The organism is Ekhidna sp., assembly GCF_964218185.1.
GTDB lineage: Bacteria > Bacteroidota > Bacteroidia > Cytophagales > Cyclobacteriaceae > Ekhidna.
This window is the reverse complement of sequence record NZ_CAXPLV010000005.1, coordinates 1-57,671: the sequence shown is the minus strand read 5'-3', so window position 1 is coordinate 57,671 and position 57,671 is coordinate 1. Positions and strand designations below refer to the sequence as shown.

Below are 57,671 nucleotides of genomic sequence, written 5' to 3'. Positions count from 1 at the left end.
GAACTCTGCGGTTGCAGTAGGCGACATAGCCGCTTACGCCAACACAACTGACATTTCTAGTCATCCTAATTATTCCGATATGGTGGCCTACTACAAATTCGATGATGGCACAGGCTCCACTATTCTTGAAGATGTTTTTGCCAACAATGACGGAACTCTTACCAGCATGGATGAGAATACAGACTGGGTGGCATCAGGAGCACTTGCAGACGCACCAGAGCAAAACGCGCTCAATTTTGATGGTACTAGTGATTTTGTCTCTTTTACTAGGCAGAATCTTTCAGCAGGATTAACCTATGAAGCCTGGATTAATACCACCTCAACGGCAAGCACTTCAGTATATGAAGGAAATCCGGCATTAACTGTCATAGGGGACAATGACAATAGTATAGAAGGCGCTTTCGGTGTTCATGATGGCAAGGTTCGCTATACCCATTGGACCGGGGCAGCAACCACCTTCGATCAAATGGATGGAACTGTTGATGTGAATGATGGATTGTGGCACCACATAGCTGTTACTCATGAAAATGGGTCAAATGAGGTTCGCCTATATGTAGACGGGATATTGGATGTTGTTTCAACAAGCACCATTTATTCCACTGGGATTTCGGCTAATCGAATAGGGAGTAGTTATCTGAGCGGTGGTGGCAATGATAATTTTTTCATTGGTGAAATTGACGAAGTAAGAATCTGGAATGCTGTACTAGATGAAAGCGAGATTAGAAATAATATGTATGCGGGAGACTTATCTCCACTTCCAACATACAGCAACCTACTGGTTCACTACGGATTTAATCAGGGGTCTGACGCAGCAGATAATTCTGGTTTGACAACCCTAACTGATTTATCCTCTTATGGAAACGATGGAACCCTCAACACATTCACATTAAATGGACCCACCTCTAACTGGGTAGCATCGGGAATTTATAATCATACACCTGTTGCTTCTTCCGTTCAGGCTGCCAACATATCTACATCCAATATTACAGACAATTCAGTGGATATATCGTGGACTAATGGAGATGGCCAGAGAAGAATTGTTGCAGTGTTTGAAGGGATAGAAACAGAAATGCCAATCCCATCAGATAATCAATTTTTCCATGCAGACAATATTTTTGGTGGTGGTGACATTGTTGACGGGTCTTGGTATGCTGTTTATAATGGGTACGGAAACAATACAACAATAAATGGTCTGACCCCAGGTACTGACTATACCATTGCAGTACTGGAAGTAAATGGACCACCTACTTACGAAGCTTATAATTCTGGGGCAGATACCGACAACCCATTCAACTTTACCACCACTGGTGGAGCACCATCAAATTATGCCCTCGACTTTGATGGGTTTGACGACCATGTCCTTGTGCCTGATGCCAACCAACTGGATATCACTACCGGAACACTGGAGGCCTGGATAAATCCGTCAACGCTGGATCCAGATGGAGGGATTTCATTTCAACGAATTTTAGCTAAACCATCTGGAACGGCTAATGAAACAAGCCCGTATCAATTGGTAGTGACCAATTCAGGAGCTATTCAGCTGCTTATTGGAGATGGGGCAACATTTCAAATTGCCGAATCGTCAACGGGTTTGGTTCAAACTTCTCAATGGCAGCATATTGCGGCAACATGGGACGGAAGCTTTGTTACGTTCTACTACAATGGAATTGAGGATATCCAAGTCGCCCAAACTGTGTCATCAAACATAAATGCATCACCTCTGATAATCGGAGGATTTAATGGTGCAGATGGTTTCGGTCAAGTGACTGGTCATATTGATGAAGTTAGAATTTGGAATGTTGTAAGAGGAGAAGCAGAGATTCAGGGCAGCAGGGATTTCTATCTTAATGGAAACGAACCCGGTTTGGCAGCATATTATCAAATGAATGACGGTACTGGAAGTACCATTGCTGTAGACTTTTCATCTGGGTCCAATGATGGAACACTCATCAATATGGATGAGAATACGGATTGGGTTTCAGGGCCTCCTTTGTCAGATCCTCCAGCACCTAATCCAAATATTGCGCTAGATTTTGATGGAACCAACGATCATTTGGTTGCTCCGGATGTCGTTGAACTGGGGATTACTAACGGAACATTAGAAGCGTGGATCAACCCGACTGATATTGGTTTGGACGGAAGTTCTGTAAGGCGAGTATTAGCAAAACCATCGAGCACAGGTAATGAAAGCAGCCCCTATCAGTTGATAGTTACAAATAATGGAGCAATTAGGCTAACCTTAGGAAACGGAGGTTCTTCTGTTTCATTCGATTCAAATACGGGTATTGTTCAAACTGGAATTTGGCAACACATAGCTGTTAGCTGGGATGGGTCAAATGTTCGATTTTATTATGACGGAGTAGAAGATTTGGTCGTTCCGCAGGGAGCATTAACCCCAAATACAAATGCGAGTAGTCTGATCATTGGGGGTTTCAATGGAATATCCGGATCTGGACAATTCAATGGGTTGATTGATGAAGTAAGAATATGGGATTATGCCCGTACGGATATTGAAATCGGAAATGATAGAGATTTCTTTTTAAATGGAAGCGAAGCGGGGCTAGTTGCCTACTATCCAATGAGTGATGGCTTAGGCAGTCTTGAGGTAACTGAGTTTACAAATGGAAACAACGCTACATTGACCAACATGGATGAGAATACTGATTGGGTTACCGGGCCGGCGCTAAACCTACCTTCTGGAGGCACAATCAATTTCTTCGAAGATTTTGATAATGGTTTGACAGCTTCTACTGATCCATCATTCAACCTTTCTTCGGGTGTTTGGTTAGCTCAGGGGGTTCAGTCAGCCGCGGATATTGACCCGAATCTGGCAAGAGATAATGTTGGCGATGCGGCCTACATGTATCTTGGAACGGGTAATTATCTTGTATCTCCAAGCATTGTTGACGCAAATGAATTTTCTTTCTGGTACAGAGCTGATCCAGTATCAGCCGGAACCTTTGATTTTGATGTATATGCTTCAAGTGACGGAGGAACCACATTTGATATTTTCTTGAGCTCAGGCTCAACTGATGGAACCACCTACCTGGAGTTTACTCACAGTTTTGGTTCTCCTTATTCCGGCCCTATCCAAATCATTTATACTGGCGGTGGTTCTGAAAGTGGAGTGATAGATGATTTTGCATCAGATGGAACCGAGCTAAGGGCTGAGCTAAGCCTGAGCACTTTGAGCATCGGAAACCAAACCATAGCGCCTGGAACAGCCGATGTTTTGATTTATAAAATGAGAATGGATGTGGCCACAGCAGATGTAACTTCTGAAGGATTCTTCATCACACCTGTTGGCTCATTTGACCCATCAGATATTCAAAACAACAGTATACGATTCTATCAGAGCATTGGCTCAGACGTAGCAGATCCTGTCAATAATGCTACATTCCTTGGATCAACAAATATTGCTTCTGGAGATCCAATCATTCCGGATGGATCTATTGGACTATTATTCACTCAGAATTATGTAGTTGACGATATCGTCTACTATTACGTAGTGTTAAACATTGATGCTGGTGCTACTCCTGGAAACTCATTCAATATTCAGGCACCTGCTCCGAATGATAATTTTGGATTTAATAATGCGGATCAATTCGACAATGGATTAGCTGATGGGGATTTGATTACCATAGGAGCAGGGGATGTGACTCCACCTGAGGTTTTATCCATCGAAGCAAATGACTTGGTAGATGTCCATTCAGATTTTTTGAATTTTACGATTACATTCTCTGAAGAAGTTACTGGTATTGATGCAGGGGATTTTACCCTGACTACCACTGGTGATGCAGGAGCAACCATTCTCACAGTACCTTCAGCGGGGACAATCGTTGATGTTGTTGTTCACCGAATTTTTGGTCAGGGCACGTTAAGATTAGATTTCTCAGCGTCTGCCTCAGGTGGAGTGCAGGATGGTAGTTCGAATGTTTCGGTGAGCAATTTCACCACAGGTCAGACGTATACAATAGATACCTATTGCGACCCAACAGATGGTGATGCACCTCAATCGTTTATTACGAATGTTGCGATAGGTGGAATCAACAATGCGTCTGGCGGCACCACAGAGTACTCTTTCTATAACAGCGTAGGAGTCGCAAATCTCATTACTAACACCATGGGTAGTATTTTTATTGATTTGGATGCAACTACTGCTCCTGCAAGTACGGCCTACTATGCCGTTTGGATTGACTGGAATCAGGATGGTGATTTTGAGGATGCTGATGAGCAGGTCGTTTCAGAAAATACATATTCTGAAGTAGAATCCGCGACACCTCCAAATTTCCCAATTCCGTTGAATGCAGTTCTTGGAACTACCAGGATGAGGGTAGTGACTGGACAATCATCCGTATCATCCTGTGATAATGGGAATGCGAGCGAAACGGAGGATTATCTTGTTGAAGTAGTAAGACCTTCATTCGATGCACCAAGCACACAGACTGCTTCAGGTATCACCTCAACAGAGTTTACCGCAAACTGGGACCCTGCGCAGGGAGCTGTAGATTATTTCATAGATGTAGCGACGGATGCTGCTTTCACGAACATATTACCAGACTACAGCAATGAAAGTAGTGGAGGGTCTACAGGATATTTTGTTTCGAATCTGGATTTTTCTCAGACTTACTATTACAGGGTTAGAGCAGATTATGGGCTTGGGGATATTTCGCCAAATTCGTCAGCAGAACCAGTAAAAACGGACATAGACGTTGAGACTTTAGCAGATTCCACAGCCCTCGTTCAAATCTATCAAGCGATCAATCCTCAGGGACTCAACTGGACTACAGCACGTTTGAGAGACTGGGATGGGGTGACATTGAACCTTGCTAAGACGAGAGTAAGAAGAGTTGATTTTCCTGGAGCAAGTGCATCCGGCGAAATGCCAAATCCATTTGCGCCGGCCTCAGATCCTGATAAGGGAATTCTGGACATGGAAAATGCCTTATCTTCCATGAATAGAATGAATATTTCCAATAATGAGATAACTGGATTGATGGATTTTACTCCAACAGTGATGAATAATCTCAATGTTTCCGGAAATAGTTTGACTTTCGGAGACTTAGAGCCGTTGATAGGTATTACTACCCTGAATTATTCCAATCAGGCAAGCATTCAGTTTGATCCGGAAACGGATCCGGCACTGCTAAGTGTAACTGGAGATTCCATTTTGATTCCGAACACACAAAATTATACAGTAGGAATTACCACCGGGGGATCAGCTAATCAGTATACATGGTACAGAAATGATGTGGCTCTTGCAACAAATAGTGAATTCACAGTAGCTGGTTCTGCACTTGAAATTATCACGATTGACTATGACAACATGGGAACGTTTAGAGCGGAGGTAACAAGCTCACTTGTTCCTGGCTTAACTATCGATGTTGACCCGCAGATCATCTATGCTACCGCTGAAGTTCAGATGCGTCTGACTGATTTTGACAATAATCTACTGACGGGTGAAACATTCCAGGCTGCTCTATTGGAAGCTTTCCGTAGGTCAAAAGGATATGACACGCTGGCCAGAGCCAGTAATGTATCAGCGGAGTTCACATTCTCGAAAATCGTCTTGGGAGATTATTTGTGTGGTATAGAGCCGGATAATGAGGATGACCTTATTCCGACCTACTTTGGAGATGCATTCCAATGGGATGAAGCAGAAACGATCTTTCTCAGAGCGGATGCTTCACTTGATATTGTATTGACTGAGGTACCACCAATTCTGGGCCCTGGAGATGGAGATGGAAATCTGGATGTCCTGATTGAAGAGGACTTTGGAGATAACGCTGGAAGAATTGATGCGAGGAGACGAGCGGCCAAACGTAAGTGCGGATTGAGAAAACGAAGAAGGGGTGGTCGTACAGGTCAGGATGATGATGAATTTGAGTTGATCGCCTATGGTGAGACAGATGATAATGGAGAGTTCCAGTTTGGTTTCTTGCCGGAGGGTACCTACCGATTCTTTGTTGAATATCCAGGTATTCCTTTGGATGATGCGGCTTCCGTACAATTTGAAGTTGGAGAAGCCGGAGTAAGTGATACGGATTTCAAACTCCAGGCATTTGCTACGGAAGATGGAATTGAGATCACCATCGAAAAGGTTCTTGGAGTTATTCTGGAATACTTTAAAGACCTTCAAATTTATCCAAACCCATCAAATAAGTATCTGAATGTTAGCTACAGGCATCTGAAGTCGAAGGATGTAACAGCTCAACTTGTTGACTTATCAGGAAATACCAAATGGAGTGCAGACTTACAGAATGGTTTTGATGGACAAATCAGAATAGATGTATCGGAATTTTCTGAGGGAGTATATATTCTAAGGTTTTATGACAGAGAAAGCCCGAATGAAAATGTGGTGAGCTACAGGGTGATTGTCCGTGAATAATACATCTAATTACCTATAATCAAAGGGGTGGCAGTTTGTCATCCCTTTTTTGTTTTGCTTCAATCCGGTAGCTCAATATACCGTGCTCACGGTATTCTATGCAGCATGGTCAGAATCTAGCTTTAACCTCCAATTGAAAAACCATTTTTCGTCCAAAAGCTATGACAATGAAAGCTAAACTTTTTACCGTCTTTACTTTCGCCATTTTACTAGCGAATGCAACTGTTATCACCGTAGATAACAATGGGAATGCACCTGCTGGTGTAGAAACATCCCTTACAAATGCAATCAACAATGCCTCACCGGGGGATACACTTTTGATTATTCCAAGTTCCTCCACCTACGGCAATATGAACGTGACTAAGCAACTCACAATCATTGGTGTGGGATTTAATCCGGACATGGAAATTCCATTCACAAGCAGAGTAAATTCAGTAACCATCTATACCGCAGCAAGTGGGACAAAAATTATCGGATTGGAAGTGACAAGCACTTTGGTGCTGGGAAATACCGGGGGAACTTTGACAAATGTTGTGATTGAGAATAATAAAATTGACAACATTACCACATCCGGAATTAATAGCCTGACCAATATCTTGATAAGACAAAATGTGATCCGCCCTGCGAGTTCCTTTGTTTACTCACTTACATTAAATACCGCCAATCAATCAAACATTCGAGTGGCGAATAATATCTTTTCTAACACAGGTACAACCAATCAATTCAGAGGTCCATATATCACTACTGGAGGTGTCACTTTTGACCACAATACCTTTCTTGGAACAGCTTCTCAATCGGCTTTCTATCAAATCGTCAATTGCCTTGTTACAAACAACATCTTTGTAACCATCTCACCAGCACCTCAGGTAGCATCTTCAAATATCTTATACAGGAACAACCTTTCTAATGGATATGCATTTGGAAGCATTACTGGTACCAACATAAACATTGAAGGTAACATAGATAATACTGCTCCAACTTTCGTAAATATGGCTCTCTCGACCTATTTATACGATTACACGCTAGAACCCTTTTTAGATGCAGGATCAGCAGGAGAAAATGCTGGTACTGATGGAACCAATCTGGGTTTAGGAGGCGGCACCTCGCCTTTCAAACTATCAGGATCTGTGTTGCCGGTTGTAAGAAGATTTGACTTGCCAGCAAACCTCACAGAGGGGCAAGATGCAGATGCTACAATTGAAGTAACAGGAAACTAATTCCAGTCATGAAAAAGCTACTTTTCACTATAGGGATGCTTATAGGGCTGGGTGAGGTCTATGCCGATGTAGTTGTGGTGGATGCCTCAGGTCTAGGAGATTACACATTGGTAAGCGATGCAATCACAAACACAGCTTCAGGCGACACTATTTATATCGTTGGCTCTGGTGCATCCTATGGGAATGTTTCTATAAGTTCAGAGAGGACATTTATTGGAAATGGCTACTATGGTCAGAGTACTGGCTATTCACCTTCTTCAAGGCTAGGAACTATTACGCTAAACACAGGAGCAGCGAATTCTGTTTTTTCCAATTTGGAAATCGGAGCAATTTCTTTCAACGAAAGCAATGTAAGTTTTGACGCATGTTTGGTGGGAGGCTCATTTACAGTAGGCAGTAGCATTTCCAATATTTCATTTAGTAGATGTCTGTTTTCTTCCACCATAAACATTCAAAGTGCATCAGTAAGCTTTTCGAATTCCATTTTCAATTATCCGAGTGCTGGGAATGGCATCACCATTTCCGGAGGAGTTGGAGCCATATTTGATTATTGCACCTTCTTTGATGGAAACGTTTCACTGGATGCCAGCACTGTAAGCAACTCTGTTGTAAACTCGAGCAGGGTTGGTCAGACACCTACTGTAGTATTGGATGGTGTGGATGGCAACAAGGTTGATGCAGAAGCCAATTTACTCTTCGAAACTTCATTAGGAGCAGATGCATACTTTCAACTTCAATCAGGATCACCTGGAAAGACATCTTCACAAACAGGAGCAGAATCAGGAGCTTTCGGATTCCCCACAGGTCAGCCGGAGAATGCTTACAATTTATCGGGCTTACCAGCTATTCCAAAGATCACAGGATTGGAATTTGAGAGTTCTAGCAATAGCTCATCCAATCTTTCGATCAGAATCCAAGCCACCTCAAACTAGCCTCAAATGAAAAAGATATTAATCACTTTTTTCATCCTTTTTTGTTTCGTTGGATTTGCGCAAAACATCAGCAAAATCTCTGTTGTCCTTTATCAGGATGGAAGTGTAGTTGATACCCAAGAGTTCACTTCATTTACTCCTGCGGCTACTATTGATGAAACGATTTCACTAAACACATCAGCGCTAGATCCGGGTGTATACAGCTTTGCGATTTTTGTTTCTGATGAAAATGACTTGAAGAGCATTCATTCATCAGGTTCTTTCTTGCAGGAGGAAATCATTACAGATGCAAACCTTACTTCTCTTGAGTATTTCGTGGATACCGATCCGGGCGAAGCAATGGGTTCTGAAATTTCAATATCAAGTGCTCCGGAAGTTTCAATCACGGAATCTCTGAGTCTATCAGGGCTTTCTGACGGTTTTCATACCATCTATTTAAGAGGAAAGGACGAAACAGGCAAGTGGGGATTCTATTCATCTCATACAATTTATGTGGAGAATACCATCGGAGTTGGTGATGTAGTGCAGATTGAAGAGCTGGAGTATTTTGTAGATACAGATCCAGGTCAGGGGTTAGGTTCACCGATTTCCATAGCCCCATCCTCAGATGTTTCAACAGTTGAGAGCCTTGATCTTTCTGGATTATCTACTGGATTTCACACCGTATATCTAAGGGGAAAACTTCAGGGGGGATCATGGGGGCCATCCACAGCTACCACGATCTTTGTAGAATCTTCGGTTGGATTGGGAGATGTGGTGATAGTTGAAGCGTTGGAGTTTTTTGTGGACACGGATCCGGGTTCCGGACTAGGAACACCCATCAGTGTTTCTGCAGCAGCTGAAATAACCACAAGTGAGGCATTGGCTACAAGTGGTTTACCAACTGGTTTTCATACAGTGTATTTAAGAGGAAAGCTTCAGGATGGAAGCTGGGGGCCATATTCGTCTCAGACAATTTATGTTGAAGAAGTACAAAGTACCTCAGATCAAATCATTGCTGTAGAGTATTTCTTTGATACCGATCCCGGGGTTGGGAATGGAGTCCCTGTCTCTACCACCTTGCCAACAAACGCAATCAATGAGCTGGTAAATATTGGAACCTCCACTCTGGAACCAGGGACACATATGGTTAGCCTCAGAGCACGTGATGAATCCGGTGCATGGGGACAATACCTCACAACGACCTTTGAAGTAGATCCACTTGCTGCTTCGATACTTGTTGTAAATCCAAATGGAGATGAGACTTTGACGGTTGGAGATACATATGAAATATCCTGGACAGAAGCAGGCATACCTGGTTCAGACCTTATTGAAATCAGGTGGAGCTCTGATGGTGGAGACAATTACTTCATCATAGCCGACGGGACGTTCTCTATGTTTGAGGGAACGTTTGAATGGACAGTTCCAAATACCCCTGGAACAAATAACCTCATCCAGATTGCGAATACAACTCAAACAGTAACCGACGAGAGTGATGCCGCTTTTACGATAGATGCCGCTGAGCCAGCAATAACGGTTCTGACCCCCAATGGCGATGAGACTTTGACTGTCGGTGATCCCTATGAAATCACCTGGACGGATGAAAACATCCCTGGCACAGACCTTATCGAAATAAGATTGAGCACTGATGGAGGGGATAATTATTCCATTCTTAATGATGGAACATTCTCCATGTATAATGGCAGCTACAATTGGACTGTCACAAACAATGTTGGACCAAATAACCTGATTCAGATAGCAAATACCACACAGGCAGTTGCTGATGAGAGCGATGCTGCATTTACGATTAGTGCTGCACCTGTTCCGACTATTACTGTTTTAACTCCCAATGGAGGAGAAAATCTCACTGTGGGAGACGAGTATGAGATCACATGGAGTACAGCCAATATTTCGCCATCTGATCTTATTGAGATTCGATTTAGCACAAATGGAGGAGATACTTATTCCATTCTCAACGATGGTATTTTTTCAATGTATGATGGAAGCTATTACTGGACTGTTCCTAACAACATTGGTACTAACAACAGAATACAAATTGCAAACACATCACTTGCCGTATCTGATGCCAGTGACGGGGTGTTTACAATTCAGTCAGCACCGATTCCATCAGTAACAGTAAACACGCCAAATGGTGGGGAGTCTCTCAAGGTTGGTGATGTTTTTACCATCACCTGGAATGCTTCAAATATTTCGCCATCTGATCTGATTGAAATCCGATTGAGTACGAATGGTGGTGATACCTATTCCATTCTCAACGATGGTATTTTTTCAATGTATGATGGCAGCTATAACTGGACTGTTCCTGATCTTCAGGGTGAAGATAATCTAATTCAAATAGCAAATACTACATTGGGAATTGATGATGCCAGTGACGCTACATTCTCTATTGTACCAAACTATGATCCTCCAACGGCACTTACTGGTACAGACCTGACCTCAACATCTTTTACAGCCTCCTGGACTGATAGGTCAGCAGAGGGGTATTTTTTAGACGTAGCATTTGATGCGGATTTTGAAAATATGTTGGAAGGATATGATAATCTTCCGGTTGGCACTGCAACCAGTCATGTCATTTCCGGACTCCTATTTAGGCAGTCTTACTATTACCGTGTGAGAGCTGATTTTGGAGCTCAGCTTTCTACAAATTCGAATGTGGTGAAGGTTAAGACATTGATTGATGCTGGGACGTTTGCTGACTCTGTGGCTTTAAGACAGATCTTCTCTTCGCTTGGTGGTGACTCTTGGGAACCAACTGTAAACTGGACGACTGACCGATTCAGAGATTGGGAGCAGGTGACTTTTAATGCTACCGGAGATCGAATTCAAACAGTTGACCTTTCTAGTATTGGTGCTGTAGGTGAGATGCCAAATCCATTTTCAGGGGGAGCAGTAGGTGGTTTGAGTGTTGTCACCCAAATGGATCTTTCTAACAATGAAATTTCGAGATTGATGGATTTTACAGATGTGAATATCACTAATCTGGATGTTTCAGGGAATAGTCTAGAATTTGATGATTTAGAGCCACTTGTGGGAATAAGTAATCTTCAATATGCAAATCAAGCTAGCCTTCAGTTTGATGGGTTTACAGGAGAACCCGTAAAGATTTTCCATTTGGAAGATCCAGGGTTGGATATCGTTTCAGGTGGCACAGCCAACAATTACCGATGGTTTAGAAACAATATTGAAATTTTCTCAGGAACAGAATTTAGTATTTCAGGTGCATCGCTGGACATCCTGGATATCGACTACAACAATATGGGAGCGTTCAGAGCGGAGATTACCAACGAGTTGGTGACCGGTCTCACGATAGATGTAGGGCCTCAGACTCTTTTGGCAATTGCCAATATTGAAGTAGATGTGACAGATTTTGATGATGTTTTGTTGGCGAGCAATCTTTCTGCCTATCTATTGCGAGTTACTCAAAGTGGAGGCTATGACACTTTGGTTGACGGTCGTCTGGAGAATGTATCAAATCAGTTCACTTTTGAAGAAATTGTCCTGGGAGACTACCTACTTGCGATTGATCCAAATGATGAGGATAAATACATCGGAGGCTATTATGGAAATACCTTTTCATGGGAAGAGGCAGAGGTGTTGCAGCTGAGAAAGGATTCTGCTGTGATCATTAAAGTCACAGCTGTTCCTACCCCATATGGACCGGGCGATGGCGATGGAAACTTAGATGTACTGATCGAAGATGATTTTGGTGATGATGCGGGTAGAATTGATGCAAGAAGGAGGGCTGCAAAACGCAAATGTGGATTGAGGAAAAGGAGAAGAGGGGGACGTACAGGACAAGATGATGATGAGTTTGAACTAGTCGCCTATGGAGAAACAGATGATAACGGGGAGTTCCAATTTGGGTTCTTGCCAGAAGGCACCTACAGATTTTTCGTTGAATACCCGGGAATTCCACTAAATGATGCTTCATCGGTACAATTTGAAGTTGGCGAGGCAGGAATAAGCGACACAAATTTCAAGCTGTCAGCATTTGCTACCGAGGACGGTATTGAAGTAACAATTGAAGCGGTACTTGGAGTGATTCTCGAATATTTCAAAGATTTGCAGATTTACCCAAATCCATCAAGCCAGTATTTGAATGTGAGCTATAGGCACTTAAAATCCAGAGATGTTACTGCGGAGTTGGTCGATTTGTCTGGAAACATAAAGTGGAGTTCTGAGCTGCAAAATGGTTTTGATGGTCAGATACGAATTGATGTTTCGGATTTTGCTTTAGGCATTTACATACTGAGGTTTTATGATCGGGGGAATCCAAAAAATAATGTGATGAGCTATCGAATTATGGTTCGCGAATAATATTATATCTAATCACCATAGCCGAAGGGAGGATGCATGTCTTCCCTTTTTTGTTTGGTCCTTCTAAGTCGAGATTAGATAGCTCTTTTGAGTCGAAATTTTTTCTTCATTTTCTCTCCGTCTCGATAGATGGTGCATTTAATTTTCTTACCATCTCGGGATTGTAGAAGCTCGTGAATTACTGATAGTGAGTGATATCTTAAGTTTTTCCCGTTGATTACGTGAATAACATCTCCTTTTCTGATATCCGCCTTGAATGCAGGACTATCCTTGTCCACGCTTACTACTTTAATTGTATCTAGATTTTCACCTACTGCATTTAGTGACATACCGCTCATGTCATATTCAAATGCCTCCTTGAAATTCCCCCCTTTTCTCAGATACATTTTCCCAGAAGGGTAATCAAATGTGACATTGAATCGATTTAATAGCTCTCCACCGAAAGTACCTACACGAGCTCCTCGTTTTATCACCTTATTGTAAGCACCATCAAACGGAGCAGAGACTAGCATCTGATTAAATTTGAAACAGTCAATAGAAACAGAATCCATCCTACCTACATACCCTGGAATTTCGCCCGCAATTCCTCTTCCAAGACGAGTAGTTATAGTTTTCTCCGGTAAGTCCATACCATCCAGATAGTTGTAATCTATGAGTGCTGCATGGCTAGCTCCGGTATCTACCATGATGTCCAGAGTTGCTTTTTTGTCTCCTTGTTTTATAGTCGCGTTAATAAATGGCTTACTCCCTCTTATTTCAATTGGTATTTCTGTTGATCGGTTGCTTTTCTTGAATTTTTTAGGATCGATCAGAGTAATAATATTGTCATCATAATCCACATCCACCACGAATCTGGAAAAGATATCATAGCCAATAATTCCATGAACATCATCACCAATACTCTCAGATAACTTGAGGTAATCTTCTTTTAGAACCAGCATGTTCATGTTCGTTCCGATTATACCTCCCGGCAGCCCGAATGTTACCTCGTTTGCAATATATGCTTCTACTGAATCTGCAAGACCTGGACCATCTAGGGTGATTTCTCTCACATAGTTTACATCCAAAATGTCAGCGTAAAGTTTTTCGGTGAGAATGGCATTTTCAACTCCTGTATCTAATATGAATTTTAGTGTTAGAAAGCGATTAATGGTTATTGGAATTATGATCAGGTTGTTGTGCTGCTCAAACGGGATGCTGATTTTTTTTGTATTATCAGGCATCTTGAAGCCAAACTCCTTCTGGCCGGAGGCTGTAGAACAGAGGCAAGTATTAATGAGCAAGATGAATGCAATCAGACTTATGATCGGATTTCGCATATGAAAGTCTCTTATGTATTGAATTACACTCATCTAACAACACGGATAAAATCCAACCCTTATTTGGACTTTAAAAATTAGTCAAACAGATCCTGAATGTCGCTGGGTGAGAGGCTTTTCACGAAACTTTCTTCTACAGTGATTAAATCTGAAGCTAGCTTTTGTTTGTGTTCCTGCAGTTTAATGATTTTTTCCTCTATAGTGTCCTTGGTTACGAACTTGTAAGCAAACACCTTCTTGGTCTGGCCGATTCTATGCGCCCGGTCAATGGCCTGAGCCTCAACTGCTGGGTTCCACCATGGATCCAGCAGGAATACATAGTCAGCTTTAGTCAGGTTAAGTCCTGTGCCTCCTGCCTTCAGGGAAATGAGAAATACAGAGACGTCCGGGTCATTTTGAAAACGCTCGACCTGCTGCTGCCTGTCTTTGGTAGACCCATCCAGGTAGGCAAATGGAGTTTTCTGTTCTTCCAAATAATCAGAAACTATTTTCAGATGCTTTACAAACTGACTAAAAATTAAAACTTTGTGCCCCTTGGAAATAGAGTTCTCAATCATGTAGGTCACCTCTTCCAATTTACCGGAAGATTTGTCATATTCCGGATCTATCATCTGAGGATGGTTGGCAATTTGTCTGAGCTGTGTCAAACCCTGAAGTAGGACCATATGCGACTTACCAATCCCATCAGTTTCTATTACGTCCATGATTTTACTTCGAAAGGCATTTTTTTCCTTTTCGTAGTACTCTCGCTGCTCTTCGGACATAGTACAGTATCGAATATTGATCACTTTTTCGGGAAGATCATCAGCTACCTGGCTTTTCTCACGACGGAGCAGGAAAGGCTTTATTAGTGAGTTGAGTTTTTTTGTTTTTGTCTCATCTCTTTGCTTTTCTATGGGCTTCAGGTACTCTTTCTTGAAATATGCTTCATTCCCAAGAAGACCGGGATTTAGGAAGCTCATTTGTGACCAAAGATCAAGTGTACTGTTTTCAATTGGAGTACCCGTAAGAATCAGCTTTCTCCTTGATTTAAGATCTCTTACCTTTTTCGAAATAAGTGAATCGGGATTCTTTATGGCCTGAGATTCATCCAGAATGATGTAGTTGAAATAAAATTGAGATAGAATTTCTGAGTCTACACGGGTGGTGCCGTAGCTAGTGATTACTATATCATATTTCCCGAATCTAGATGTGTCTTTCACTCGGTTAATTCCGGTATAATTTAGGATTTTTAGTTCGGGTGTAAATTTTCTAGCCTCTAACTCCCAGTTATAAAGAAGAGAAGTCGGCATCACCAAAAGACTTGTGCTGTCCGGGTTTTCGTTTTTCTGATGTTGTAAGAGAGCAAGAGCCTGGATGGTTTTACCAAGACCCATGTCATCAGCAAGGCAGCCGCCAAAGTTGTAATCTTCCAGAAATCTCAGCCAGTTATATCCGGCAAATTGATATGGCCTTAAATCACCTTTGAAGAATTCGGGAACCTGATAGTCTTCCATTTTTTCGAATGAAAGAAGTTTTTCAAGTTTCCGATCCATCGTCACTTTTGCCAGCTCTCCCTCTTTCAATTCCTGCACCAGCGACACGTGAATTTTATTGAGCGTAATGCCATCATCTGTTTGGGTGGAGAAGGCAAACAAATCTTTGTAGCGTTCTATCCATGATTCCGGAATCACACCAATCTCTCCATTTGGGAGTCTAACTTCTGTCTTGCCTTTGAGAATGCATTTTCTGATCTCCTCAAAAGGCACTTCAAATTCACCAAAACGAATTTTTGCTTTCAGGTCAAACCAGTCAACTCCCTCGTTTACCTCCAGATCAATAGTAGACTCACCTACGAAAAATTTCTTGCCTTGCTGATTTTGCTTGATGATGAAATCCTGAAGCAGATCATGATTTCTTCCTATCCAGTCAAATGCAGTCGTTTTTGGGAGTGTTACTCGTGAGTTCCTTAGTGGCAGCCCTGTGGTGGCAAGTTGCTCGATAATTCCTTTTTCGCCCTCATGATCACGGCTGATTCGGTGAAACGTATAAGCATCATTTTGCTTTTCCATCGATACACTCACCTTGCTCAACTTATCCGCATTGAAGTTGTGTTTGCCATAGTCGAATGACAGTTCGAGCAACAACTTGTCACTGTCTGAAGCCGGGGCATCTCCATTTGTATCAAAAAGGGATGCATTGCGAGTGGTTTGAAGCTCACTAACCGTGATTTTAGGTGTTGGCTTTGGCTTATGTGTTATAATCTCAAACCCTTTGGCGTAAACGTCAAATTCAGAGATCAGCGGGCCTACAAATTTCTTGTAATAGGTTTCTTCGATATCCTTTGGGATAAGGATAAACTTCTTTTTTAGAAATGGTTTTAGCTTTCCCCCACTTACAGGTTTTTGGAAGGTAAAAAGTCGGTCATTGGCCACAAGCCAGGCTGGTTCATTGCAAAGCAGATAACTTCCATTGTTTAGAAATTCTACCTTTTCATCCTGAAGTTTAATTGTGGGAAAGTAGTGGGTATTATCTTCGTTTTTTCTGAAATGAAATAGCACGGTTGCCTTTTCCTCTACTACTTCTATTTCCTTCCATGCGGGCTCTCCATCTTTCCCCATTTCGAATAGCCGCTTACCGTGAATAAGCGCCAGAATTTGTGATCTTCTGCGCTCAATATATCCTTCAATTTCTCCCTGAAGCACTTTATCGCCAGTATGCTCATCATACGTTTTGAGGAAAAATTCCTCAGGCTTCATTCGCTTCTTTTGAAAATGATTGGCAACCTGATCTTGCTGAATCTGATCCATCAGCTTGATGATCTTGTAATCGTTTTCGTCTAGCCGGGCGCTGAATTCCTCCGCATTTTTTGAGGAAATATTCTGGTGGGAATAAGACAGTTCACCTTTATCATTCAACTGAACAACGAAAGATTCAATGAGGTATCCGAGATACTCGTGTTCGTAAAGCGAGTAGATTAGTTCAAATGGTTCTTCAGGAGATACTTTCACAGATTTTTTAGATCAGGTAAACTTCGAAAATAGTAAAAATCCCAAAGCTTAACATGATTAAAATGTGAAGAGTTTACAGTCTTATTGTAAAGTATGTGTAGAAAAGGATTTACTGGCCTTCACCGCTGGCTGAATGGATGCCAGCAAGGTAATTGCTATGATGGCTATAACCGTTAAAAAAACGTCCATTATCTCGATTTTAACAGGATAACTGTTCATCACTGCCGAATTCATCCCCATACCGATAAGCCCATAATGCTGCTGGATCAGACTCAGACCAATCCCCAACACTAGCCCCACTGCCGCACCTGAAAAGGCCACTATGCTGCCTTCGTATAGGAAAATATTTCTGATCAGTTTGGTGGAGGCTCCTTGTGCAAACAATACAGAGATGTCTTTCTTTTTTTCTATGACCAGCATGGTTAAAGAAAAGAAAATGTTAATGGAGGCAATGCCGATGATAGCTACCAAAATGAGAAACACAAACAGCTTTTCAATTTTCAGCACCTTGTAAAGATCACTATGAAGCTCATCTCCCAGCTTGACTTTAAATACATCACCCAAGGCATTTTGCAGCTCTTCTTTTACATTTTCAGGGTTGGCATCTGCATCAAGATAAACATCATACGATGTTAGTTTGTTTTTATAGTTGAGTAACTCTCGTGCAAACTCCACAGGCACAAAAACATAATTGTCGTCGTAGTATTTTTCAATGGCAAAAACACCTCCAGGCAATATGTTTAGCACGGTATACATCCGTTCGGGATTTACCACCCCAGGTCCTATATCCTTTGGATAATACAGTTGAAGCGTATAAAAGTCATTTTTTAGACTAATGGACAAATCATACTGAATGCCCCGCCCAATCACGGCATATCCGATACTGTCCCTAACAAGCTCAAACTCACCGGAAACCAGCACATTTTTAATTCCGCTGTATTCATCAAAATCTCTACCTACTCCTTTCATCCTAACCACTCGTTGTGATTCTTTATACCGAACCAGCACATTATCTTCGATAACCTCAGTCACTCCGCGCACACCGTCTACCGATCTTATTAGGTTTATTTGGGCAGAGTCATAAGTAAATGATTTGCCAGAAGATGGCACTACAACCATATCAGGATCGAAATTTCCGTACATGGATCGAAGCAATCCCTCCAAACCATTGAAAACAGAGAGCGCCAGTATCAAGGACATGGTGCCAATGGCAACCACCACCATGGATATCATGGATATGACGTTGATAAAATTTTTCTTTTTCCCAGAAAGAAAATATTTACGCGCTATAAAGAATGGAAAATTCATTCTTCTTCAGCCGGTGGAATATGAAGTTTACTAATCAGGTTGTCAATTTTTGAGGCTTGCTCCTGCGTGTCATCGTGAAAGAACGCAAGCTCAGGGACAATTCTTACCCTGCTGCCAATTTTTTTACCAAGCTTGAGGCGAACCTCACTTTTTATATTGTTCAAGTGATTAAAAACCTCTTCGGCTTTACTTATTGGAAAAATGCTCAAATGAATTCTGGCCAATCCTAAGTCAGGGGAGACAGTGACACCAGTGATTGTGCCCAGCGATGAGCCAAAGTAATGGGATGGATCTTGTTGAAAAATCTCTGCCAGGTCTTTTTGTAATTGCTTTCCGTATTTTACTTGCCGCTTACTTTCCATATATCTGCAAATATCCTAAGATATTGGTTAAGAGGTTTATCCAAATATTCTAATTTCGATTTTAATCTCATTTTACGATAACAAAGACGCTCATTGCTACGGTTTTTTAGAATAAACGATCCCTACCGACTAGTCATCATCTTTTTGATTATGATTCTCATTCGTTTTGGTCAGAGTTATTTTATAGGCCAGGAATCATACTATGGTCTGAAATGGCTATTACTGGGAGAGTGGCTCAATCAGGGTTTTAAGATGTATAGTCAGACTTTTGATTACACAGGGCCAATTGCTGTTTTTTTTTACAAGTATCTAAACCTCATTTTCGGGAGGAGCGAGTTTATTCATTACGGGGTTAGCTCGCTGGTTATCATTTTTCAAGCAGGGATATTTAATCATCTTTTGCTTAAGAATAAGGCGTATGATGAGAATGGATACCTGCCAGCTTTTCTCTATATCATATTGATGGTTTCTGTGCCGGATTTTATGACTCTGTCACCGCAGCTTTTGAGCCTGACTTTTGTGTTGCTAGCGCTCAGAAATGTGTTGCGTAGGATAGATAATCAGGTTACTGATGAGCTATTTCTGAACTCGGGAATTTTTATAGGGGTGGCAACCATGATTTACTTGCCGGCAGTTGTCTTTTTTCTTGTATTCCTTTTTTCATTGATTTTATTTTCATCAGCGGTTGCAAGAAGACTCTTGCTTTACCTTTTTAGTTTCTTGCTGGTGTTCACTCTGTGCGCACTATACTTCTACTGGAGGGGAGATTTTTGGATTTTTGTTGAATCGTATGTTTCGCAAAATCTACTTCTTGCTGTTGAGGCGCCCCTCTCAGGCCTTGAAGTACTGGCATTAGTATCGCCATTCGTTTTGATTCTTGTTCTCTCGGTTTTCAAGACATGGACATCCGGGAGGCCCACCAACTTTCAGCAGAAAATTCAACAGGTAATTTGGCTGATGCTCTTTGGAGCTGTGGCAACCTTTTTTCTTTCCAATGAAAAATCAATGCATGAATTGGTTTTTGGGGTTCCGCCGATTGCTTATTTCTGGACACACTATTTTATGCTGCTGAAGAGAAAGATTTTCAGGTTCATTATGCCGGGTTTATTGATTTTTGGACTAGTAGCTTACTCATGCTTCAGCTATTTGAACCTGGCTAAACCAATGCAAGTCGAAAAGGAAGGTGTGGAGAATTCAAGTACCATGATCTTAGGATCAAATTTAGCTTACTACGTGGATCGTAAGATTCTAACTCCTTGCTTCAATGAGCATTTATCTCAACGAGCATTTGAAGGATTGGATTACTATATCACAGCAGGAGAGCTTTACAAGCTTATCGAGCGTGCAAATCCAGAGTTGATTTTGGACGAAATGAAAATCATGCCTGAAATTCGTGAACGATTTCCCGAGCTCGCCAACAAATACAGGCATCAAGGGGGAAATAGTTATCGAAAGATTAGCAATTGATCTTATTGACCCGTCTCTCGTGCCTCCCCCCTTCGAAAGGAGTGTTCACGAAGGTGTCTGTCAGACTTTCAGCATATTCATAAGCGACAAATCGTGCCGGCAGACAAATAATATTGGCATCATTGTGTTGCCTGGCAAGTGCAGCTAGTTCGGTATTCCAGCATAGTGCTGCTCGTACATTTTCATGTTTGTTGGCAGTCATTGCTACACCATTCCCACTTCCGCAGATCAAAATGCCCAAATCAAAATCTTCGGCCGCAATAGATGCTGCAAGTGGATGCACATGATCAGGATAGTCTACAGAATCTTCTGTGTCAGGACCAAAATCCTTGATTTCATGCCCATTCATTTTCAGGTGATCTATTAATCTTCTTTTATATTGAAATCCGGCATGATCGCCACCTATCGCTATTTTCATGATTAACGTTCTTTGTTTTGTCTGGCTTCTCTTTTTTCTATTCTTTTTGCGATGACTATCCCCAGCTGATACAACATCATCAGAGGCATAGCAATCAAGATTTGACTAAACGGGTCAGGAGGGGTAATGATCGCTCCTAATATTAAAATTACAATAATCGCGTGTTTTCTATAGGCTTTCATCAGGGATGAACTCACAATTCCCGCTTTGGTGAGGAAGTATACAATTACAGGGAGCTGAAACAGCAACCCACAGCCGAGTACCACCATGGTTACGGTATTGATATAGGATGAAAGATCCCATTCATTTTGCAGCATGGACGAGATTTCATAGGTCGCAAAAAAGCGGACGGAGATAGGTGAGATGACAAAGTAGCCGAAGAGAATACCCAGTGTAAATAACACGCTGACCGAAAAAGTGGCACCTCTGGAAGCTCTTCGTTCCTGTGGACGCAAACCAGGCTTGATGAATCGCCAGATTTCCCAGAAAAGGTAAGGAAAACCCAAAATGAGTCCTGCTATGAATGAGACAACAATATGGGTCATAAACTGACCACTCACCGTCCTTACTTGAATTTTGAAAGGGAGATCATCCACGCATATTGCTGGAGTTTTGAGAACCTCCGCTAGTTCACATAGCTTTTGATAGCTCCAAAAATCTACACGTGAAGGACCCAGAATAACCGTGTCGATGATAAAACTCTTCGCAGCAAAAGCCACTATGGCGAAGGTGACAATAGCTATCATGGAACGAATAATATGCCACCTAAGCTCTTCTAGGTGGTCAAGGAAAGACATTTCCTTTTCGTCCGATATCTGATCCAGTGGCATAGTTAGCCTTTAAACAAAGGAAAGTCAGACATCCATTTGTTTACCTCGGATTTTACTTCAGAAATTTTATTATCGTCATCCTTATTGGTAATCACAGTATCGATTAGGTCGACAATTTTCGTCATGTCAGCTTCTTTCAAACCGCGTGTGGTCACAGCAGGTGTTCCTATTCGCATTCCCGATGTAACGAACGGACTTTTATCATCGAAAGGCACCATGTTTTTGTTTACAGTGATATCGGCTTTGATTAGTGAGTTTTCAGCATCCTTACCTGTGATGTCTTTTGTTCTGAGGTCGATTAGCATGAGGTGATTGTCAGTACCTCCGGATATCACATTGTATCCTTTCTTCACAAATGCATCGGCCATTACACTGGCATTTTTCTTCACCTGTAGAAGGTAGTTCATGTACTCATCCGATAATGCCTCTCCGAAAGCAACTGCTTTTGCGGCTATGATGTGCTCAAGCGGTCCTCCTTGCGTGCCTGGAAATACTCCAGAGTCGAGCAGCGAGCTCAGCTTTCTGATCACACCTTTTGGAGTAGTCAATCCCCAAGGATTATCAATGTCATCTCGCACGAGAATCATTCCGCCTCTTGGACCTCTCAGTGTTTTATGCGTAGTTGTCGTTACGATGTGGCAATACTCCAGCGGATCGTTCAAAAGACCTCTGGCTATCAGGCCGGATGGATGTGAAACGTCTGCCAACAAAATAGCTCCAACTTCATCCGCCACAGCTCTGAACCTCTCATAATCCCAATCACGGCTATATGCAGAAGCTCCAGCTATGATCATTTTTGGTTGCTTCTCTTTGGCGACTTTTTCCAGCTGATCATAATCGATCAGGCCGGTTTCTTTGTCAACCCCATAGAAATTTGGCTTGTAAAGTTTGCCTGAAAAATTTACCCCAGAGCCGTGAGTAAGGTGACCACCATGGGAAAGATCAAACCCCAAAATTTCATCGCCTGCATTGAGGCATGCCAGCATCACTGCAGCGTTGGCCTGAGCTCCGGAGTGTGGTTGCACATTTGCCCAGCTTGCGCCAAAAAGTTCTTTCGCTCGCTCTCTGGCAAGATCCTCAATCTCATCAACTACCTCACATCCGCCATAGTATCTTTTTCCAGGGAGGCCCTCAGCATATTTGTTGGTGAGAACGCTACCAGCTGCCTCCAGCACTTGCGGTGAAACAATATTTTCGGAGGCTATCAGCTCAATTCCTTCTACCTGTCGCTTTTCTTCAGCCTTGATTAGGTCAAAAACTTTCTGATCTTTTTGCATGGCGTAAAATTAACTGAGACAGTTTATATCTTAGCTGTTATCCTTAGCTAATATGGCCAAAACTAAAACCGTCTTTTTCTGTCAATCATGTGGAACCGAGTCAGCCAAGTGGGTGGGTAAATGCCCTTCTTGCGGAGAATGGAATACCTATGTGGAGGAGGTCGTGTCAAAAGCCACCAAAAACACTGCTGAGTTTTCTGTGGAAAAGTCAAAACCTGTAAATCTTAAAGAGGCTGGGGAAAGTATTTCCAAAGAGCGCACCCCCACCGGAATTTCAGAATTAGATCGTGTACTGGGTGGAGGAATTGTGGCGGGATCATTAGTGCTGGTAGGTGGCGAACCTGGAATAGGAAAGTCAACCATTATGCTGCAAATGGCTGTTAGACTCAAAAAGAAAACACTTTACGTTTCAGGGGAGGAGAGTGCGGAGCAAATAAAAATGCGAGCAGATCGAATCGGCACCACGGCAGATCAATGTTTTCTATATGCGGAGACCAGCTTGTCAGAAGTCATCAGGCAGGCGGAGAGTATGAATCCAGACATCTTAATCATTGATTCTATCCAGACACTCCACTCTGATCGCATTGAAGCTTCGATTGGATCAATCTCTCAGGTAAAAGAATGTACTGGTCAGCTGATGAAATTTGCAAAGCAGAAAGGGATCCCTATTTTTCTAATTGGTCATGTAAACAAAGATGGGGCGATCGCCGGGCCAAAGGTGCTTGAGCATATGGTGGATACGGTGTTGCAATTTGAGGGAGACAGACACCTTTCGTATCGAATTCTTAGAACCATAAAAAATCGGTTTGGCTCAACATCGGAGCTTGGAATGTTTGAGATGAATGCCAACGGGCTAAGGGAAGTGACCAATCCATCTGAAGTTTTGATTTCACCCCGAGAACCCGGATTGAGTGGCATAGCTCTTGGTGCTACTTTGGAGGGGAACCGGCCTTTGATTTTGGAGACTCAGGCGTTAGTGAGTCCCACGAGCTACGGCAATCCGCAACGCAGTACCACAGGCTATGACTACAAGCGGCTGACTATGCTGCTGGCTGTAATGGAGAAGCGGTTGGGCATTCGATTGAGCAGTCAGGATGTCTTTTTGAATATAGCCGGAGGGCTGAAAGTCCAGGATACTGCGCTTGATTTGGCGATTTGCTCAGCTATTTTTTCTTCGTTTGAGGACGCTCCTATAGGTGAGGAGGTATGTTTTGCAGCAGAAGTTGGTTTGGGAGGAGAAATTAGACCGATCAGTAGAATTGAAAACCGAATTAATGAAGCTGAAAAACTTGGTTTCAAGGAAATCTACATTTCGAAGCATAATTTAAAAGCTAAGGATTTAGGTCAATTCAAAATAAAGGTTCATTCATTTTCTAAACTTAGCGACACCTTCAGACATTTATTCTAGTGAATCCGACTAATAAAAAGCCCGCCATCTTATGCATGTTCTCCGGAGGGATAGACTCCACTGGGGTGCTTCATGAGCTAATGACAAGTGATAAATGGAAGGACTATCCTTTGATTATTCATCACATCCATATTTTCAACAGGGAAAACAGAGCAAGAGCAGAAGCTAGCGCTGTAAAGACTATTTTGAATTATTACAAAGTAAATAGTGACAAAAGATTTTTGGTGACGGAGAGCACTTTTGATACAATGGGTTTCGCCGGATTAAAGTCCGCGAGATATCCCTATGACATGGACGTTTGTGCATTTTATGGTGCCAACGCGGCAGTAGCCAGAAAGGAAATTCAACTTGTAGCATGGGGGAGGACTAAAACAGATGTTGATTCTGGAGGAAATTTTGAAGCTCGGATGAAGAGGATGCAGGATATATTCAGTAGTGTCTGGATTTTAGAAAAAGAGCCGGTTCCCAAATTCATTTTTCCTCTGATTGAGCTGACAAAAGAAGAGATATGGAGTAAGCTACCAGACGATGTTAAAAAACATGTGTGGTGGTGCAGGACACCAATTTATAAAAATGATAAGGCATCTCCTTGTCAAAAATGTGGAACGTGCCTTCAGGTAAAAGACTTTATCAATGGGTGAAAATGTAAATTCAAAACCGACCATACTATGTATGTATTCTGGTGGGATCGATTCCACTGGTGTGCTCCATCAGTTGATGACCAATGAAAAATATAAAGAGCACCCACTAATTGTTCATCATATTCATATAATGAATCGGGAGAATCGAACAATAGCAGAAGCAGCTGCTGTTAATTCAATTTTATCCTACTATCAGAAAAATACAGATCGCAAATTTCTTGTGACCGAGAGCACCTTTAATACACGAGGTTTTGCGCCTTTGAGATCCAATCGATTCCCTTTTGATATGGATGTTTGTGCGTTTTTCGCGGGCAATATATGTGCGGCCAGGAAAGATATTGAGTATGTAGCGATGGGGCGTACCAAAACAGATATTGAATCTGGAGGAAACAACTTCATGTACCGTATGAAGCGCGCACAGGCGATTTTTAAAAGCGTACTGTCACTGGAAGAGGGGACACTTCCTCAGTATATCTTCCCGGTATTGGATTTCTCAAAAGAAGAGATTTGGGACTTTTTACCTGAGCAGGTCAGAAACAACACCTGGTGGTGCCGAAGACCTGTCTATGAGGAAGGGAAGAGGCCAAAAGCTTGCGGAAAATGTCAAACATGTAACGACGTAAAAGATTTTGCCAATGCAGGGGTATGAAGAAATCTTCAATCAGAGAGGGAAGTCCTACCAGCTGGCCATGGAGAAATACCCAGAAGCGAGAGAGGCAGAATTTCAGGCTACAGTCAGGAGACTCAGACAAATCCAACATTCAACAATCCTTGACCTACCTGCAGGTGGTGGGTATCTCCAAAAATATCTGAAGGATAATATCAACTATCTAGCCTATGATTTTTCAGGAGAGTTTAATGACAACCATAACCGAATACAAAAATGCAGAGAATCAAGGATTGAATTAGAGGATGAATCTGTGGATGAAATTGTGAGTTTGGCGGCATTGCATCACATCCTGGCTAGAAAAGAGTTCTACTCTGAAATGTATAGAGTTCTAAAGCCCGGAGGGCGATTGATAATAGGTGATGCAACGACCAATAGTAAGCTGGATAAATTTCTGAATGGTTTTCTTGACGAGTGGAATAGTATGGGGCATAATGGCCGGTTCATTGCCGAGGGCGATCTGCTTGAAATAGCAGAAGCTGGATTCCGAACAGATTATGTAATTGATAAATATCAGTGGAATTTCTCAACACAAAATGAAGCATTGGATTTTTTTAGATTACTGTTTTGCTTGGATCGGAATCCTCCCGAAGAGAAGTTGCTGGATGCTCTTCAAGAGCTTGGGGTGCATGAGAATGATGGGTTTTCTGTAAGCTGGGAACTGGGGTTTATTACCTGCGAAAAGTGACTACTCATTGTCAGTATTCTTCTTACCGCTTCTTCCTGTCAGACTTTTCTTCTTCACGTCATTATCTCGTTGAGTACGCTTGTTTTTAAGTTCTCTTCGTTTCTGACGCTTGATGATTGAATAAATACCATCACGTTTTTTGGTTTTCACTTTCTTTCCAAGGAAAACGTTTGTATCAAGTCCTTTGGCTCCACTTATTGGCGATCTGGAAAGGCCGCTTGCTTCTTCCTTAGCCCGTCTTTGACCAAAAGCGAAATTCATTCCAAACCTCACATCAATGGCTTTTGAATCCGGCACTGAGAAATTAATGATTTGATCAACAGCCATGTACATTTGAACAGGCCCACCCTTTGCAGCGAATGCTGCACCAACATTGAAAAACTGTTGGGGGAGTTTGGTCACACTTGCTGATGCTGTGAAAGCTCTACCAAACTTTTGAGTTACCCCGGCACCATAGAGCATTTTGAATTGCCGCTGTACCATTCTGGATCCTACCGTCACATAGAAATCTGTTTGAGGACTGTAGTGGTAAATCCAGCTACCATGAGCTGTAACGGGCAGCCAACCTTTGTAAGGATTGGTGTTTTCGGTAGTCTCAAACTTGCTGAAGAGCGAATCTTCCATCGTTTGTCGAATATTTTCCAACTCAGCAAGATTGACCCCATTGTACCTAAACGATGTATCGGCCACAGCATGATTTCTTATGTTTTCTTTCCAGCTGATAAAGCCAATATCAACAATAGATCCTTGTAGTTCATAATATCTGTTAAGCTTGTAAGTTCCTCCAATGTCGAGGGCAAAGCCTGTATTCCCATTCATTATTAGGTGCGATTGTAGGTCTGAATCATCGTACCCGTTTTCTTTTTGATAAATATCAAATCCAGATGTTCGCATGGAGGCATTTTTCCACTCAGCATCGATTTGGAAAACTTCACCGTCTGAATTTAAAACTACTTTGGCACCCCCTGGCACACTTGCATTCGCAAAGCCTACGAGGAATTTACCCCTTAACCCTACAGTCAGTTGATCATTGACGGGGGCAGCTATCCCAAGACCGTATTCTCTGAAGTGGGAGGCTCTGAAACCAATTTTGGAAATCTTTACATCATCATTGAGGAAATTGAAGTTACCCTCGGTGAAAATGTATTCTACCATTTCTTTGGGATAAAGAAAATCTCCTTCTACACGTTCATTCACTACGAAACTCAACAGGGGACCTGAGTTTAACCGATACCCAAAGTGTAGCAGGTTCACTTGCACTTTGGTGCTCAGCATGTTTTGATTTTGAAGGTTACCCACAATTTTAGGCACGTCAATCTCGACTCTATCACTATACTTAGTGAAGGCCTCATTGTAGCTCACCTTATTGTTGACATTGACATGTATGCCAGAAATGACCGGCAGCCCGATAAAAAACCTTCCCTCCGGGATCAGTGCCGGATTGATCATGTTATTTTGAAAAGTAGCATTCCCCAAGTGCTGAAATGACAAACTAGTCTGACCAAACAGGATGGTAAATGTGGTTAGGAACAATATGGTGATTACGAGTTTTCTCATTTATAAATCCAGATTGAACTTTCCTCCAATACCAACCTTGAGAGTAAGAGCATAATCTGCTAATATTTTCACATAGATTTCTCTGGAAGTTTGACTCACAGGTGTGTTGAATGTCATTGTGATTTGCATGTAGGAAGCATTAGCAAGTAGATCAACTTGCTCTCCCGTAACAGGTATATCAGTGGTCGCACCATTCGGATCTGTCACCTCGCCATTCACGTTTATGAAAGGCGCATTGATGACGAGATTATCAGCAATTGTGAATAGGGTAACACTATCAGCATCTTTTATTTCAAGTGTCGCAAGTCCTGAAAATGGCAGCTCATTGACTGTAACTACCCGAATGAATGCAGAATCAACATTGTCTAACTGTAGCCCACCTCTAAAACTGAATGTACCTGTTTCCTTATAATTTTCAAGTTTGACCTCAAAAGGAATCTCCATGGCCACATAGGCAGTTATCTGACTGGTTGGCTGTAGATAATTCAGGGTTGTTGTGCTCGTCGGGTTAGATCTTCCGGCTACATCAAACACAAGACGATCTGGAGCAGATGCCAATAGGTTCACCAGGTTGGAATTAGATCGGTTGATTTCTACAACAGTTTGAACGGTTTCACCTGGCGTGGTGGGTGTGGGAGTATTCACATCGGATCCTCCTACAGTGGGTGGATTGTTCACAATATTTCCGGAAAGAAAAACCTGGCTACCATCACTATCATCCACTCCATTGATGCCTGAAAAATCCATTTCCACAGGCACACCGAATGAATTTCTAAAATCGAAAGTGAGTGATGGATTTCCGAATGTGATTCCGTCTCTTGAGGCCTGACTAAAGAAATCAATATCTAGAGATTGATTACCTACTTGCACCACATCTTGTCCAAACTTTCCATAAATCAAACCAAAAGTTTGGTTGCCGTACGTTAGGGTAAAGCGCACTTCTTCCAGCCCTGTAAGGGATTGAGCAGCTGCAAGATTGACAGTTACATCCAGATCAACTGTGAACGTATTTCCTCCAGTCAGTTTGGTTACATGATTAACCAGAGAGGCGCTCTGACTATCAGAATCTACTGGAGCCACGGTGTTTGATACTGTACCCGATATGGATATTGGTGTTCCAGTATTGACATGTGTTGTATTCTGAACGGTGTAGGTGTAATCAATATCGGCGGGAATCTCGGAATCTGTAGCAAAGGTTAAATCTCCAGTTAAGTAAAAAACTGAATCCAGCTCCTCTCCATCATCAGGATCATAAGTAAGATCAAAAGATGCACTGAAGGTTTCCTGACGGGCCGCACCTCCAGGGTATGCGGGTGGACTTGCAACTCCATTTTGAACTATATCACTGATTCGGATGAAATCGTCCGGAGCACTGTAGGTGATGGTATCATAGTACAAAAGTGTGTACAAGGAGGTGCTGTCCTCTTCAAATTCAAGAGAGTCGCCTGTCTGCTTTATCAATAGGTCGCTCATGACATATGTAGCCTCACCCAAAGGAAAGCTAAATACGCCCGTAATGGGAGTAACCTCCAGATTATCGAACTCCAATTCATCTATGTTGCAGGATGCAATTAATGAAACGGAGATCATTATTAACACAAACTTTTTCACCGTTGACAAATTCATCTAAAATTAAGTCTTAATTGATAATATTCTCATTTTTTCGATTAAAGCCTTCAATACCTTGTAAACCACCTGTGTGTAATAGTATTATTCTAAGATTTTTTTCAAATTTATCGGTTTTTATCATATCCCAAACGGCGAAAAAGCTCTTTCCTGTATAAATCGGGTCCAGAGGAATTCCAAAGTTTTCTTTAAACCAATTGATAAAGTCGATCAATTCAGAGTTCACCTTGCCATAGCCTCCAAAATGATATTCGCTTTGAATCAGATAGTTTGATGATTGAATTTGATATGATTGGAGCAATTCAGAAATCGAGGCGTGGATAAAATCACCCTTCAGACTACTGATTCCGATTATTTTTCTATCATCCCGAATTCCTGAAACAAGGCCTGCAAATGTCCCTCCGGTTCCAATTGGAGTTATGAGATAGTCAAAATCAGTCGATATTTCATCCACGATTTCTTTGCATCCATTGATGGCCATTTGATTCGTTCCACCCTCAGGCAGGAAATAATGATTAGGATACTTTTTCAGTAATAAATCTGGATTGTCTCTCCATGTCCTGAAAGTTTCCCTACTTACAAACTCCAGCTTCATACCTCTGCTGTGGGCAAATTCCAGTGTGGGATTGCTATCAACTGCAAGCTCCTCACCCCGAATGATCCCAACCGAATGAAATCCCTGTTCAAATGAAGCGGCTGCTGTGGCGGCAATATGATTGCTATAAGCGCCTCCAAGAGTCACAAGTTTTGAGAGATTTTTTTCCTTCATCAAAGCAATGTTGTATTTCAACTTTCTCCATTTGTTCCCCATTATTTCAGGGTGGATCAAATCATCTCTTTTCACGAAAAGCTGAATTTGTTTTTCAGTCAAAAGAGGGTGAGTAATTTCTTGTATTGGTGTGGGAAGGGTTACCATCGCTTAAATTTACACCCATGACTGATGAACCAAACGAAATAGACGGTGACTTATATGAACATCATCACATTGTAGTAGATGCCGGACAAGATCTGCTGAGGATCGATAAGTTTTTGATGGATCGCCTCCCCAATGTAACGCGCAATAAGGTTCAGGCAGGAATAAAGGATGGTTTTGTGAAAGTGAATGGAGCAGAGGTAAAACCAAACTATAAAGTACACCCGATGGATGAAATTTCTGTGATGCTCCCAGAGCCACCCAGAGATGAGGAGCTTGTTCCTGAAGACATTCCGCTAGATATCGTACTCGAGGATGATCACTTGCTGATTGTAAACAAGCCAGCCGGGATGGTGGTTCATCCAGCCTATCAAAACTGGTCAGGCACCCTGGTGAATGCTTTGGCATTTCATTTTCAAAACCTACCAGAGATGAAAGGGAATGATGGGCGTCCTGGCTTGGTGCATAGAATCGACAAGGACACTTCGGGCCTGCTTGTAATCGCAAAGACCGAGCGAGCGATGAACGGTCTGGCGAAGCAGTTTTTCGATCACAGCATTGAGCGAACCTATTATGCACTGGTCTGGGGGGTACCTGAAGAGCCTAGTGGTACAGTCTACGTGAATGTTGGGCGAAGCTTAAAAGACAGGCGGGTAACCATGGCTTTTCCTGATGGAGATTTTGGGAAGCATGCCGTTACACATTTTGAGTTGATTGAAGACCTACGGTATGTGTCTTTGTTGAAATGCAACCTTGAAACAGGGCGAACCCATCAGATCAGAGCGCATATGCGGTGGATAGGTCATCCACTTTTCAATGATACTACGTATGGTGGTAGCGAAATAGTGAAAGGGACAGTTTTCACTAAATACAAGCAATTTGTCCAAAACTGCTTCAAAATGATGCCCAGGCAGGCATTACACGCCAAGACTTTAGGGTTTATTCATCCGGTGACAAAAAAGAAAATTTTTGCAGACTCAGAACTGCCAGAAGACTTTTCTTCAGTGCTGGAAAAGTGGCGTCATTATATTGACCATACTGATTAAAAAAGGCTCCCATTTCTGAGAGCCTTTAGTGCTTACATTCCTTTAGTTGCCTTTTTCAATTCCGACATTGGATTCTCATGCTCTTTATCTAACCCCACCAGCTCGAGGTTGATATTCCGATATTCCGCATTCTGACGAAAGTCATCCAAAATCTCCAATATATCAGGATGTATAAAATGAGATCTCGATGCATCAATTGTGATGTCACAATCGTCTGGCAAATGAGAAATTGTCTCAATAATACTCGCCTTGTTTAAGAAGGTAAGATTTTCAGAGAGTTCCAGTCTTAGCTTGGTTGTTCCATTGTCATTTGATGTAGTAACTGCATATGGTTTTTTGAAATTGTGATACAAAATCTGAAAAATACCAACAGTGAGACCGAGCAAAATACCGATCAATAAATCAGTGAAAATAATTCCCAAGATAGTCACCATGAAAGGGATAAACTCAGACTTACCAGCTGCAAACATTTGTTTGAACAATGATGGTTTTGCAAGCTTATATCCAACCACAATCAGGATGGCTGCAAGACTGGACAGAGGGATTAAATTCAAAACATGAGGGATACTGATTACTGAAACAAGCAATAGAATACCGTGCATGATCGCGGATAGTTTTGATTTACCACCTGATTGGATATTTGCCGAACTTCGTACAATTACCTGAGTAATCGGGAGTCCTCCAATCATACCTGAGAGAATGTTTCCTGTTCCCTGAGCGATCAATTCTTGGTTGGTTGGGGTGATACGCTTCTGAGGGTCGAGTTTATCGGTTGCTTCCACACACAGCAGTGTTTCCAGTGATCCCACCACAGCAATAGTGGCGCCTATGATGATTACGTCTTTTCTCAGCATGGCGGATGGATCAAAAAGGGTAAACTGGTTTATAAACTCTGTGAATGTACCTGCTACAGGCAGGCTTACCATATGCGTTTCGTCAATGTATAAACTTGAACCTGAAAAAAGTTGATTGATAATAATACCGGCGGTCACCACAACTAATGGTCCCTGCACGACCTGGAAGATTTTGATTTTCTTCATGAAAGGACGCTCCCACAGGATTAGAATGAACATGGATATTACGAAAATGATCAATGCCCCCTCCTGGATGTAATCCATCATTGTTATAAGTTCAGAGAAGGTATTTTCTCCGTCAGGCTGCATAAACTCAAGGTCTCCCTCGGGATCAGCGTCATAGCCTACCGCGTGCGGAATTTGTTTTAGAAAAATGATAATACCAATCGCTGAGAGCATTCCCTTAATAACTGCGGAAGGAAAATAATAACCAATAATACCTGCTCTGGCTATACCTAATAGGATTTGAATAATACCGCTGATAACCACAGCAGCCAGGAAGATAGGGAAGGCTTCTAACTCCTGGATTGCAGAAAACACAATAACAGCAAGTCCGGCTGCCGGTCCACTTACGCCCAATGCTGAGCCACTTATAAGCCCTACTATAATACCTCCGATTATACCGGCTATCACACCCGACATGAGCGGCGCACCTGATGCCAGAGCTATGCCTAAACAAAGTGGTACTGCCACTAAGAATACCACCACACTGGCGGAAAGATCTGATTTAAAATTATTGAATATACTGGTTTTGTTCGAGTCCATCTTGATTTACAATTAGTCGATGAGTTGAAAAATTAAAAAAGTTGAGTCTGGGGTTTAGACTAGCTCGGGAGGAGGCGTGTGTAAATCGATGGATGGAGACTTCCAGTTGAAATGCTGATCTCCGGCAGCATATTTTAGTTTTGAAGTAAGGCTGTCTAGGTCATTCAGTACGTATTCATGACCTGTGGATTTTTCCTTCTCTTTTTCATTGTTTTCTTCCTGCTCCTTTTCTGTATCAATCTCAATAGAGATTAAATCACCATACGCAATGGGGATTTCGGCCACCATAGTGAAGCATAGGATGATTGCGATATACTGTACTGCAAGAATATTTCTCATGAAAAGGTGTTAACTACCAGAAAGCTATGATTGTTCCGGTAGAAGAAAATACTTACGCAAACCTAACATCAGGAGTTTAAATGATGTACGTTCATGAACTAATTTATGATAAATGAGCCTTGAATTCTAGAAGCTGATCAATGTATTCACGATTATTGGCTAATCTCGGCACTTTGTGCTGCCCGCCCAGCTTACCACGCGATTTCATCCATTGATAAAATGTGCCCGGAGGCACCACGTGAATAATTGGCTGATTCAGAGCTATATCCTTGTAGCGCTTAGCATCATAGTCTGAATTAATTTCTCTTAGCTTTTCATCCAGCAGTTTTGTGAACCGCTCCAGGTCGTTAGGATTCCTGGAAAACTCAATAATCCACTCATGACTTCCCTTGTTTCCCTCGCCGATGTAGTGTGGTCCGGCGGTGAAGTTGTCAATGGTAGCATCTGTTTTCTTACACGCTTCTGCGATAGCTACTTCAGCATTGTCGATGATCAACTCTTCACCAAAGGCATTAATGAAATGCTTGGTTCGACCAGATATTTTTATTCGATAAGGGTTGGTACTTGTAAATGTTACAGTGTCGCCAATTCGATAGCGCCAAAGCCCGGCGTTTGTAGTGATGATAATGGCGTAGTTTTTTCCAACCTCCACTTCATCTAGCGAGAGTGTTTTCGGGTTTTCATTGTCCAGTTCGCTGAAAGGCACAAACTCATAGAAAATTCCGTAATCAAGCATCAGGAGCATTTCGCTACTGTCCGTTTTATCCTGAATTCCGAAAAATCCTTCCGAAGCATTATAGGTCTCCATATATCTCATCGTCTTGGATGGGATCAATTTCTTGAAGAGGTCTTCGTAAGGGGTGAATGAAACTGCACCATGAAAAAATACTTCCAGGTTGGGCCAAATTTCAAGAATGTTGTTGGCGCCTTTTCGTTCCAGTATTTTTTCTATCAGCACGATCATCCAGGTAGGAACTCCTGAGATATTGGTCACATTTTCTGAGCATGTGACCTCCACCATTTTATCAATTTTTTCCTCCCACTCATCCATCAGCGCAATATCCAGACTAGGTGTGCGTACCATCTGTGCCCACCAGGGGAGGTTTTTCAGAAGTACTGCCGATACGTCCCCATAGTACGAGTTTGAGTTTTCATCAAACTGGTTTATTTGATGACTACCTCCAATGACAAGTCCCTTCCCGGCAAACATTTTTGCTTCTGGGTAATTGTTGAAATAAATGCTAAGCAGGTCTTTTCCTCCTTTGTAGTGGCAATCATCCAGTGCCTCCTGCGAAACTGGAATGAATTTACTTCGGGCGTTGGTAGTACCTGAGGATTTGGCAAACCATCGAATTTCAGAAGGCCAAAGTACATTCTGCTCTCCCTTCATCAGCCGTTCGATGTAGGGGTAGAGTCCTTCGTAGTTGACTATAGGTACTTTGCTCTTAAAATGCTCGTAATTTTCGATTGTGCTAAAACCGTACTTTTGACCATATTCGGTTTTGACGGATTTCTTCACCAGGTCTTCAAGCAGCTCATTCTGAACTTCATGCGGGTATTTCATGAAAAGCTCGATCTGGTGAATCCGCTTTTTCATTACCCAGCCTAGTATCGAATTGAGCAACTCCATGTATCTAAAATATTAAATCTTTCTCTTCAATTCGAAATGCTTGCCCAGATAAACCTTCCTCACTTGCTCATCATTGGCAAGATCTTCGGCTGATCCGGCTTTCAGCAATTTACCCTCAAACATGAGGTAGGCTCTGTCTGTGATTGAAAGAGTTTCATTCACATTGTGGTCGGTGATGAGGATACCGATATTTTTATTTTTTAGCTGCGCTACGATGGTTTGAATCTCCTCGACGGCAATGGGGTCTACCCCGGCAAATGGTTCATCGAGTAAAACGAAATTGGGATCCACAGCCAGAGCCCGTGCGATCTCCGTTCGCCTTCTTTCTCCTCCTGACAGAACCTGACCCAGATTTTTACGAACGTGGGTAAGACTAAACTCCTCGAGCAGGCTCTCACACTTTTCTTTCTGCTCCTCTTTGGTTTTGTTGGTCATTTCCAACACTGCAAGAATGTTATCTTCTACACTTAGCTTTCTGAAAACAGACGCTTCCTGAGCCAGATAGCCGATTCCTCGTTTTGCCCGCTGGTACATCGGCAGCTCGGTCACATCCTCCTGATCGATGTAGATATGACCCTCATTGGGTTTGATCAGACCTACAATCATGTAGAAGGAGGTGGTTTTTCCTGCACCATTTGGCCCGAGTAATCCAACGATTTCTCCCTGCTTTACCGTAACCGAAATGTCATTGACAACTTTCCGCTTCTTGTATTTCTTAACTAGATGTTCCGCACGTAATTCCATAAAAGAGCTGCAATTTATCAATCAAATCTTATATCTCTCAGATTGAGGATAAGCGACTTGTTGCCCATGTAATTATTTTCTTCCAAATGATAAGCGATATGAAACGGGGTGCCAATTTGTAATTGTTCCAATTTATCCGCCATTCCAAATCCTATAAACTCAAAAAGCCTCGTGCTGTTTTCAGCATGAAGAAAGCCTTTTACGTGTTTTTCCTTGATCACTTTTGGAGTAGTGTCCACAATTACATTTTTTGTGCCAAAGACTGGCGCCATGTTTTGAGGGCCAAAGGGTGCCATCTGGCTCATCACATTAAAAGTCTTGAAAGTAAGTGCAGATAAGGGGATATCTAGGTCTATTTCAATTTTTGGGATCAATTGATCGGGGTGAATGCGGTCGCTCACCACCTCTTCAAAGCGATCAATGAATTTCTCAACATTATCCAGGGGTAGGGTTAGGCCAGCGGCATGGGTGTGCCCACCAAACTGCTCCAGGAGATCAGCGCACTCTGAAATGGCGGAGTGCACATCAAACCCATCGACGGACCTGGCGGATCCGGTTGCTTTCCCCTTAGATTCAGTAAGAATAATTGTAGGGCGATGATAGTGCTCTATACACCTGGAAGCGACAATTCCTATCACACCTTTGTGCCAGTCTTCTTTGAAAAGCACAGTTGATTTTCTTTCCTCTTTAAAATCTGCGATCATTTCGAGAGCGTCCATCGTGATGCTCTGATCAAACTCTCGACGTTCTTTGTTTCGATCGTTCAGATTGTCTGCGAATGCGTCGGTTTCTTTCGAATCTCCGATTAGCAGGTTTACAGACTCCTTTGCATGGGTTAGTCTGCCAGCAGCATTGATTCTGGGACCAATGGAAAAGACCACATCCGAAATAGAGAATTCATTCTTCTTACCACTGATTTCAATCAGCGATTTTAATCCTGCCGATGGAGCTTGGTTTAGTTTCTTTAATCCATAAAAAGCCAAAATTCGATTCTCCCCAACAATTGGGACGATATCGCTGGCGATGCTCACAGCCACCAGGTCGAGCAGGTCAAACAGCTTTTCTTTTTCAATAGTATTCTGCTGGCAAAAACCTTCCAGCAGCTTGAACCCAACGCCACAACCAGACAACTCTTTGAATGGATAGTTGCAGTCTTTTTGTTTGGGATCCAGAATGGCGAATGCATCAGGGAGCTTGTCACCAGGAATGTGATGGTCGCAAATAATCAGGTCGATCCCTGCCTCTTTGGCTTGCCTGGCTCGATCAATGGCTCTGATTCCACAATCCAATGCGATGATGAGTTTGAAACCACGGTCTATGGCGTGATTGATTCCCTTTTCAGAAATGCCGTACCCTTCAGTGTATCTGTCAGGGATATAGAATTCGAGCTGATCTGAAAATTGCTTTAAGAAAAGATAAATCAGACTGACAGAGGTGGTGCCGTCCACATCGTAATCACCATAGATCAGGATCTTCTCTTTGTTGAACACAGCGTCAGTCAACCGATTGACCGCAGCATCCATATTAAGCATCAAGAATGGATCATGAAGCTTAGAAAGTGAGGGGCGGAAAAACTCTTTGGCCTGATCGAAAGTTTCGATTCCACGCTGAATGAGCAAAGTGGATAGGTAGTGGTTGATATTGAGTTCTTTGCTCAAGTTTTCAACAATCTCCTGATTTGGTTCGTCCTTATATACCCATCTTTTTTCCACGGGATGAAGTTATAAAATTGAACTGCAAAATGATGGATATTGCGCTATATGATACTGAATGTTTATTTTGTGACCTCTAAAGCGAGCTGATGAAAATTGCACTCAATGAAATATGGAATTTTTTGAAGATGGTCAACACCAAGGAGCAGGGTTGGTCATATTCATTGTGTGCGGGCAAAGTAAAGATTGACTCCATCACTACAGAGACCATGTTGGCGCTCAAGGAAGATGAATCTTATGATACGGAGTTACTCCCATCCATTTTTACATTTCGGGAAATTTTGTGGCAGCCGGATGTATTCACAGAAGCTGGGATGAGCATCCCTTCACTTAGAATATTAAGAGCCTTTTGCGATGAGGCGTGTTCGGAGATGGAGGAAAATAAATCGCAGGCTACTCAAATCTATATGCCACTGATTAAGGGGATAGGTAATTGCTGTGGGAAAGCGATGGATGCGTTGGAAAAGGAAAAAGCAGACGTGAAGAAAATTCTTGGAGATTTCAGAACCTGCGCTTTCCCAATCATTAAATTTTTTATCTACCACCCAAAAAACAGACACGACTACTTTCAGGATGCTCAAAATCGCCTCAACTATGCTGTAAAAATCATGCTGACCCAATTTTACGGACGATACACCGAACTGGAAGATCCATTTTGGAAGGTTTCCTTTTCTAAAACAAAAGCAAAAAAAGATACGGAACCTAAGTCTGAGGAACAATAGCTTTGCATTTCCAGTTTAGCATCAGACATGGCAAGGAAAGAACCAAAAGAGTTACCTGATCGAAGGAGGTTTTTACTCAAAAACCTTTTGCGGGGGTTCGTATGGTTGGCGGTTATTGTTGTTGCGTATATCTACGCTAGAAAAAATTATGATTTCAATCTAGAAACAGTCTTGGGCCCGGTGTACGATCAGCCCACTATCGTTTATCTGATTTTTCTGGGTTCTGAAGTTATCTTTGGAATCATCCCGCCTGAGTTTTTCATGATTTGGTCGCTGAGGACAGAGGTGCTTGCAAATTACATCAACAATATCATTGCTTTATCTGCTATCTCATATGTGGCTGGAATCATTGGATTTGGGATCGGCGCATATTTAAAAAACACCCGTTTTTATCGCATTATGAAAGTCAGGGTTTTTGGAAAATTTGAAAAGCATCTAAACAACTACGGTGGCTTCCTGGTTGTGGTGGCAGCACTGACTCCTCTGCCCTTTTCGGGAATTGCAATGCTGGTGGGATCAGTACATTATTCGTTTAAAAAATATCTATGGTTTTCGCTTTTTAGGTTCCTCCGGTTTTTAGTGTATGGGATTATAATTTGGGAAGCCAACATCTTCTAATATGAGTAGAAAAGGCATTTTATTGGTTAATCTGGGCACACCGGATTCTACTTCCGTTCCTGATGTAAGGAAATATTTACGAGAATTTTTGATGGACAAGCGAGTGATTGACATCCCTTTTTTTAAGCGATGGATGCTGATCAACTTCATCATTGCTCCTTTGCGAGCGCCAAAATCCGCCAAAGAATACGAAAGGCTATTTGATGAGAAAGGCTCTCCATTAAAGTACTATGGGTTTGAAGTGAGGGATAAGCTTCGCAACCTGATGGATGATTCGTATCAGATTGAGCTAGCCATGAGGTACCAAAGCCCGTCAATAGAGGAAGGTTTAAAGGCGCTGAAAAATTGTGGATCTATCCATATCATCCCACTTTTCCCACAATATGCCTCAGCAAGTACAGGATCAGTTCAGGACAAGGTGATGGAGATTGTGAAGGACTGGCAGATCATTCCTGACATTAAGTTTACCTCACAGTTTTTTGAAGAAGAATTGTTTTTGGAAACGATAGTGGACAATGCCAAAAAGCTGATGTCAGAGACCGGATATGATCACTTTCTGTTTAGCTATCACGGCATTCCGGAGCGTCAGATTACCAAGGGAGACATTGACAACACTTGTCAGTTTGGATCTTGCTGCGATTCGCTGACAGATAAGAATCGCTACTGCTATCGAGCGCAGTGCTATGCTACCACGAGATTGCTGGCTGAAAAATTGGATTTGAAGGAAGGTGAATATTCTGTAAGCTTCCAATCCAGGTTAGGCAAAACACCTTGGATCAAACCATACACGGATGAGGTACTGGAGGAGCTAGCAAAGCAAGGAAAGAAAAAAGTGCTGGCCTTCTCACCATCCTTTATTGCGGACTGTCTGGAGACTACCGTGGAAGTAGGAGAAACATATCAGGAAGATTTCATCAAAGCTGGTGGCGAGCAGTGGGATCTGGTTCCCAGCCTGAACGCCGAAGATAAATGGGTGGAGTGTTTGAAGAAGATGGTTCTTAGTCCTTAAATTAAGGCTCTATGATGGGAGGCGCTGGCCATATTGCTGATATGAATAAACGAATCAAGTATTTAAATAGCTTGATTCGAAGAAAAAGGCTGGCTGATAATAAGCTCCTGAAAATGCCGATTGGTAAAAACTCTAAAATTGAAGTCAAGACCTACTTGACGGAGAAAGAAAAGCTTATCCTAAGCAGAAGGTATCTTGAATATTACAGATTCGAAAGGTTAAAAAGTATAAGAATTGCCCTGCTTTCAATAGTCTTAACCGCTCTTTTTGTAAGCGGATTGGTTTATGCTTTTATGGCATTAATCTGATATCACTCCTCCAAAAACTCCTCATCCTTCCAGTCAAATTCAAAGTTGGAGGTTTTGTTTTCCACTCGCTGCATGTTCCAGTACACAACGATCCACAGTGAGCAAAAGATCACGATAATGCTCATGATGAAAAGTGCACCTCCGTCATCATTGACAATGAAGCCCAGCTTAGTAAAGTGCAGAAAGTTGGCCGCACTGATGATGCTAAGTGAAATGATAGCTCCTAAGATGTAGTAGTTAGTCAAGAGAAAAAAGGTGGCGGTAGTCTCGATACTCGCGATCAAAAACCTACCCCAGGGTTCCCAGCCGATCTGTTCAAAAATCCAGACACTTTCTTCGGCCCCACTAAACTTAAAAGGTAGTGTTTGGGCCAGAATGATGGCTACAATAAGCCGCGGGATAATGTGAACAAGATCCCTGACCTGAAAGAAATAAAATATTGGTTTTAACCTCATACAGAAGTAGTCTCCGGCTGATATAGCTCCGCAAGCTTCTCAACCGCATAATCCACTTCTTCTAAGGTATTGTATTTACTAAAAGAAAACCGAATAGCTCCTCGATTTTGATCCCTATTTAGCTCCGCCAAGACATGTGATCCAATACTTGACCCACTACTGCATGCACTACCACCGGAAGCAGAGATACCTGCAATATCCAGGTTGAAAAGGAGCATGTCATTATCGTCATTTGGAGGCAGACACACATTTAAAACAGTGTACAAGCTATTATTCAGATCATCGGACACACCATTGAAAGCTATCCCATCAATGGTAGACTTCAGCTTTTCGATCATGTGAGTCTTCAGTCCTTCAATGTGTTTGCGGTGACCTTCCATATCGGAGTAGGCAATTTCCATTGCTTTGGCAAGTCCTACTATTCCGTATACGTTCTCCGTTCCACCACGCATGTTGCGTTCCTGCGCTCCTCCATGGATGAACGGGTGAATTTTATTTTCGTGATTGATGTACAGAAAGCCTATTCCCTTTGGACCATGAAATTTGTGAGCAGACCCCACAGCAAAATCTAGGTTTAGCTTTCGCATGTCGTGGGTATAGTGTGCCATACTCTGCACAGTGTCGGAGTGGAAGCATGCACTATATTCCTTACACATTTCTCCCACCTTTTCAATGTCCAAGAGGTTGCCAATTTCATTGTTTGCATGCATCAAAGTCACCAAGGTATTGGGATTACTTTTAAGCAAACTTTCCAGGTGATCGTAATCCACCTGACCTTGATCGTTGAGGTTTACATAGCTTATTTTGATACCTCTTTTAGCTAGAGACTCCACCGTATGCAAAACCGCATGATGTTCAATCTTGCTGGTGATAATGTGCTTGATGCCCTTCTCGCTGACCGTGCATCTGATTGCAGTATTGTCTGCTTCGGTACCACCAGATGTAAAGAACACTTCCGCCGGGGCAGCATTGAGTAAGTCCGCTACTTTTTTTCTGGAGCGCTCAATGGCTGTTCTCACCTGTCTTCCATGTGAGTGGATAGAAGATGGATTGCCAAAATGCTCGAGCATATAAGGCTTCATCGCCTCAAATACGTCCAGATCAATTGCCGTGGTGGCCGCATTGTCAAAGTAAACCTTCATACCAAATCAAGTTTTATCCAGAAATCACTTCCTTGATGTCCATCATCAGTTTTTTGGCTAAATGCTCTGCCGTATTCTGACTTTCAGACTCTGCAAAAATACGAATAATCGGTTCAGTATTCGACTTTCTCAGTTGTACCCATTCCTTGTCAAATTCGATCTTCACTCCGTCGATTGTATTGATGGGCTGACCTTTGTATCGTTCTTTTATTGCCTCGAGCACCCCGTCCACATTGATTTCGGGAGTGAGCTCAATTTTATTCTTCGAAATGTAGTAGTTGGGATAAGTAGCCCGCAGCATGGATGCACTCTTTCCAAACTTGGCCAGATGGGTTAAAAATAGTGCCACACCAGCCAGCGCATCTCTTCCATAATGAAGGTCGGGAACGATCACACCGCCATTTCCTTCACCACCGATCACCGCATTGGTTTCTTTCATTTTAGCCACCACATGCACCTCACCTACAGCTGAGGCATTGTATTCGCATCCATGCTTCTCCGTCACATCTCGCAATGCTCTGGTTGACGATAAGTTAGAAACCGTGTTTCCCTTTTTCTGCGAAAGCACATAATCAGCAACAGCTACAAGGGTATACTCTTCCCCAAATGGCTCACCATTTTCGCAGATAAGCGCCAGCCTATCCACATCCGGGTCTACCACAACACCAAGATCGTAATTGCCATTTTCCAGTTCACTGCAGATTTGCTGCAGGTTTTCCGGAAGTGGCTCAGGATTGTGAGGGAAGTTTCCGGTTGGCTCACAGAAAAGCTCTTTCACTTCTACTCCCATTTGCCTTAGCAGTGGAACAATGGATACTCCTCCTGTACTATTTACGGCATCTACCACTACTTTAAATCCAGCAGTTTTGATCGCTTCTACATCCACCAATGGATGCTTCAGGATTTGTTCGATGTGATAATCGATGTAGAAATCATTGGTGGTCAGCTTTCCAAACTTTCCTGACTGAGCAAATTCAATAGCTGATGATTCCGCATAATCCAACACCTTCTTACCTTCTTCAGCAGAGATAAACTCGCCTCTGTTATTTAAGAGTTTCAGCGCATTCCACCCTGCAGGATTGTGACTAGCTGTGAGGATGATTCCTCCATGAGCTTTTTCAGCAATCACGGCCATTTCTACTGTTGGCGTAGTGCTCAACCCTAAATCCACCACATCAATCCCCTGATTCACCAGCGTATTGGCTACAAGTTGAGTAAAAGATGCTCCCGATGGGCGAGCGTCTCTTCCGATAATGACTTTTGGTTTTTTGTGTGCGTCTTTGAGCCAGGCGCCATAGCCGGCGGCAAACTTGACAACATCTAAGGGCGATAAATTGTCTCCGGCTTTTCCTCCTATCGTTCCACGCAGGCCGGATATTGATTTAATTAATGTCAAAGCGTTCTAATTTTTAAGCGGTGCGCAAAGATAGAAATGTAGGCAGAAGTAAAAAGCCTTCTGGTCAGAACTTGGCCAGCACCTTATTCACCTCTGAATCAGGGTTTCCACAGTCCTCTCCGGGCTTCACTGTTTTCCCGCAAAATCCACACGACGCACCTTCTTTGTTGAGGTAAGGGTTTTGAGAAGCGCATGTCCCCTTAAATTCTCCATCCTTTTTTAGCAAAATGCGGATAGAAAGTCCCACAAAAAACAAAGCGAAAATTCCAATTCCTAATAATACTACCTGCATTCGTTCCGATTTTGATACAAAATTAGCCAATTTGCGACTGTAGTTGATGAACAAGTTGACCTTAATAATAATTCACAATCCCCCCTGTAGTCCCCCCGAGGGGACACATCAAGCATTTAACTTGTTGAGGAAATTCCCCCTTTGAAGGGGGAGTGAGATGGACTTGTGTGATGGGAGGGGGATGTAATAAATAGCTGATTTAGAATGACTGAAAAACCACTTTCCACTCCAGACCCAAACAGAAAAGCCAAGCTCGAAGCATTTGATCGACTGCTCACGATCATGGATGAGCTGAGGGAAAACTGCCCGTGGGATAAAAAGCAGACAATGGAGACTTTGCGCCATCTCACCATTGAGGAAACGTACGAGCTATCTGATGCGATCATTGAAAATGATCTGGCGGAGGTAAAAAAGGAACTAGGTGATCTGATGTTACACATGGTTTTTTATGCACGGATTGGAAGGGAAAAAAAGGCTTTTGATGTAGATGATGTGCTTAATGCTGTTTGTGATAAGCTAATCAACCGTCACCCACATATTTATGGAGATGTGAATGCAGAGGATGAAGAAACCGTAAAAGCTAACTGGGAAAAAATCAAACTCAAGGAGAAGGGAAATAAATCTGTGCTTGGTGGTGTGCCAAAATCCTTACCGGCTCTAGTAAAAGCAATGCGTATTCAAGAGAAAGCGAGGGGCGTGGGATTTGACTGGGACAACCAGGAGCAGGTGTGGGAAAAGGTGCAGGAAGAGATGGGGGAGTTTCAGCAGGAAACAGACAAGGAAAAGCAGGCCGGCGAGTTTGGCGACCTTCTATTCTCACTGATCAACTATGCCCGATTTGTAGATATCAATCCGGAAGAAGCACTGGAGCGCACTAACAAGAAATTCATCAAACGCTTTCAATATCTGGAAGCTGAATCCAAGAAGGATGGAAAGAGGCTAGGAGAAATGACCCTGGAAGAGATGGATGAATATTGGGAGAGGGCTAAGTCGATTTGAAGATTTGGAGATTGATTCGATTTGAGGATTAGCGATTAGATATTTTGAATAAAGAAAAAATAATCCAGATTATGAAAGGGAGACATTTGGTCATTTTCCTAATTATTCTAGGAACTGGTTATGGATCAATAAAAGGGCTTCAAGAGCTTTTAGTAGAGCCTGAATTATGGAATGAAAGTGATAGCGAAATCCTAGTCAAAAAGTGCCTCAAGGATGCCGATAAAACTGCCATTAATTATCCTGTTGTTACAAAAGAGTATTGCATTTGTTCGACTAAAAAAATTCAAGAAAAATTCTCTAAACAAAAATATTTACGAATCTCAAGTGAATCAACGGAAAACCAATTTCAAGAAATTATGCCTGCGATTGAAGAATGTTATATTGAGCTGAAGGATAAGATCAACGGCCAAAAGTAAATCACCAAATCGAATCAATCTTCAAATCGAAATCACTCCTCAAACGCCCACTCGATCTTTTCTTTCATATCCTTCACTACAATGCCTTCAGCCTTGAGCTCGGCGCGTAGCTTATCCACCCGCTCAAAGTCACGGTTAAACTTAGCATCCTTATACTCACCCAGGATCGTTTCGATCAGCGCCTTGTAATCCACATCAGCTTCTACTTTCAGTCCAAGCACATCCTCTGCAAAACCGAGGAAAGTTTCTTTCATCCGCTTGAATGTCTCCTCACCGATCTCACCAAACTTCAGCTGTCCGGTGTGTAAAGAGTTGATCTTCTTTACCAGATTAAACAGATGCCCGATTGTCAGCGCCGTGTTGAAGTCGTCGTTCATTGCATGGTAGCAGTTGTCGAGCATTTTATTGATTTGCTCTACCTGCTTCTCATTCAGCTCGCCATCGTCTTTCGTCCACTCCATTTCATGCATCAGACGCATGCCATTGGCCAGACGTACATATCCTTTTCGGGATGCCTCCAATGCGTCATTGGAAAAGTCGAGCGTACTCGCGTAATGTGACTGCATCATGAAGAATCGGATGGTCATGGGGCTGTAGCCCCTTTGCAAAAGCTCATGATCACCAGCCATGAGTTCACGAGGCAGGAAGGAGTTGCCGAGTGACTTACTCATCTTCTGTCCATTCACTGTTAGCATGTTGGTATGCAACCAGTATTTTGCGCCACCTTTCCCATGGGTGCCGGCATTTTGCGCAATCTCACATTCGTGGTGCGGAAACTGCAAGTCCATGCCACCACCGTGAATATCAAATTCTTCGCCCAGGTATTTTGTACTCATCACCGAGCATTCAAGGTGCCAACCGGGGAAGCCGTCACTCCATTCAGTCTTCCAGCGCATGATGTGCTCGGGAGCAGCTTTTTTCCAAAGGGCAAAATCCAATGGACTTCTTTTATCACTTCCACCATCCAGATCACGTGTTTCGCTGAGAAGGTCTTCAATCTTACGTCCACTCAGGATACCATACGAGTTGTCGTTTTCTTTATGATATTTCTCTACGTCAAAGTAGACTGAACCATTGGATTCATAGGCGTACCCATTCTCAATCAGCTTCTTTGTCATCTCGATTTGCTCCATCAGGTGACCTATGGCTGATGGCTCAATATCCGGTGGGATAGCATTGAACAGGTTCATCACATCATGGAAATCATTGGCATACATCTGCACGATTTCCATCGGCTCCAGCTGATCCAGTTTGGCTTTCTTCGAAATCTTATCTTCACCTGTATCTGAGAGGTGTCCCACATCCGTAATGTTGCGAACATAGCGTACTTTGTACCCAAGAAATTTCAGATATCTGTAGACCACATCGAAACTCAAAAAAGTCCTAACATTTCCGAGATGAACATTGCTGTAGACAGTAGGCCCACAAACGTACATTCCCACATGTGGTGGATGTAGTGGTTGGAATTCTTCTTTCTGTCTGGTTAGGGTATTAAAAACTTTGAGTTTGCCTATCATGCGCCTGTTTTTCGTGCCACAAAGAAAGTCATTTACCGAAAAATTAACATCTTGGTTGCTGATTCCTTTTTTACTCCAAAAAATTCCTTTTTTCATTCAATTATGGATTTATCATTTGATAATTAATGTTGTAGGTTAGTGGTGTTTTACTATCGCCACCATGAAAAACGTACTTGCTGGTATACTTTTTTCATTGGCTATAGGTGTATCCTATGGTCAAAATGTCAATGCCCTCATCGCCCGGGCTGAAGAAAATCTGGAGCAAAATCATTGGGAGCAAGCGTCCCAGAATTTTAAATATATTCTGGAAAATCATATTGATGATCTTACCTATCATGAGCGTGCCAACATCTATAACAACCTTGGATTTCTAAATCTTCAGCTGCTAGATCCCTTCGAGGCAGAAAGCAACTTGAACCTTTCCATCCTGTATCATGAGGAGGCAGGAATTCCAAACCAGAAAGACTATGCGGATGCACTTCTGAACATGGGCATCTTGTATAAGGAGCAGGTTGAGTATGATCTATCAAGGCGATACATCCAAAAGTCATTGGACATTTTGGACCAATTGCCTGGAGATAAAACAGACTATTGGATTGCGCGCTCAAAGCTCGCCTTCTTATACGAGGATGCAGGCTCGTATACACTGGCGTTGAGTATCTATAATAACTGCTATGATCAGTTGGTCGCGAGTGGCAATGATCTCTCTCCGGATTTCGCAGAGATATGTATGCATAAGGGGCGGATTTTGATTTTTACGGGTGACCCGATCGAAGGTGAAAAATTTATTAATCTGAGCACAACAATTTATGAATCCCTTGGTCCTCAGTATGCCGTGGAACAGGCAGAATCTATGGAGCATCTGGCTATTTTCTATGAACGTATGGGTCGATATGGGGAAGCAGAAAAGACGTTACTTGAGGTACTGAGATTAAAAAGAAGCATTCCTGATGAGGCAGATATTCTAATTATTGAAACACTCAACGATTTGGGGATTCTTTACAATCAGCTTGGCAATAATGAGAAGGCCGGTGAGATGTTCAGAGAGGTGGTGAAGGAGAGCGAGGAAAATATGGGCACAAACCACCCCTTTTATGCGACTGCAAAAAATAACTTAGGAACGCTCGCTTTGGCGCAGGGCGATGTGACAGAAGCTCGTCAAATGTTCATTGATGCACTTGCCACATACAAAGCCAAGTTCGGAAGCAATCATCCTTACTATGCAAATACACTTAACAACCTGGCACGGGTGGAGCGCAAGCTGGGCAACAACGTAAAGGCGGAGGAGTATTACATGGAGGTGCTGAAAATAGATGAAAAAATCTACGGAAAAGATCATCCGGACTATGCCACCACCTTGATAAATGTAGGTGTATTGTATAGCTCGCTGGGTAGAGAGGCAGAGGCTGAGCGATATTACCGAGAGGCGGTAGACATTCGCGAACGGGTGCTGGGAGTAAATCATCCGGGCTATGGAAGTGCCCTGGAATACATGGGCATGCACAGTCTGGCTGTCGGCAATGGAGATGATGCTGAGATGTTTTTCAGGAAGTCGATCAAAATCCAAATAGATCAGATTGGGCTCCTTTTCCCGATTATGACCGAGCAGGAACGCCAGGCATTTTTCCAAAACATCAAAGCAAACATTGAACGATACAACTATATCGCTTACGAATTGCTGGATGAAAAACCTGAGCTGATAAAAATCATCTTCGATTTTCATATTAAAACAAAAGCAATTCTTTTCAGCACTTCAGACAAGGTTCGTGAGAATGTTTTTGAGAGCCCGGACGAGGATCTAAAATCACTGTACAGGCAGTGGCAATCTGACAAGCGCATGCTGGCGAGCTATTATCAAATGGGAGTGCAGGAGCTGGAGCAGCTCAATGTGAACCTTGGTTATGAGGAAGCGAAAGTGGAGCGTCAGGAGAAGGAGCTGATGCAGCGGCTGGAAAATTTTGAAGGCTCACTTCAGAAGGTGGATCAAAACTGGAAGACCGTTCAAGATTACGTTAAGAATGGCGAAGCGATTGTTGAAATAATACGAATAAAAGAATTTAAATCACTGACCAGGACCGAGGGGACCTTATTTGGATTTACTGATTACACAAAATATCTGGCAGTGGTTTTTAATCATGGGGAGGCTGAGCCGCGATTTGTTGTGATGGGCGATGACTTTAAAACCGAGGAACAACACTACACCAAGTATAAAAATGGACTTCTTTATGGAATAGAGCAGCAAGAAACCTATGATGTGTTTTGGAAGCCGATTGACGAAGTTTTAAAGGAGGTTAGTACTGTACGGGTTTCGCCTGATGGCATTTATTATAAAATGAATCCCAACACCCTGACAACTCCTCAGGGAAAACATTTGATAGACAAATATTACATCACCTATCTAACCAGCTCAAAAGATTTGTTCAGAGAAGAAGCTCAGATCTTTAATAAAAAATCCTATTTGTTTGGCAATCCAAACTTTAATCCCGGAAATGGAGCCGATAGGTTGAACCTGGCTCAGCTGCCCGGCTCTGAGGAGGAGATAAGGCAGATTGGAAACATTCTTGATTTTGGCTGGGACGTAAAAACATACTTGAAAAGTGATGCTAACGAGCTTAAAATAAGGTCAGCTTATAACCCTACCGTGTTGCATATTGCCACACACGGATTCTTCGGTGACAGGTTCAATTTCATTGCATCAAACAGTCCTATAAACAATCCGTTATTTAAATCGGGAATTTACTTAACAGGAGCATCGCAAACCTTCTCCAGATTTATGGATGGGATAGCGACAATTCCGGAAAATGACGGCATTTTGACAGCATATGAAGCCATGAATCTTGATCTAAGCAGAACTCAACTGGTTGTACTTTCCGCATGCGAGTCTGGCTTGGGAGACATTGAGAATGGCGAAGGTGTATACGGTCTTCAGCGCGCATTTATGGTGGCCGGAGCTAGAAATATCATCACCAGCTTGTCCAAAGTAGAAGACAAAGCCACTAGTGAATTGATGGTGCTGTTCTATCAAAAATTTAAAGAAACTAATCAAGTGAGAGAGTCACTTAGGTATGCTCAGCTTAAATTAAGGGAGAAATATAGTGACCCTAAGGTGTGGGGGGCGTTTATTTTAACAGGTAATGGGTAAAAATTTGAAGTTATGAGAAAGTCAATTTTTCTTATTGGATTAATATTTTCAGTGGGTGTATTCGCTCAGGTCGATCATATAACAGTGAGACGATTACTGACCCTGGGGGATGATTATTTTAAAAATGATCAATACATGAATGCGATCCGCTATTACAAGGCAGCCATTGAAGAAAACCCTGATAATATCAAGGCTCAGTACCAGTTGGCGGAGTGCTACAGACTAATTCAAGATTATGAAAGCGCTGAGTATCACTATGAGTCCATTGGTGAGAATCAGGACATTCGCTATCCCCTTGCAGGATTTTATCATGCGACCATGCAAAAGCTAAAAGGGCGATATGATCAATCCCTCCAGAACTTCAAAGAGTTTAGAAAATTTCTAGTTGCGAATGAGCTTCATGAGACGGATAAATACCGGTATTACTACAAGCAGGCAAAAATCGAAATCGATGGCTGCCAGCTAGCCCTAAACCAAATTACCCTCGTTCACCCTGACCATAAGTTTGCTGCACTTGATCAGCCACTCAATTCGGAGTTCAATGATTATGCAGCGTTCACCGTGGGGTCCGATTCCATCCTGTGCCTTACTTCAGCAAGGAGCACTGGAAAGGGAAGTCTTGTGGATAATCAATTTGGTGAATCGTATGCCGATTTATTTCGCTTTACAAAAGTCAATGGGCAATGGAGGGAAGCTGATCAAAGTGATCGGTTTGAAAAAGTTATCAATACAAAATATGGTGATGGGTCAGGATCGTTTAACCGGGATAGAACAAGGTTTTACTATACCAACTGTCACGAAGACCTGGGTGATGTTTGCCATATCTATGTGTCTAAGCTAGTAGGAGGTAAATGGACTGAGCCTAAGCCACTAAATCATAACATAAATGAGTATGGGTTCAATTCCAAGCACCCCAACCTGACCCCTGGCGGTGATACCTTATTTTATACTTCAAACAGAGAAGGTGGATATGGAGGACTTGATCTGTACATGAGTATCAATGCGGGTGATGAAAACTGGGGGCCGCCAATGAACCTTGGCGACCAAATAAATACACCTTTCAATGAGGTATCACCTTTTTTTGATCAAAGTGAAAGAGTCTTGTTTTTTTCATCCAATGGTCACAGAGGTTTCGGCGGATTTGACATCTACATTGCGAGAGGCAATAAGTTCGAATCTGCAGAAATCTACAATGCCGGTATTCCATTTAACTCTTATCGCGACGATATTTTCTTTTTCCTTGGAAGCAAAAAAGGCTACCTGTCATCCAACCGTGAGGATGGGGTTGGCAAGTTTGATATTTACGGATTTAATATCAGATCCAAAAGTGATATCATCTCTGAGGTATCATCAGAAGGAACGATTGCCGGAAGAAACTCGCTTTTCACGGATGATTACAATTTTGACAGCTCTGAAACAGAAATAATCAATCAGATCATCTCCAGAATGCTTTCATCTTCAGTATCTGAAGTAGACCTAATCCTTACTGAGCGTCAACTTGCCGTTTACAACTCTCTGAGTGAAGACGACAAAGAACGAATTGAAAAAATTGTAAATGCCCGGGTGAGGAAAATGACAAGCAATATGATTCGCTCGATTCGTACCGAGGATGACTACTACTATCAGCAACTGAGCACAGATAAGAGAAGAAAAGTGGACAACATCGTCTCCACATATTTGGAGCAACAGGGGATGGGAAATAGTGTCAATCTCACCAATGATGTGTTTAGCTTCTATAGTGGTGTGAGCACTGATGAGCGAGAGAAAATTGATATATTAATTTCCGATCGATTAAAAAACGCCCAGAACTTTGTTGCAGCCACACCTACATACAATTCATTTAAACCAGCAGAGCAGAAAAGCCTTGACGGGATAGCCATTAAGTATCTGAAACAAAAGAGAAATCTGGAGAGCATTTCATTAGACATGTCAGAAAAGGTTTTTGTGAGAGACAATCAGGACGATGTTGAAGATGTAAGCACGGCAGTAAGAGAGCGGTTGATAGGTTTGAGCAATGAGGAAAAATACAGACTGGTGAAAGAAGACAGGGACTTTTATGAAACCCTAACCGCTAATGAAAAGCAACAATTGAAGTCCATTGCGGAAACATTCATGCTATCGGATCTTTCCAATTTTGATCAAAACATAAGCAATGCAGATCTGGAGGTTTTTAAGAATAAAAATACTCAGGATCAAAACAGACTGGATAAACTCCTCTTAAAGCAAATTTCAAACTTAGCCAATTCAAGTATTTACCTTACCGAAACCAGCTTCACCCAGAGCGAGCTACAAGCAGCGATTGGTGAATCCTCAGAAGAAACAGTGAGCAGGCTTTTGGAAATGAGACCTGAACTTAGTGATTACCAGAAGAGTGCTGTTGAACGATTTGTGAAAACAGCGTATGATTCCTATCTGACTGAGGCAAAACCTGTATTTATGGAATCCACCCCAACAGTAGTGGCAAGCTCGCCACAGGTGGGAACCGGGGATCCTACGGCCAGACTTGCCAGTAGTGATGTCAATCAATATGAGCTATTGAGTGAGTCTAAGAAGAGGGTCATTGATAATGTGATCGCTCTGGATTTCATCACGAAGGAGTACGCAGACCGAGCAAAAAGATTGAGTGATGAGCAAAAGATGCTTGATGCTACAGGGCAGGAAAAAGTCCACATTGCTGCTCTTGCTAAGAAAGTTTCGGGTCAGGAAATCAAATCTGGTGAGCGGCGCTATATAAGTGATGCTTTCATTTTTTACAATAATTTGTCTCCTGACAGAAAAGCATACATCAGCCGTGTGGTGCTAGACAAGGGCTTACCAAAGCGCAACGGAAATTACATTTTACCTGAAGCTGACGCACGAGCTAGAACATCACTCTCAGCTTCTGAACAGGAATTGCTGGAGCGTATCAAGAAATTCAGATTCAACAACTATCGCATCCTAACAGAAAATCTGGCTCTAGACGCCAAAGACGTAGATGAAGCACCAGTTGACCTCATTGCTTTAGCTGCTCTTGGTGGCAATGAAGAGCCTGCTACACAAAAGTTAATGGGAGCAGAGGATATTCTCGCTTCGGAAGAGCTTGATGAAATCAAGATTGGTCTGCCTATTGATAAAATTGATGGCTATGATGAAATCACCATTACCGGGAAGCTGCTTGGCGCAAATTCAGGTAGTCCTCTTTCATCATATGCAATTACCCTTATAGAATTTGACAACACAAAAACGGTGATCGAGGGATACACTGATGCAGCTGGGGAATTTTCGTTTCAGGTATCTCCTGCAAAGTATGATTTGACTTTTAAGAAGGCGACCGGATCCGAGTCTGTGGTGTTGGAGGATTTCAATGTGGAAGGAAGAAGGGAGAAGGATGCAGGAATCGTCACAAATGCTACACGTGCATTTTTTGATGTCAACTCTTCTCAGTTGAGGCCGGAGGTGACAATATTATTGGATGAAGTGATTGCTGCTTTCAGAAGAGGTGGCAATAAAATAGAAATTGAATCGCATACTGATGATACAGGTGCAGCTGAGTATAACCTGGGTTTGAGTAAAGATCGTGGATATTCCGCACGTGATTATCTAATATCAAAAGGCATAGATCAGTCGAAAATATCTGTTATATGGCACGGATCCGAAAGGCCAATCGCAGACAATAGCAATCCATATGGTCGTCAACTTAACCGCCGTATTGATGTGCGACTAATCGGTAAACGAAAAGAATCGTTTGGTAATTTCTACCTCATCAGGCCAGGTGCCACAGTTTCTAAAATTGCATCGAGCATGGGCGTTCCTGCTGATCAGGTGAGAAGCTTAAATGGATTGAGCACCGGTGATTTTGTCGCATATCAGCCGATAAGACTCAAAGGGTCCGAAGTTGAAGATCCGGATTTCAATTTGGTTGTTCCGGCTGACATTAAGAGTGGAAGCGATTTTGTTTATACTGTCAAGGCTGGAGATAACCTTCAAATTGTAGCGAAGAAATTCAATGTACCGGAAGAGCTGATCATGGAGCAAAATGGACTGGACTCTACAGAGTTGGAGCCAGGCATGCGATTGATTATTTATCCTAAAAACTAAATTTTTAGAATAGCGGGTTAGAAACTTTTCTGATATCCAGATTTTTGGAAAGGGAATATTGAATGGAGATTTCCATTGAGTTTTGCGCGAGATCTACGCCCTTTTCTGGCACAAACAGTGTACTGTTCATGTCATAACTCACACGAACGGTAAGAGCATTTACCTTCACTCCACCCATAAAGATGAAGGAATCTCTAAGTCTGTACCATGCGCCAAATAGGAGCTGCGACCCACGAGCACGATATTGATCGGAATTGGGAGCATATGACATATTCAACCCGGCATTGAATTGTTGATTTTGTCTAATGTATAGGTAGAGCAGACTAGGCGTCACAAATAATTTTCTGAACTTAAATTCTATCCCACCATTGTACTTTAGAAGCATAGGTGCCGGATTTTCATAATCTACTGCAAAGGCGGTATTAGGTCGATTGAGGTTGGTAGCTGAAAGTCCCACAAACGCACTGTAGTTGTGAAGGAGGTAGTTCCGTTCTGGGTTGTAATAGTACATGATGCCGGCATTCACCACCATATTTTGTTGCTGGTCATCAAATTCGGTTACTGGTATGGGTAGCGAATCATCAAAGCCATAAAAGGCATTGTACTGTGATCCCCAGGTTAGATTGCTAAAGTTTAGTTTTCTGATTTCATACCCCGCCTGTACACCTATGGATATCAGGTAGGAGCTGAGTAGACCCAATTTGATATTGTGTGCATAGTTTACGAATACCGAATTTCGTTCATAAATACCCTGGAAACCACTTTTTTCATTGAAGGCCATAATACCGGCACCACCAATAGATTGCTCCAGTTTTCCTTGAGGCTTGAGTGGAAAGATGAAAGAAACCTGGGTTAGCTCGTTGATCAAATCCACGCTTTGAAGCTGTCGCTTATGGTTCATATGGATTGACGGGTCATTGTAGATTCCGCTAAAGGCCGGATTTAGATAAAGCGAGGCAGCATAGTATTGAGAAAACTGCGCATCCTGCGAGCTTGCCTTTATCGCTAAAATCAGGAGTAGTATGGTGGTAATCTTTTTCATTTTATTAGATAAAAGGCTCCTTTTTGTTGAATGGGCAGTCCCGACTCAAATTGAAATCGAATCGTATAGTAATAAACCCCAGCGGGTTCTTCAGCTCCGGTCTTTTGGTTATTACCATTCCAACCGTTTTCGTTTGCTTCCTCAAATGAGGAGGTGGAGTAAACTACCACACCATATCTATTGTAGATTTGAAGGTCAAAACCTTCTTCGGAGATATGTTCTCCAAATATTTTGAATGTTTGATTTTTTGGATCACTAGCCTGTGGCGAAAAGGCTTCAGGGATGAAGTACAAACCTTCGTTTGGAATTCTAGGCGCCAGTCCAATAGCTAGGTATATTTTCTCTCCAAGGGTTGGTCTCAGGTTAAATTCACTTGTTATAGTGCCATAGGTTAGAGAGTCTGAATTATTAATAGACTCAACACCTAAAGATTCAAAAACACCTGCAGGATCATTGGAATATGTAATCACAGGAGAATTGACCCTATGCCTTATATTGTTGGTGGTTTTGAAGTCACTGAGATCTTCCTCACTAAATGTAATCTCAACCTGAGTTGGATCCGTACCCCCATTTATTAGCTCCACCTCCCAGAGTCCTCTATGAGAAACGCCAAGCAAAGTATCTCCGGGAATGGGGTCAAAAGAATTGGCACTTTCAAATGAGGCAGCAATTTCGGTATTCACACCAAACACATTGAGCAAGGTGAGCGGGCTATGGACGCCATCGGCTCCTACAGGGAATACTTTTATTCCGCTTCCTTTATTTATCAGCGTCCCATCAAAGTAAGAATCATTTGACCCGCCGATTACACGGGCGTTTGGCTCAAGAACAAATCGTGTGTTTTCACCAGGCTTGATATTTCCAAATTGGAACTCCAATCGATCTGTAACGATGTATTCTGTTCCTGAGAAATTCACCTCTCCTCCCTGATTAACAATTATTTCACTAACTGTCAATTGAGGAGGAGCTACAATTTGATTTGCTCCCCCCAAGAACTTCAGAGTCCCCAATAAACCATTGAAATTGTTGTTCGCACTCCAGTCACCATAGAGTGAAAGAGTGCCTAAATTTTGAATTGCACCATTATTCTCCAGATTCCCACCAACTTCCAGGTTTGCCCCTTCAGAAATATGAATCAAAGCATTTCCCGGGATATAAAGCTGCTGTCCTTTTGAGAAGAGTGGAAGCAGCGCGACCATGACAATCAGCTTTTTCATTCTTCTTCGTTTTTAACAGTTTTATCACCCATTAGCATTTTCTTGATCAAGTCAAGATCGCTTTTCATTTCTTTATTGTCTGAAGCCAATTCCGAAAGTTTATTTTCTTGATCAGCTACTTGATTTGAAAGCCTGGTTATTTCTGCCTGTTGTTCTTTTATTGCCTCGATCAAGACAGGAATCAGGCCTTGATAGTTAACCATTTTAAAACCTCTCTCATCAGTCTGAACCAACTCAGGATACACAATCTCCAATTCTTGAGCAATCACACCAATCTGTTTTTTCTTATCCTCATCCGCTTTGTAGTTGTAATTGTATCCACCAAGCTTATCCAATTTGGATAAGGTATTTTGAAGCAACTCTATATTCTCTTTTAGTCTTCTATCAGAGGATACTGAAAAAGTCCCGTCTCCATTTATTGTTGTAACAGATCCATTAGTTGAAAGACTACTTACTCGCAATGAAGTAACGGTCGTTGCACCGGCAGCTAGAGTCCCTGATGTGGAGACATTTTGTGTTCCAAAATTTGGAGAGATTTTAGTCCCAGCAATTGCTGCTGTTCCACTTATATCAATATTAGCTATTGTCCCATCTGTAATTTGAGTTGTAGATACTGCATTTAGAGTAGCTAACGAGCCTAGTCCGAGGTTGGTTCTTGCATTTGCTGCAGTGCTGGCGCCTGTACCACCATCTGCTATAGCTAAATCGGTAATTCCAGTAACTGACCCACCGCTTATAGTTACGCTATTAGCGTTTTGAGTAGCTATTGTTCCAAGTCCAAGATTTGTTCTAGCTGCGGTTGCCGTACTGGCCCCCGTTCCTCCATCAGCAATTGCAAGATCAGTTATTCCTGTTATCGATCCCCCAGTGATGTTAACACCATTTGCTGCCTGAATAGCTATAGAGCCGAGTCCTATATTTGACCTGATTGTTGCATTGTCTGTAGAACCCAACATTGTTTGGACGTTAGCACTTGGCGTAATTCCGGCATAAGTGGTCAGGTCAGCATCATAGGCCTGCACATCTGTTCCAATTACTAATCCCAATGTTGTACGTTGAGTTGCTGCATCAGTATCATCAATCAAGTCTCTACCAGCCGCACTTAAAGTTGATACAGCATACGCATCTGTTCCGGTTGTGTATATGAGTTGATTTGCAGATGTTGTCAAGCCAGAAATCGAGGTAAGACCAGCATCCAAAGGCTGTTTTTCAGCTTCAAGCTCGGCAATTGCCGCATCAACGTTTGTAGCAATTATATTTCCAGTCGCTGTTGAAGTTACCTGTGCTGCTGTTTGATCATCAGTTAAATCAGCACCGTCTAGTATTCCATCGATTTCATCAATAGCCGTCTGAACATTAGTTGCCGACATCAATGAAGTTGAATTATCATAACCGACCTCACCAGCATTTTGATCATCGGTTAGATCACCAGCAGCAATAGCATCTTCATTGGATTTGATAGCCGCATCAAGTGCTAAGTCTGCTGCATCCAGGCTAGCCAGTCCGTCGATGTAGTTGGTTCCTGTTTTGCCGGTGTAGGTACCATCGGTATTTAATCCTGCACCACCCTGGGTAGCGTCCAACTCCGACTGGATGGCTGTCCCCGTAGAGGCCACCCCGGCCACTGCCGCATCGAGTGCTAAGTCCGCCGCATCCAGGCTGGCTAATCCATCAATGTAGTTGGTGCCTGTTTTACCGGTGTAAGTACCATCGGTGTTGAGTCCTGCACCACCCTGGGTGGCATCCAGTTCCGACTGGATGGCTGCATCGGCATTATCCGAAGCTGTTTCATTGGCATCCACATCGGACTGTACTCCTGCCACTGCTGCATCAAGTGCTAAGTCTGCTGCATCCAGGCTAGCCAGTCCGTCGATGTAGTTGGTGCCTGTTTTGCCGGTGTAGGT

The 57,671-nt window shown here is 42.4% G+C and carries 41 protein-coding genes (1 of these 41 running past the window's edge); 18 read left to right on the top strand and 23 right to left on the bottom strand.

The features are described from left to right. The 4 genes from ACEQZT_RS05660 to ACEQZT_RS05645 form a co-directional block, all read left to right on the top strand. Positions 1-6,388 carry the end of a LamG-like jellyroll fold domain-containing protein gene (locus tag ACEQZT_RS05660; RefSeq protein ID WP_370088103.1) on the top strand. The gene continues 8,288 nt to the left of window position 1, outside the view, so the window shows 6,388 of its 14,676 coding nt (coding positions 8,289-14,676); its start codon lies off the left edge, out of view; the stop codon is at positions 6,386-6,388. Positions 6,389-6,555: 167 nt separating this feature from the next. Continuing rightward, entirely contained in the window at positions 6,556-7,605 is a 1,050-nt protein-coding gene (locus ACEQZT_RS05655) for a hypothetical protein (RefSeq protein WP_370088101.1), read from the top strand. Positions 7,606-7,613: 8 nt separating this feature from the next. Further along, the gene (locus ACEQZT_RS05650; RefSeq protein WP_370088100.1) at positions 7,614-8,537 is read left to right on the top strand and encodes a hypothetical protein; all 924 of its coding nucleotides are present in this window, start codon (positions 7,614-7,616) and stop codon (positions 8,535-8,537) included. Between the two features lie 6 nt (positions 8,538-8,543). Beyond that, positions 8,544-12,854, top strand: a complete 4,311-nt coding sequence (locus ACEQZT_RS05645) for a T9SS type A sorting domain-containing protein (protein WP_370088098.1) — start codon at positions 8,544-8,546, stop codon at positions 12,852-12,854. Positions 12,855-12,928: 74 nt separating this feature from the next. On the opposite strand, the gene ACEQZT_RS05640 is transcribed toward ACEQZT_RS05645, so the two are convergent. The 4 genes from ACEQZT_RS05640 to rbfA all read right to left on the bottom strand — a co-directional run bounded on the left by ACEQZT_RS05640 (position 12,929) and on the right by rbfA (position 18,833). Further along, the gene (locus ACEQZT_RS05640) at positions 12,929-14,206 is read right to left on the bottom strand and encodes a PDZ domain-containing protein (protein ID WP_370088096.1); all 1,278 of its coding nucleotides are present in this window, start codon (positions 14,204-14,206) and stop codon (positions 12,929-12,931) included. Between the two features lie 44 nt (positions 14,207-14,250). After that, entirely contained in the window at positions 14,251-17,163 is a 2,913-nt protein-coding gene (locus tag ACEQZT_RS05635) for a DEAD/DEAH box helicase (RefSeq protein ID WP_370088094.1), read from the bottom strand. An 81-nt stretch (positions 17,164-17,244) separates the two neighbouring features. Then, positions 17,245-18,471, bottom strand: coding sequence for an ABC transporter permease (locus tag ACEQZT_RS05630; protein ID WP_370088092.1), 1,227 nt, complete (start codon positions 18,469-18,471; stop codon positions 17,245-17,247). Further along, a complete protein-coding gene (gene rbfA / locus ACEQZT_RS05625; RefSeq protein WP_370088090.1) occupies positions 18,468-18,833 on the bottom strand; it encodes a 30S ribosome-binding factor RbfA in 366 nt (121 codons plus the stop codon). Before rbfA ends, ACEQZT_RS05630 begins: the two co-directional genes overlap by 4 nt. Positions 18,834-18,983: 150 nt before the next feature. Between rbfA and ACEQZT_RS05620 the strand changes: the two genes are divergently transcribed. Beyond that, complete coding sequence (locus tag ACEQZT_RS05620) at positions 18,984-20,300, top strand: hypothetical protein (RefSeq protein WP_370088088.1); 1,317 nt, start codon at positions 18,984-18,986, stop codon at positions 20,298-20,300. Here the strand turns inward: ACEQZT_RS05620 and rpiB are convergent. The 3 genes from rpiB to glyA are packed head-to-tail and all read right to left on the bottom strand — an operon-like array spanning position 20,290 to position 22,825. Beyond that, positions 20,290-20,718 (bottom strand): ribose 5-phosphate isomerase B, encoded by a 429-nt coding sequence (gene rpiB / locus ACEQZT_RS05615; RefSeq protein ID WP_370088086.1) that lies wholly within the window; start codon positions 20,716-20,718, stop codon positions 20,290-20,292. The two genes, ACEQZT_RS05620 and rpiB, sit on opposite strands and share 11 nt — an antisense overlap. A 2-nt stretch (positions 20,719-20,720) precedes the next feature. Further along, entirely contained in the window at positions 20,721-21,548 is an 828-nt protein-coding gene (gene tatC / locus ACEQZT_RS05610; protein ID WP_370088084.1) for a twin-arginine translocase subunit TatC, read from the bottom strand. A 2-nt stretch (positions 21,549-21,550) separates the two neighbouring features. After that, the gene (gene glyA, locus ACEQZT_RS05605; RefSeq protein ID WP_370088082.1) at positions 21,551-22,825 is read right to left on the bottom strand and encodes a serine hydroxymethyltransferase; all 1,275 of its coding nucleotides are present in this window, start codon (positions 22,823-22,825) and stop codon (positions 21,551-21,553) included. A 52-nt stretch (positions 22,826-22,877) separates the two neighbouring features. On the opposite strand from glyA, the gene radA reads away from it, so the two are divergent. Genes radA through ACEQZT_RS05585 form a run of 4 tightly spaced genes read left to right on the top strand, consistent with a single transcriptional unit; the run spans position 22,878 to position 26,229 of the window. Continuing rightward, a complete protein-coding gene (gene radA, locus ACEQZT_RS05600; RefSeq protein ID WP_370088080.1) occupies positions 22,878-24,233 on the top strand; it encodes a DNA repair protein RadA in 1,356 nt (451 codons plus the stop codon). Then, the gene (locus ACEQZT_RS05595) at positions 24,233-24,874 is read left to right on the top strand and encodes a hypothetical protein (RefSeq protein WP_370088078.1); all 642 of its coding nucleotides are present in this window, start codon (positions 24,233-24,235) and stop codon (positions 24,872-24,874) included. The genes radA and ACEQZT_RS05595 overlap by 1 nt, the downstream gene beginning before the upstream one ends. Next, positions 24,867-25,523, top strand: coding sequence for an ATP-binding protein (locus ACEQZT_RS05590; RefSeq protein WP_370088076.1), 657 nt, complete (start codon positions 24,867-24,869; stop codon positions 25,521-25,523). Before ACEQZT_RS05595 ends, ACEQZT_RS05590 begins: the two co-directional genes overlap by 8 nt. Then, on the top strand, positions 25,510-26,229 hold the full coding sequence (locus ACEQZT_RS05585) for a class I SAM-dependent methyltransferase (RefSeq protein WP_370088074.1): 720 nt from the start codon (positions 25,510-25,512) through the stop codon (positions 26,227-26,229). The genes ACEQZT_RS05590 and ACEQZT_RS05585 overlap by 14 nt, the downstream gene beginning before the upstream one ends. Here ACEQZT_RS05585 and ACEQZT_RS05580 read toward each other — a convergent pair whose 3' ends face one another. Genes ACEQZT_RS05580 through ACEQZT_RS05570 form a run of 3 tightly spaced genes read right to left on the bottom strand, consistent with a single transcriptional unit; the run spans position 26,230 to position 30,256 of the window. Further along, on the bottom strand, positions 26,230-27,786 hold the full coding sequence (locus ACEQZT_RS05580; RefSeq protein WP_370088072.1) for a DUF5723 family protein: 1,557 nt from the start codon (positions 27,784-27,786) through the stop codon (positions 26,230-26,232). It abuts the gene before it with no gap. Beyond that, complete coding sequence (locus tag ACEQZT_RS05575) at positions 27,787-29,412, bottom strand: hypothetical protein (RefSeq protein ID WP_370088071.1); 1,626 nt, start codon at positions 29,410-29,412, stop codon at positions 27,787-27,789. A 13-nt stretch (positions 29,413-29,425) separates the two neighbouring features. Further along, positions 29,426-30,256, bottom strand: coding sequence for a 1-aminocyclopropane-1-carboxylate deaminase/D-cysteine desulfhydrase (locus ACEQZT_RS05570; RefSeq protein WP_370088069.1), 831 nt, complete (start codon positions 30,254-30,256; stop codon positions 29,426-29,428). Between the two features lie 89 nt (positions 30,257-30,345). Between ACEQZT_RS05570 and ACEQZT_RS05565 the strand changes: the two genes are divergently transcribed. Continuing rightward, on the top strand, positions 30,346-31,371 hold the full coding sequence (locus tag ACEQZT_RS05565) for an RluA family pseudouridine synthase (protein WP_370088067.1): 1,026 nt from the start codon (positions 30,346-30,348) through the stop codon (positions 31,369-31,371). Positions 31,372-31,403: 32 nt separating this feature from the next. Here the strand turns inward: ACEQZT_RS05565 and ACEQZT_RS05560 are convergent, their stop codons facing one another. From ACEQZT_RS05560 to recJ, 5 genes are all read right to left on the bottom strand, one after another. Then, positions 31,404-32,990: a SulP family inorganic anion transporter gene (locus ACEQZT_RS05560; RefSeq protein WP_370088065.1), complete on the bottom strand. Its 1,587-nt coding sequence runs from the start codon at positions 32,988-32,990 to the stop codon at positions 31,404-31,406. A 54-nt stretch (positions 32,991-33,044) separates the two neighbouring features. Beyond that, the gene (locus tag ACEQZT_RS05555) at positions 33,045-33,329 is read right to left on the bottom strand and encodes a hypothetical protein (RefSeq protein WP_370088063.1); all 285 of its coding nucleotides are present in this window, start codon (positions 33,327-33,329) and stop codon (positions 33,045-33,047) included. A gap of 103 nt (positions 33,330-33,432) precedes the next feature. Continuing rightward, a complete protein-coding gene (locus ACEQZT_RS05550) occupies positions 33,433-34,926 on the bottom strand; it encodes a GH3 auxin-responsive promoter family protein (protein WP_370088061.1) in 1,494 nt (497 codons plus the stop codon). A 45-nt stretch (positions 34,927-34,971) separates the two neighbouring features. Beyond that, a complete protein-coding gene (lptB, locus tag ACEQZT_RS05545) occupies positions 34,972-35,703 on the bottom strand; it encodes an LPS export ABC transporter ATP-binding protein (protein WP_370088059.1) in 732 nt (243 codons plus the stop codon). Between the two features lie 17 nt (positions 35,704-35,720). After that, positions 35,721-37,415: a single-stranded-DNA-specific exonuclease RecJ gene (gene recJ / locus ACEQZT_RS05540; protein ID WP_370088057.1), complete on the bottom strand. Its 1,695-nt coding sequence runs from the start codon at positions 37,413-37,415 to the stop codon at positions 35,721-35,723. An 89-nt stretch (positions 37,416-37,504) separates the two neighbouring features. Between recJ and ACEQZT_RS05535 the strand changes: the two genes are divergently transcribed. The 4 genes from ACEQZT_RS05535 to ACEQZT_RS05520 are packed head-to-tail and all read left to right on the top strand — an operon-like array spanning position 37,505 to position 40,072. After that, a complete protein-coding gene (locus ACEQZT_RS05535; RefSeq protein WP_370088055.1) occupies positions 37,505-38,137 on the top strand; it encodes a hypothetical protein in 633 nt (210 codons plus the stop codon). 27 nt (positions 38,138-38,164) lie between these two features. Continuing rightward, positions 38,165-38,755 (top strand): VTT domain-containing protein, encoded by a 591-nt coding sequence (locus ACEQZT_RS05530; RefSeq protein ID WP_370088053.1) that lies wholly within the window; start codon positions 38,165-38,167, stop codon positions 38,753-38,755. A 1-nt stretch (position 38,756) separates the two neighbouring features. Further along, a complete protein-coding gene (hemH, locus tag ACEQZT_RS05525; protein WP_370088051.1) occupies positions 38,757-39,764 on the top strand; it encodes a ferrochelatase in 1,008 nt (335 codons plus the stop codon). 41 nt (positions 39,765-39,805) lie between these two features. Further along, entirely contained in the window at positions 39,806-40,072 is a 267-nt protein-coding gene (locus ACEQZT_RS05520; protein ID WP_370088049.1) for a hypothetical protein, read from the top strand. Between the two features lie 2 nt (positions 40,073-40,074). Here ACEQZT_RS05520 and ACEQZT_RS05515 read toward each other — a convergent pair whose 3' ends face one another. The 4 genes from ACEQZT_RS05515 to ACEQZT_RS05500 form a co-directional block, all read right to left on the bottom strand. Then, positions 40,075-40,527, bottom strand: a complete 453-nt coding sequence (locus ACEQZT_RS05515; RefSeq protein ID WP_370088047.1) for a DoxX family protein — start codon at positions 40,525-40,527, stop codon at positions 40,075-40,077. Further along, complete coding sequence (locus ACEQZT_RS05510; RefSeq protein WP_370088045.1) at positions 40,524-41,669, bottom strand: cysteine desulfurase family protein; 1,146 nt, start codon at positions 41,667-41,669, stop codon at positions 40,524-40,526. The genes ACEQZT_RS05515 and ACEQZT_RS05510 overlap by 4 nt, the downstream gene beginning before the upstream one ends. A 13-nt stretch (positions 41,670-41,682) precedes the next feature. Next, positions 41,683-43,065, bottom strand: coding sequence for a phosphoglucosamine mutase (gene glmM / locus ACEQZT_RS05505; RefSeq protein WP_370088043.1), 1,383 nt, complete (start codon positions 43,063-43,065; stop codon positions 41,683-41,685). A gap of 64 nt (positions 43,066-43,129) precedes the next feature. Next, positions 43,130-43,357 (bottom strand): hypothetical protein, encoded by a 228-nt coding sequence (locus tag ACEQZT_RS05500; protein ID WP_348279408.1) that lies wholly within the window; start codon positions 43,355-43,357, stop codon positions 43,130-43,132. 204 nt (positions 43,358-43,561) lie between these two features. Between ACEQZT_RS05500 and mazG the strand changes: the two genes are divergently transcribed. Both mazG and ACEQZT_RS05490 read left to right on the top strand, forming a co-directional pair. Continuing rightward, positions 43,562-44,356 carry a nucleoside triphosphate pyrophosphohydrolase gene (gene mazG / locus ACEQZT_RS05495; RefSeq protein ID WP_370088041.1) on the top strand — a complete coding sequence of 265 codons (795 nt, stop codon included), beginning with the start codon at positions 43,562-43,564 and terminating at the stop codon, positions 44,354-44,356. 71 nt (positions 44,357-44,427) lie between these two features. Next, on the top strand, positions 44,428-44,772 hold the full coding sequence (locus ACEQZT_RS05490) for a hypothetical protein (protein ID WP_370088040.1): 345 nt from the start codon (positions 44,428-44,430) through the stop codon (positions 44,770-44,772). 32 nt (positions 44,773-44,804) lie between these two features. On the opposite strand, the gene cysS is transcribed toward ACEQZT_RS05490, so the two are convergent. Beyond that, complete coding sequence (gene cysS / locus ACEQZT_RS05485) at positions 44,805-46,289, bottom strand: cysteine--tRNA ligase (protein ID WP_370089534.1); 1,485 nt, start codon at positions 46,287-46,289, stop codon at positions 44,805-44,807. A 160-nt stretch (positions 46,290-46,449) separates the two neighbouring features. On the opposite strand from cysS, the gene ACEQZT_RS05480 reads away from it, so the two are divergent. Beyond that, positions 46,450-49,431, top strand: coding sequence for a tetratricopeptide repeat protein (locus tag ACEQZT_RS05480; RefSeq protein WP_370088038.1), 2,982 nt, complete (start codon positions 46,450-46,452; stop codon positions 49,429-49,431). A 12-nt stretch (positions 49,432-49,443) separates the two neighbouring features. After that, positions 49,444-53,508 (top strand): OmpA family protein, encoded by a 4,065-nt coding sequence (locus ACEQZT_RS05475; RefSeq protein WP_370088036.1) that lies wholly within the window; start codon positions 49,444-49,446, stop codon positions 53,506-53,508. 4 nt (positions 53,509-53,512) lie between these two features. Here ACEQZT_RS05475 and ACEQZT_RS05470 read toward each other — a convergent pair whose 3' ends face one another. The 3 genes from ACEQZT_RS05470 to ACEQZT_RS05460 form a co-directional block, all read right to left on the bottom strand. Beyond that, positions 53,513-54,550, bottom strand: a complete 1,038-nt coding sequence (locus tag ACEQZT_RS05470; RefSeq protein WP_370088034.1) for a PorP/SprF family type IX secretion system membrane protein — start codon at positions 54,548-54,550, stop codon at positions 53,513-53,515. Then, a complete protein-coding gene (locus ACEQZT_RS05465; RefSeq protein WP_370088032.1) occupies positions 54,547-55,767 on the bottom strand; it encodes a gliding motility-associated C-terminal domain-containing protein in 1,221 nt (406 codons plus the stop codon). The genes ACEQZT_RS05470 and ACEQZT_RS05465 overlap by 4 nt, the downstream gene beginning before the upstream one ends. Continuing rightward, positions 55,764-57,671, bottom strand: a 1,908-nt coding sequence (locus tag ACEQZT_RS05460) for a tail fiber domain-containing protein (protein WP_370088030.1), incomplete at its 5' end; no start/stop codon positions are given. The genes ACEQZT_RS05460 and ACEQZT_RS05465, both read right to left, overlap by 4 nt.

Bases quoted from the DNA above. Each gene is read 5' to 3' on its own strand.
- ACEQZT_RS05590 (WP_370088076.1), top strand. From the start codon at position 24,867: ATGGGTGAAAATGTAAATTCAAAACCGACCATACTATGTATGTATTCT.
- ACEQZT_RS05470 (WP_370088034.1), bottom strand. From the start codon at position 54,550: ATGAAAAAGATTACCACCATACTACTCCTGATTTTAGCGATAAAGGCA.
- ACEQZT_RS05535 (WP_370088055.1), top strand. From the start codon at position 37,505: ATGAAAATTGCACTCAATGAAATATGGAATTTTTTGAAGATGGTCAAC.
- ACEQZT_RS05645 (WP_370088098.1), top strand. From the start codon at position 8,544: ATGAAAAAGATATTAATCACTTTTTTCATCCTTTTTTGTTTCGTTGGA.
- ACEQZT_RS05490 (WP_370088040.1), top strand. From the start codon at position 44,428: ATGAAAGGGAGACATTTGGTCATTTTCCTAATTATTCTAGGAACTGGT.
- ACEQZT_RS05565 (WP_370088067.1), top strand. From the start codon at position 30,346: ATGACTGATGAACCAAACGAAATAGACGGTGACTTATATGAACATCAT.
- ACEQZT_RS05575 (WP_370088071.1), bottom strand. From the start codon at position 29,412: ATGAATTTGTCAACGGTGAAAAAGTTTGTGTTAATAATGATCTCCGTT.
- ACEQZT_RS05475 (WP_370088036.1), top strand. From the start codon at position 49,444: ATGAGAAAGTCAATTTTTCTTATTGGATTAATATTTTCAGTGGGTGTA.
- ACEQZT_RS05655 (WP_370088101.1), top strand. From the start codon at position 6,556: ATGAAAGCTAAACTTTTTACCGTCTTTACTTTCGCCATTTTACTAGCG.
- ACEQZT_RS05620 (WP_370088088.1), top strand. From the start codon at position 18,984: ATGATTCTCATTCGTTTTGGTCAGAGTTATTTTATAGGCCAGGAATCA.
- ACEQZT_RS05500 (WP_348279408.1), bottom strand. From the start codon at position 43,357: ATGCAGGTAGTATTATTAGGAATTGGAATTTTCGCTTTGTTTTTTGTG.
- ACEQZT_RS05530 (WP_370088053.1), top strand. From the start codon at position 38,165: ATGGCAAGGAAAGAACCAAAAGAGTTACCTGATCGAAGGAGGTTTTTA.
- ACEQZT_RS05515 (WP_370088047.1), bottom strand. From the start codon at position 40,527: ATGAGGTTAAAACCAATATTTTATTTCTTTCAGGTCAGGGATCTTGTT.
- rpiB (WP_370088086.1), bottom strand. From the start codon at position 20,718: ATGAAAATAGCGATAGGTGGCGATCATGCCGGATTTCAATATAAAAGA.
- ACEQZT_RS05560 (WP_370088065.1), bottom strand. From the start codon at position 32,990: ATGGACTCGAACAAAACCAGTATATTCAATAATTTTAAATCAGATCTT.
- ACEQZT_RS05650 (WP_370088100.1), top strand. From the start codon at position 7,614: ATGAAAAAGCTACTTTTCACTATAGGGATGCTTATAGGGCTGGGTGAG.
- ACEQZT_RS05580 (WP_370088072.1), bottom strand. From the start codon at position 27,786: ATGAGAAAACTCGTAATCACCATATTGTTCCTAACCACATTTACCATC.
- ACEQZT_RS05640 (WP_370088096.1), bottom strand. From the start codon at position 14,206: ATGAGTGTAATTCAATACATAAGAGACTTTCATATGCGAAATCCGATC.
- glyA (WP_370088082.1), bottom strand. From the start codon at position 22,825: ATGCAAAAAGATCAGAAAGTTTTTGACCTAATCAAGGCTGAAGAAAAG.
- tatC (WP_370088084.1), bottom strand. From the start codon at position 21,548: ATGCCACTGGATCAGATATCGGACGAAAAGGAAATGTCTTTCCTTGAC.
- ACEQZT_RS05630 (WP_370088092.1), bottom strand. From the start codon at position 18,471: ATGAATTTTCCATTCTTTATAGCGCGTAAATATTTTCTTTCTGGGAAA.
- ACEQZT_RS05550 (WP_370088061.1), bottom strand. From the start codon at position 34,926: ATGAAAAAGCGGATTCACCAGATCGAGCTTTTCATGAAATACCCGCAT.
- ACEQZT_RS05585 (WP_370088074.1), top strand. From the start codon at position 25,510: ATGCAGGGGTATGAAGAAATCTTCAATCAGAGAGGGAAGTCCTACCAG.
- ACEQZT_RS05520 (WP_370088049.1), top strand. From the start codon at position 39,806: ATGAATAAACGAATCAAGTATTTAAATAGCTTGATTCGAAGAAAAAGG.
- ACEQZT_RS05465 (WP_370088032.1), bottom strand. From the start codon at position 55,767: ATGAAAAAGCTGATTGTCATGGTCGCGCTGCTTCCACTCTTCTCAAAA.
- lptB (WP_370088059.1), bottom strand. From the start codon at position 35,703: ATGGAATTACGTGCGGAACATCTAGTTAAGAAATACAAGAAGCGGAAA.
- ACEQZT_RS05480 (WP_370088038.1), top strand. From the start codon at position 46,450: ATGAAAAACGTACTTGCTGGTATACTTTTTTCATTGGCTATAGGTGTA.
- rbfA (WP_370088090.1), bottom strand. From the start codon at position 18,833: ATGGAAAGTAAGCGGCAAGTAAAATACGGAAAGCAATTACAAAAAGAC.
- ACEQZT_RS05555 (WP_370088063.1), bottom strand. From the start codon at position 33,329: ATGAGAAATATTCTTGCAGTACAGTATATCGCAATCATCCTATGCTTC.
- radA (WP_370088080.1), top strand. From the start codon at position 22,878: ATGGCCAAAACTAAAACCGTCTTTTTCTGTCAATCATGTGGAACCGAG.
- hemH (WP_370088051.1), top strand. From the start codon at position 38,757: ATGAGTAGAAAAGGCATTTTATTGGTTAATCTGGGCACACCGGATTCT.
- ACEQZT_RS05510 (WP_370088045.1), bottom strand. From the start codon at position 41,669: ATGAAGGTTTACTTTGACAATGCGGCCACCACGGCAATTGATCTGGAC.
- mazG (WP_370088041.1), top strand. From the start codon at position 43,562: ATGACTGAAAAACCACTTTCCACTCCAGACCCAAACAGAAAAGCCAAG.
- cysS (WP_370089534.1), bottom strand. From the start codon at position 46,289: ATGATAGGCAAACTCAAAGTTTTTAATACCCTAACCAGACAGAAAGAA.